This is a genomic window from Mycobacterium sp. E3198 (assembly GCF_001667015.1).
GTDB lineage: Bacteria > Actinomycetota > Actinomycetes > Mycobacteriales > Mycobacteriaceae > Mycobacterium.
The window spans coordinates 1-57671 of sequence record NZ_LZIS01000266.1; the positions used below are offsets into that span (position 1 = coordinate 1).

Consider the following 57671-nt stretch of genomic DNA (forward strand, 5'->3'; position numbering starts at 1 on the left):
TCGATCAGCCGGTCCTCGCCCTCCGGTATGTACTTTCTTGGCGCGGCGCTGCCGATGTGGTGTAGGCGGCAACGACCCCGCATGCGATGTCGTACATCGCTTGGCCATACCGATGCCGAGGGAACGAGGGCTACTGGCGCAAGGGCATGAATCAGGCCGACGCACCTTACCTTCCGCTGACTCCAGAGGTCGTTGCCGCCTACACCACATCGGCAGCGCCGCGCCAAGAAAGTACATACCGGAGGGCGAGGACCGGCTGATCGAACGGCTTGAGGCGATCACCGGGTCGGGTCCACGCGGCCCGTATCCGCACGCCGTCAACTACTTTCAGCACCACAGTCTCGGAGAAGCGTCCCAGCGATAGGGAGCCGATACGCTTCTACAGACAACCAAACTTCCCCATCACCTCGAGTATCACGTGGTGCTCGGCAACAGCACCGCCGTTCACGTCAGCTCGGTTCGCTTGCCTGGTCCACCTGAACCAGGCGCTGGGCCTCGTCGAAGAGTTCCCGTTCCGCGAGACGGGCGGCAGTGAGCGCGGAGAGCGCGGTGGCGGCCAACAGCATGTACATCACCACGATCTGGTAGCGAATCGCGGTGACCGGATTGACCCCGGCGAGGATCAGTCCGGTCATGGCCCCAGGCAGGCTGATCAGCCCGACCACCTTGGTGGAGTCGATGGTCGGTATCAGCGCGGTGCGCAGCGCGGACTGTTGATGGGGCAGGAACGCTTGCCGGCCGGACTGCCCAAGGCTCAATCGAGCTTCGATCTCCGGCCGCGCTTGCTGGGCTTCCTCGCGTAGCCGCCGCAGCGCCACGCCGGCGGCCAGCATGGCGGACGAGACGATCTGGCCGCCGACCGGGACGATCACACGGGCCTCGGCGGCGATAACCCGTCCGGCCAGCAGGGCACCCAGCGTGACAACGGTGCCCGTGACGACACCGCCGGTGGCGGCTACCTTGGCGCCGGGCAGGCCCGCGCCGCGGCGGCCAGCGACCTGCCCGGCGATCAACATCATCGCGATCACCCAGCCGGCGCCGCCGGGTAGACCGGCTCGTTGGAACAGCAGGAGAAGGATGGCGCCGACCCCGACCAACTGCAACCCGGCGCGGGCCGCGGCGACGACGAGTTCCCGAGTGAGCCCCAGCCGCTGGCGGTAGGCCACCGCTGCGGCCACCGCGACCAGCGCCAGGGAAGTGACTACCCCGCCCCAGCCAGGCACCAGCAGCGCGGATGTGGCCATCGCGCCGACCGGTGGGCGGAATCGCCCGGACGCCAAACCGCGACCAGACGGCCCTGCTCGAGGACCGAGACCTATCAGCCGCCGCATCCATGGGTTAGCGCGGAAAACCAAGACCGTTGTCGAGCCGACTACGACAAGACCCAGCGGCCAAGCCAGGCGGGCCCACGGCCACGAACTCCGTAGCCCGTTGTGCGTCGGCTGGGTCGCCATCGGCGGCTCGAGGTGATAGCCGATACTATCCAGCGCCTTGCGCAGCCTCTCGATCTCCGGGGCAACATCTAGCGGGTCGCCGCGCGAACGCAACAGAGTTCGCGCTATCCCGCCGATGACTTTCTCCACCACGCCGCCATGGCTGACAACAGTCGAGTGGCGGACACGCGCGGGCACCGACGTGGCGGGAACGCGCTCCCCGTCGGCGATCGCCGTCAAGACGGCAGCGGTGTCGCAGTGCTCGGGCGAATACCAGACCACCACGGATCCCGTCCGCGGATAGGCGCGCGCCGCGCGCACACCGGTCAGGTTGGCAACCGTCTCCTCGATCGCGAGGGCCCCGGTCGCATCGAAGCGAAACCCGTTGGCCTGCACACGCATCCGACCCGCTGCAGCCGATACGATGGTGAGTTTGGGGCTCAGTGTGACGCCCACGTCAGCGCTTGGCGCCTCGAGCCTTGGGTGCAGCCTTGGGGGCGGCCTTACGGGCAGCCTTGCGGGCCGGGACGTCTGCGGAGTTCGCCGCCGGCGGCGGTTGGACTTCCTCCCCCACGCGCTCTGCCGCCTCGGCGACCACGTCGGCGACCGCCAGTCGGGCCCGCTCGGTACCCTCCTCGGCCCTGCGCTCGGCATCGCGCGCAACGCGCAGCGCCCAGGCCGTCGCGGAAACGGATGCCTCCCGCAGCGGAGCCTTCGCCACCGCTTTGCGAACCGCCTCATATGCAGCAACCCCCACCACGCCGGTCACTACGGTCGGCGCCGCCTTCGCTAAAAGTCCATGCCACATATCGCGGACACTCCCTTCACATCGCTCTTCCCATCATGGTCAGGTCACAGCCCGGACGCCACATCTAACGCGGTCATGCCGTGCGGTCCGCGACGAGATGGCCGTGCTCAAGGAGCAAGACTCGCTCGGCGACACTTCCGATCAGACCGTGGTCGTGGCTGACGAGCACCACGGTGCCGCCCGTGCTCACATGCTCGTGGACTAGTGCGCCAATGACAGTGGCCGTGGGGCCGTCCAGCGCTGAGGTCGGCTCATCTAGTAGCAAGATCTCCGGTTCGACGGCCAACGACCGGGCCAGACACAATCGTTGCGCCTCGCCCCCGGATAACTCGGCGGTAGCGCGGGTAGCGAATCGTGGCGCCAGCCCCACCCGCGCAAGCAACTCGCCCGCTCGGTCGTCGGGCAGGTCGGGGCGGCCGACACGGACCTCGTCGAGTACGCGGTCGGCAAGCAATACTGGGGCCTGCGCTACCAGTCCGACACGCCGTCGCAGTGCCAGCACGTCCAGCTCGGCAATGGGCACACCGTCGAGCAAGACGCGTCCGGTCGTGGGTTCGGTGAGACGGCTCAGTAGCCGCAGCATCGTCGTTTTTCCGGCGCCGCTGGCACCCATGACCGCGGTGCACCGGCCAGCCGGAATACACGCATTGATCCGCGCAAGGAGGGTGGCCGGGCCGCGAGTCACAGCGACTTCGTCGAGGCGAAAGCCATGCACTCCACGAACGGTACCGGACAGGTACCGAGGGCAGATCGTCGAACGCGCACCCGGCACCCCGCCGGAACACCACACATTTTCGGAGGGTCCTCTAACACAATGAGGCGGTCCCGCAGGGTTTATCTGGGCCTTCGCCACACCACTGTGTCCTCATGGCGCATGAGAAATTCGAGCACACCCGTATTCGCGGGGAGTCAAAGCAATTGGCGCAGAACCGCGTTGGACTGTGCGTCGAGCCAGATCGAGCGATAGCGATCCCGCGGTTAACAGCACCGGTCGTTCCTGCGCGCCGCGACGCACCAACGCTCGCAGGCGCGCCACCAGCACTCGAAACGAAAACGGCTTCGTCAGATAATCGTCTGCCCCAAGGTCGAACGCGTCGGTCTCGTCGTACTCGCCGTCTTTGGCTGTGAGCATGAGTACCGGTGGCCGCGACTGCTCCACTTCTCAGCGTCCCCACAGCGGTCACGGGGCACGCTGGCTACATGAGCGATGTCAGGGTCGGCACGATCAAGGTGTGGGACGACGTGCAGCAAATGCCGATAGGAGCCGGCACTGCGACGGCCGGCACGGCGAGATTGGCGCGGCCGCCCGATGCATGGGCTCATTCGGGGCTGCGGACTTCCGGCTACAGCCGCAGTCATCCTAATTTCATCGAAAGGTCTGATGACACAGATCGGCTTCCGTTGGCGCCATCCCGTCTCGTCAGCGCGACGATCGGCCGCGACATGAGCAATGACCTAGTTCTCCGAGATCAGCGCGTGTCGCGCGCGCATGCGGTGCTGGTTTCAACTCCGGTCGGCGTCGAGATCCGCGATATCAACAGTCGCAATGGCACATTCATCAACGGCGCACGGATCGGTCGGGCTCTTTTGCGCAGCGGCGACTTCGTCACTATCGGCACCACCGAATTCGCGGTTGAGTTCAGTGGGAGCATCCGGCTCGCAACGGAGGCTCTTAGGATTCTCAGTGCCGGGCGCATTCGGCATTCCCCGTCCTGGACTGTCGGCCATGCTCGCTACGCTCGACGAGCTCAGGGCGGAATCAGACTCCGCTGAAGCAGTCCTGACCCGTCTGGGACGACGACGATGCAGCCGGGATGGTCGCGTTAGTGGTGGAAAACGTCGCCTCCACGCCGGTATCCGTGACCTTGACGTTGTCGGCGTGAATGCCCAGCGGATAGTTCTGGGTCGCTTTGGAAGTCAGACTATCGAGATTCGTCTGCACCTTGTCCGTCGACATCTTGGAGCCCAAAGCGGTCAAGTTGACCACCTGAAGTGACAGCCCGTTGTTGGCGATCTGCGGCTTGACGGTGGCGCTGTCGAGGAGACCCTTCAATTCGATGGTTCCGTCGCCGGGGTTGGTGGTGACTTGGCTGGTCACGAAACTGCCCAGCACCGGGATGGCGTCCTGGATCGATTGTTTGATGCCGTCGGATGACCAGGTGACGGTGCCGTTGAGCGCGCCGATGGTGCCCTTGGAGTTGTTGGTGTCGCTGAGGTGGAGGTCCTTGATATTGATGCTGACTTTCATGCCTTTGGCGCTGCGCACCTGATTGCCGGCAGTCTGCACGGAGATGTCGGGATACTGGCCGCTGAAGTACTGCCAGAGCATTGGCGGCATGGAGGCAAACGACACGGTGGCGCTGTCCTGCACCTCGCATGCCACCGCGCTTGCCACCTTGCTGCCGACCAGGTGGCGAAGGAATAGCTCGGCACCGACCGCGGCGGCCAGGATGACCACCAGCACGATGGCCAGGACCAGAGCCATCGACCGTCGGTTGCCCAACAAGCGGCGTCGGCTTCGGGCCGGCGCCTCCCTCTGCGGCGGCTGAGTGGGCAGCCGAGTAGTGGCCTGCTCAACCTGCCTTGGTGGCGGCCCCGACCCACGTTGCGGCGGGGCCGGCGGATACGGCTGTGGAGTCGGTGGGCGGCCGGGCGGCGGTGGTCGGTTCGGTGGCGGTGGCGGAGGGTATGGCCGGCCGGCCTGAGGAATCTGTCGGGTCGGGGATCCCGATGGGGGCGCGGGCGGGGGCCCTGGATGTATCGGTCTCCTGCTGGGGCCAGGCGGCTCGGGCGGACGATTCCATTCCGGCGAATTGCCGCGCGGCGGGCCCTGGGGAGTTGTCATTAGCGCCATTGTGCCTTGTCAACGTGAACGCGTCTGCGACAAACGTGGGTTCCGTCGAATAGGGGCACTGGGTTACCCGTTGAAGGCAAACTGGCGCAACGGTCTGGGAGGCATCTCGTCGAGTCGAGCGTCGTGGCCGAGCCCTGGCGCCTGTTTGTGCGTCGGGCTGACAAGCGTCGGGCTGACAGGATTTGAACCTGCGACCACTTGACCCCCAGTCAAGTGCGCTACCAAACTGCGCCACAGCCCGCATGCCGCCGGATCACCGGCGGCAGGTCGAAAGCCTACCGCAGCCGAGCCGCCACCCTGCTAATGCCCGAGCGACCTGCGCGTCTTCTCCACCCAGGCCCGCAGCGCGTCGGCCAGTTCGGATTCGCGGCGGTAGAACCGCTGCGCCGGCACGGGCACGCTGACCGCCACCGGCTGCTCGCCTACGCCGGGCAGCACCGCACCGACCGCGCAGACGCCTTCGGACTGTTCCTCGCGGTCGTAGGCGACGCCGTCGGCCCGGACGCGGTCGAGTTCCTTGCGCAGCGCCGACGGCGTCGTGATGGTGTTGTCAGTCAGCCGCGCCAGCCGGCTGCGCAAGGCCTGCGCCTGCTGCTCGGGCGCCAGGTTGGCCAGCAGCGCTTTGCCATTGGCGCAGCAGTGCAGCGGAAACGACTCCCCGACCGCGCTGATCGCCCGCAGCCGGTGCGGCGAGACGACCTGGTCGACGAACGTCACGCGGTCCCCATCGAGGATCGAAAGGTCCACCGTCTCCTCCAGCTCGCGCGACAGCTCCTCCATGAACGGGTGCACGTCCATCACCACACCGAGCCGCGCGGTGGCGGCCATGCGCGCGATCTCGGGCCCGAGCCGATACGGGCCACGCGCCCCGCGCGAAGCCACCAGGCCTTCGTCGTCCAACGCGCCCAGGATCCGGCTGACGGTCGAGCGCGCCATGCCCAGCCGCTCGCCGATCTCGGCCTGGCTGAGCCCGCCGGGGTGCGCCTGCAAAAGCCGCAGCATCTCGGCCGCGCGCGCGATGACCTGAATGCCGTCGGAAGTCACGCCGCCTCGCCGGTCTCGAGACGGTAGGTCCCGGTGGGGTCGACGATCGCGACCAGCCGCACGATGCAGCCGTCGCCGCCGACCCAGCGCCATGGGAACGCGGCGAAGGTGACGCGCTTGCCGGTGACCTTGTCCAGGTCTCCCCCGACGTTCTCGAAGCCGTAGATGCCGTTGGACAGGATCGCGCGGTGGCACGGCTCCCACTCGGGAAAGTCGTCGAGCACGCGACGCCCGGTCTCCTCCTCGTATTCCCGTACCGCCCAAGGCAATAGCCCACCGGTGTGTTCGGCCGGGCCGTGCGGGGCGATCGAGGTGGCCATCGGGTGATCCAGCGCCTGGGTGTCGGTGCCGACGGCCTTGACGCCCTTGGCCGCGAACCACTCCCCGGCCTCCTTGTAGAAGCCCGGCGAGTAGGCGTAGTACTCGGCGCTGTCGGCGTAGGTGTGGTGCCAGCCGGTGTTGACGATGACGATGTCGCCGGGCCGGATCTGCGGCGTGGCCTTCTCCAGGTCCTCGGCGGTGACGACCTCCCACTTCTTCTTCGGGATCGACACGACGACGCCGGTGCCGAAAAACGCGCTCAGCGGGATCTCGTGCAGAAACGGCGTGCCCTCGACGACGTGCGCCGGCGCGTCGATGTGGGTGCCGGAATGCATGACGGTGGTGATCTTTTGGGTCAGCACCCGACTTCGGGCCATGTTGTGCAGGCGCTCGATCTTCACATCCTCGAAGTACGGCCACGCCGGCACGCCATGACCCCAGGGGTGGGACAGGTCGTAGAACTCCAACTTGGATTCGGCTTCGCCGAGGGGCCAATTGATACTCATGATTTCCTTTCGATCAACACGCGGTGTAGCCGCCATCGAGGTACATCACCTGTCCGGTGAAGAAGCTCGAGGCGTCGCTGAGCAGGTAGATCAGGGCGCCGACGAAGTCGTCGGGTTCGGCGAAGCGGCGCAACGGGATTCGGGCGAACATCGCCTCGCGGGTTTGGCGGCCCTTGTCGTCGTCGGCGAACATCCACTCGGTCACCTCGGACCGGAAGACCGTTGGCGCCAACGCGTTTACCCGGATGCCGGCTGGCCCCCACTCGGCGGCCAGGCTCTTGGCCAGCAGGTCGGTGGCGCCCTTCGAGGGGCAGTAGGCGCTGTAGCCGGCGGGGTGGCCGAGGGAGCCGCGCACCGAGGACACCAGCACGACGCTGCCGCCGGTGCCCTGCTCGAGCAGTACGCGCCCGGCCGCCTGGCACACCAGCCAGGCCCCGCGGGCGTTGGCGCCCATCACCTTGTCGTAGTCCTCGACGGCCATCTCGGTGATCGGCGCGACGTGGTTCATGCCCGAGGCCACCAACACCCCGTCGAGGCGGCCGTGCCGCGCGACGGCCGCCCCCACCATCTCTTGGGCGTCGGCCGGGGTCTCTGGCCGGCGGGTAACCACCGCGGCGTCGTCGATGCCGAGCTCGTCCAATCCCGCGGCATTGCCGCCCGCCAGCGTCAGGCGGGCACCCGCGTCGGACAGGGCCCGGGCCGCGATGCTGCCGAGGGCGCCGGTCGCGCCGGTGATCAGTATCGACTTGCCTTCAACGCTGAACAGCTTCATCGCTGTCTCCGTAATTTGCACGATGCGGGTATATCAACCCGATATGCAAGAGACGTTACGGAGCGGCGCAACCCAAAGTCAACGCTTCATCCTGTGATATAGCTTTCATCGCCCGCATTGCGGGAAATAAATGCAGATTTAGCGGCGCTTGGCTCCGCGCTTCTCCCGCACCCGCACGTTGATCCGGATCGGACTGCCCTCGAATCCGAACGTCTCGCGCAGCCGCCGCTCCAGGAACCGCCGGTAGCCGGCCTCGAGGAAACCGGTCGTAAAGAGCACGAACGTCGGCGGGCGGGCGGTGGCCTGGGTGGCGAACAGGATGCGCGGCTGCTTGCCGCCGCGCACCGGCGGCGGCGTGGCCGCGACCACTTCCTTGATCCAGGAGTTCAAAGGGCCGGTCCCGATCCGCGTGTCCCACGACTCCAGCGCGGTCTCCATGGCCGGCACCAGCTTCTGCACCGCGCGGCCCGTCTTGGCGGAGATGTTGACCCGCTGCGCCCACCGCAGCTGCGCCAGCTCGCGGTCGATCTCGCGCTCCAGCAGCTCGCGGCGGTCCTCGTCGACCAGGTCCCACTTGTTGAACGCCAGCACCAGCGCCCGGCCGGCCTCGATCACCATCGACAGCACCCGCTGGTCCTGTTCGGTCAGGGTCTGCGACGCGTCGATCAGCACGACCACCACCTCGGCCGCATCGATGGCCGAGTGCGTGCGCACCGACGCGTAGAACTCGTGACCGCTGGCCTGCCCCACCTTGCGCCGCAGGCCCGCGGTGTCGACGAACCGCCACACCTTGCCGCCCAGCTCGATGAGCGAGTCGACCGGATCCACCGTCGTCCCGGCGACATCGTGCACCACCGAACGCTGGTCGCCCGCAAGCTTGTTCAGCAGCGAGCTCTTGCCCACGTTGGGCTTGCCGACCAGCGCCACCCGCCGCGGCCCACCCGCCGCCGGCGCCGCCTCCGACACTTCGGGCAGCGCGGCCAGCACCTCGTCGAGCAGATCGGCGACGCCGCGGCCGTGCATCGCGCTGATCGCGTGCGGCTGACCGAGCCCCAGCGACCACAACTCCGCGACGTCGGACTCGGCCTTCTCGCTGTCAACCTTGTTGGCCGCCAGGAAAACCGGCTTGCCCGAGCGCAGCAGGATGCGCGCGGCGGCCTCGTCGGCCCCCGTGGCGCCGACGGTCGCGTCGACCACCAGGATCACCGCGTCGGCGGTGCGCATGGCCACCGACGCCTGCTCGGCCACCAGCTGCTGCAGGCCCTTGGCGTCGGGCTCCCATCCGCCGGTGTCCTGCACGACGAACCGGCGCCCGGTCCACAGCGCGTCGTAGGAGACGCGGTCGCGCGTCACGCCGGGGATGTCCTGCACCACCGCCTCGCGGCGGCCCAGGATCCGGTTCACCAGGGTTGACTTGCCGACGTTGGGCCGCCCCACCACCGCAACGACGGGCGCGGGCCCGGCCTCCTCGAAATCCTCAACCCCGGAATCGACTGCTTCCCAGTCGCTTTCGTCGACCCAGGTGCCGTCCTGCGTCACCGCACGGCCCCGCTTTTCTGCCGGACCAACTCGAGCAAATGCGCGACCACCTGCGCCTCGGTCATGTCGCTGGTGTCGACGACCACCGCATCCGGCGCCGCGCGCAGCGGCGACACCGCCCGGGTCGAATCGAGGTGGTCGCGGCGACGCACGTCGGCCAGCACGCCGTCATAGTCATCGGCCAAACCCGCCGCGACGTTCTGGTCGTTGCGCCGCCTGGCCCGGGTTTCGGCCGAGGCAGTGAGGAAGATCTTCACCGGCGCGTCGGGCAGGACGACGGTGCCGATGTCGCGGCCCTCGACGACGACGCTGCCCGGACCGTCGGCCATTGACCGCTGCAGCTCCACCAGCCGGGCGCGCACGGCCGGCACCGACGACACCGCCGAGACCGCGCGGGTGACCTCGTCGCCGCGGATCTCGACCGAAACGTCTTCCCCGGCAAGGTAACACCGGTCCGCGTCGGGGTCGTAGCTGACGGACAGCCGCACCCGCGCCGCCACCGACTCGACGGCCTCGGCATCACCAGGGTCGACCCCGGTGCGCAGCACCGCCAGCGTCACCATCCGGTACATCGCCCCGGTGTCCAAATAACGGGCACCCAGGCCGCGCGCCAAACCCTTCGACACCGAGGACTTCCCGGTCCCCGCCGGGCCGTCGATGGCAACGACAACACCCGTCACAACCCGACCGCCTTGTACAGCGAACCGACCTCGTCGCGCCGCAAGGCCCGGATGCTGCCCGGGCGCTGCTCCCCCAGCGACACCGCCCCGATGTCGGTACGCACCAGCGCCTCGACCGGGAAACCGGCCGCGCCCAGCAGCCGGCGCACGATGCGGTTGCGTCCCTCGTGCAATGTCAACCGCACCAACGTCTTTCCCGGAATGGCATCCACGACCGCGAAGTCGTCGACCCGCGCCGGCCCGTCCTCCAGCTCGATCCCGGCGCGCAGCTTCTTGCCCAGCCCCCGCGGCACGGTCCCGGCCACCGTCGCCAGATACGTCTTGGGCACCTCGTGGGAGGGGTGCATCAGCCGGTGCGCCAGCTCGCCGTCGTTGGTCAGCAGGATCAGGCCCTCGGTGTCCGCGTCCAACCGGCCGACGTGAAACAGCTTCTTGGTCCCGCGAACCCGGCGCTCGACCAAATCGCCGATGCACGGCCGGCCCCGATCATCCGACATGGTCGAGTGCATGCCGCGCGGCTTGTTCAGGGCGAAATACACCAGCGAGTCGTCGACGACCACCCGCGCGCCGTCAACGCGGATCACCGAGGCGTCCGGGTCGACCCGGGTGCCCAGTTCGGTCACGACCGCACCGTCCACCTCGACGCGGCCATCGACGATCAACTTCTCGGCGGCCCGCCGCGACGCAATTCCGGCCTGGGACAAGACTTTTTGCAGCCGGACCCCTTCAGATTCGGCCATCAATCCTTGTCCACGTCGAAGGACAGCGACTCCTCGGAGGCCGAACCGCCCGCGAGTTTGATGAATCGTGGCTCGCTGTCCAGGGATTCGCTCAAGTCCTCGATCGTGTCGACGTCGGGAAGCAGCGGCGCGATGTCGGGTAAGTCGGCCAGCGACGTCAACCCCAGCCGCTCCAGGAACAGCTCGGTGGTGGCGAACGTCGTGGCGCCGGTGTCGTCGTCGACGCCGGCCTCGGTGATCAGGCCGCGCGCCAGCAGCGTGCGCATGACGGCGTCGACGTTGACGCCGCGCACCGCGCTGACCCGCGCGCGCGTCACGGGCTGCCGATAGGCGACCACGGCCAGCGTCTCCAGCGCGGCCCGGGTGAGCTTGGATCGCGCGCCGTCCAGCAGCAGCTTCTCCACGTACGGCGCGAACCGGGCGCGGGTGTACATCCGCCAGCCCTCGCTGTTTTGCCGCAGGTCGATGCCGCTGTCGCGCTGGGTGAGTTCCTCGGCCATCTGCTGCAGCCTGGCGGCGATGCGGTAGACGGGCTGCCCGGTGGCCGCGCCCAGCGCCTCGGCGGTGACCGGGGTGTCCACCACCAGCAACAGCGCCTCCAGCACGGAGCCGAGTTCGTCGGCGTCCATCGGCGCCGCCTCGGCGATCTCCGGGATGCCGTAGTCCAGATCGATCTCGGGCAGTTCTTCAGTCATTCGTCCCGCACTTCTACCGGACGCTCCCCGGTCCACGAAATTTGGAGCACGCCAAGCGGCTCTGACTGGTCGAATGCTACCGTCCGGCTCCGATACAGCTCGAGCAGCGCGAGGAAGCGCCCGACGACCTCCATCGGCGCCGCACAGTCGGCGACCAGCTCGGAAAACGTCGCCCACTGGCCGCTGCCGCGGGCTTCCAGGATCGCCAGCAGCTTCTCGGCCTGCTCGGGGACCGAGACCTGCAGCTCGTGCAGGTGACCGATGGCCACCGTCGGGACCGGGCGCGGCGTGAACGCGACCGCGGCGATCTGCGCGAACCGCTCGGCGTCGACGCCGAGCATCACCTCGGGGAGCAGCTCGGTGAACCGGTCCTCCAGCGACACCGCGCGCGGATAGCTGCGCAGGGCGGCAGCCTCCAGCTCGGCGAACATCTCCGCGACGTGCTTGAAGGCGCGGTATTGCAGCAGCCGGGCGAACAGCAGGTCGCGCACCTCGAGCAGCGCCAGGTCGTCGTCGTCGTCGACCTGCCCGGCCGGCAGCAGGCGGGCGGCCTTGAGGTCGAGCAGCGTCGCGGCGATCACCAGGAACGCCGTGGTCTCCTCCAGGCCCAGCTGGGAGCCGATCGCCTTGGTGTAGGCGATGAAGTCGTCGGTGACCTGGTGCAGCGCCACCTCGGTGACGTCGAGGCGATGGGCGAAGATCAGCTGCAGCAGCAGGTCGAACGGCCCCTCGAAGTTGGTCAGGCGGACCTGGAAGCCGGTCTGGGGTGGCGCCTCACCGTTGGCGGTTGAGTTCACGCGCCGAATCGGTGGATGAACTCGCGGGCCAGCGCGCGGTAGGCGACGGCGCCGGTCGATTTGGGCGCCCAGGTGGTGATGGGCTCGCCCGCCACGCTGGTCTCCGGGAACCGGACGGTCCGGGTGATCACGGTGTCGAACACCAGGTCCCCGAACCGCTCCACGACGCGGGCCATCACCTCGCGCGAGTTGACCGTCCGCGGGTCGTAGCGGGTGAGCAGGATGCCGCTGATCTCCAGCTTCGGGTTGAGCCGGTCGCGCACCTTGTCGACGGTGTCGGTGAGCAGCGCCAGGCCGCGCAGCGAGAAGTACTCGCACTCGGTGGGGATCACCACGCCGTCCGAGCAGGCCAGCCCGTTGACGGTGAGCAGGCCCAGCGACGGCTGGCAGTCGATCAGGACGTAGTCGTAGCGGTCCAGCACCGGATACAGCGCGCGGCCCAGGGTCTGTTCGCGGCCGACCTCGTTGACCAGCTGGATCTCGGCGGCCGACAGGTCGATGTTGCTGGGCACCAGGTCCATGTGGTTGACCCGCGTCTTGAGCAGCACGTCATCGATCGACACCCGCGGCTCGACCAGCACGTTGTGGATCGTCTTCTCCAGCTCGTAGTGCGGCACGCCCAGGCCGGCGGACAGCGCGCCCTGCGGGTCCATGTCCACCAACAGCACGCGCCTGCCGTACTCGGCGAGCGCGGCACCGAGGTTGATCGTCGAGGTGGTCTTCCCGACGCCGCCCTTCTGGTTGCACATCGCGACGACCTTGGCCGGGCCGTGCGAGGTGCGCGGCGTCGGCTCGGGGATCGCCCGCGGCGGGCGTCCCGTCAAGCCGATCTCGACGCCGTTGTCCGGGTGCTCGGTCATCACGCCCGGCGTGTTCGAGAGGTGAACATCGCTCGAAAGTCTAACGGCTTCGCGCAGTTAAACCGGGCGCCGCGCGGGCGAGTCACCAGCGAATATGGCCGGAAATCACTGGTGAAACGCCCCTTTGCGCGCAGGGTTAACTTCAGTCACACCAGCAACATTCGGGGGGCGGCGGCGGCCCGCACTATCTTTGGTCCTCATGGACCTCAAGCGACGACTCCCCATCCTGCGGTGGTCGGTGTGGCGGATGGCCGCCGGGAACCGCAACATCACCACCACGGGCCAGATCGGCGACGGGCGCGAGGCCGCCGCGGTCGAATACGTCCTGCGCAACGCCCGCGCGGGCGACGTCGACGACGTGCTGGCCACCATCGACAAGTTCGCCTACGAGAAGTCGATGCTGATCAACGTCGGCGACGAGAAGGGCCTGCTGCTCGACGCGGCGGTGCGGCGCGCCGATCCCGCGCTGGCGCTCGAGCTGGGCACCTACTGCGGCTACGGCGCGCTGCGGATCGCCCGCGCCGCCCCGACGGCGAAGGTGTACTCCGTCGAGCTCGCCGAGGCCAACGCGGCCAACGCCCGGCGGATCTGGGAACACGCCGGTGTCGCCGACCGGGTGACGTGCGTCGTCGGGACCATCGGCGACGGCGGGCATACGCTCGACGCGCTGGCGAGCGAGCATGGATTCGCTTCCGGCGCACTCGATTTCGCGTTCCTGGACCACGACAAGGACGCCTACCTGAACGACCTGATGAGCATCCTCGACCGCGGCTGGCTGCGCCCGGGCGCGATCGTGGTCGCCGACAACGTCCGGATTCCCGGCGCCCCCAAATACCGCGAGTACATGCGCCGCCAGCAGGGCAAGCAGTGGAACACCGTCGAGCACAAGGCGCATTTGGAATACCAGTCGCTGGTGTCCGACCTGGTGCTCGAGTCCGAATACCTGGGCTAGGCCTATTGAGCGCGCGGGTGCGCCCCGACCCACACTTCGCGCAGCGCGTGCACAGTGACCAGCGTGTAGATCTGCGTCGTCGTCACCGAGGCGTGCCCGAGTAGCTCCTGCACGACGCGGACGTCCGCGCCGCCCTCGAGCAGGTGGGTCGCGAAGGAGTGGCGCAACATGTGCGGCGACACCCCGGAGGTGATGCCGGCGCGCTCGGCGGCGTCCTGCAGCACCTGCCACGCGCTTTGCCGCGACAGCCGGCCGCCGCGGGCGTTGAGGAAGATGGCGGGCGTGCCGCGGCCGCGGCGCGCCAGGTCGGGGCGGCCGCGCACCAGGTACGCGTCCAGCGCCTGCACGGCGGGCCGGCCGATCGGCACCAGCCGCTGCTTGCCGCCCTTGCCGCGCAGCAACACCGACCGCGCCTCGGTGTCGATGTCGTCGACGTCGAGGCCGACGGCCTCGGAGATCCGAGATCCCGTGGAGTACAACAACTCCAGCAGCGCGCGGTTGCGCAACGTCAGCGGGCCGTCGCTCGCACCGTCGCCGCCGGCACCCTCCAGCAGCGCCAGCACCTGGTCGATGGTCAGGCTCTTGGGGAGCCGACGACCCGGGGTTGGGGGGCGCACAGCCCGCGCCACGTCGAGTTCGGCCAGCCCTTCGGCGGCGGCGAACCGGTGCAGGCCGCGCACCGCGATCAGCGCCCGCGCCGCCGACACCGCGGACAGGGCGGCCGTCCCGTTGTCGGGGTCGCCGCGGCGCAGCGCCACCAGGAACTCGCTGACGTCGTCCTCGCCGACCTTGGCCAGGTCGTGAATGCCGCGGTCGGACAAGTGCTTGCTGTAGCGGCGCAGGTCGCGTTGATAGGAGGTCAGCGTGTTCTTCGCGACGCCCCGCTCGATCGTCAGGTGGTCGAGGTAGCCCTGCAGTTGCGTGTCGAGGGCGGCCGTCATTGCGCGGCCTTACGCGCCGCGAACGCGGTCGGCTTGTCGATCCAGGGGCTGTCCGCCGGGCGGGGCTGCGCGACGCCGTCGGTCACCGCGTGGGCGGCCAGAATCCCCGCCACCGCAATGGCATTGACGATCTCGCCGCTGAGTACCTTGCGGGTGGCCTCCGCGAGCGGATACCACTCCAGCGTCATGTCGGCCTCTTCGTCGTGCGCCTCGGGGCGGTCCACCAGGGTGAGCCCGGTGGCCAGGTAGACGCGCACCGATTCGTCGCTGAAGCCGGGCGTGGAGTCGAGGTCGACGAGCACCCGCCAGGTGTCGGCCTGCAGCCCGGCCTCCTCGTGCAGCTCCCGGGCGGCGGTCAGCTGGGCGGGCTCGCCGCCGACGTCGAGCAGCCCGGCGGGCAGCTCCCACAGCCGGCGGCCGAACGCGTGGCGGTACTGATAGACCATCGGGATGTTGCCGTCGTCGTCCATGGCCACCACGGCCACCGCGCCGAAGTGCTCGACGACCTCCCGGGTGACGAGCTTGCCGCCGGGCATCCGGACCTGATCGCGGCGCAGCGCGAAAATCTTTCCGGTGTGCAGCGTTTCGGATGACGCCGTCTCGAAGACGTGCTCAGCCACGGGCCGCGGGCTCGGGTAGCGGCCGCGCAGCGCTGTCTCGATGCTGGGTGCCGTTGGGCGAGTGCTGCTCGGGGATTTCCACCGGCAGCTGCTCGCCCGCCTGGTAGTCCAGGGCCGCCTTGACGAACGCGACGAACAGCGGGTGCGGGCGGGTGGGGCGGCTCTTCAGTTCGGGATGGGCCTGGGTGCCGACGACGAACGGGTGCACGTCGGGCGGGTATTCGACGAATTCCACCAGGTGCCCGTCGGGCGAGGTCCCCGAGAAACGCAGGCCGCTTTCGGCGATCTTGTCGCGGTAGGCGTTGTTCACCTCGTAGCGGTGCCGGTGCCGCTCGGACACCTCGGTGGTCCCATACGCCTGGGCCACAACCGAATCCGGTTCCAGCACCGCCGGGTAGGCCCCGAGCCGCATGGTGCCGCCGAGGTCGGCCTCGCCGGCGACGATGTGTTCCTGGTCGGCCATCGTCGAGATGACGGGATCCGGTGTGCTCGGCTCGAATTCGGCCGAGTTGGCCTCCGCCAGACCCGCCGAGCGCGCCGCCTCGATCACGATGCACTGCAGCCCCAGGCACAGCCCCAGCACCGGCAGCCCGCGCGCCCGGGCGTGGCGGATGGCGCCGATCTTGCCCTCGATGCCGCGGATGCCGAACCCGCCGGGGATCAGCACGCCGTGCACGTCGCTCAGCGCGGCGGCCGCGTCATGGGCCTGCGCGCAGTCGTCCGACGGCACCCACACCATCTCGACCTTGGCGTGGTGCTTGAACCCGCCGGCGCGCAGCGCCTCGGTGACCGACAGGTAGGCGTCGGACAGCTCAACGTACTTGCCCACCAAAGCGATTCGCACCGTCTCGTGCGGCTCGTGCACCCGGCGCAGCAGGTCGTCCCATTCGGTCCAGTCGACGTCGCGGAACGGCAGGTTGAGCCGGCGCACCACGAACGCATCGAGCTCCTCGCGGTGCAGCACCTTCGGGATGTCGTAGATCGACTTCGCGTCGGGGGTGGAGATGACGCCGTCGATGTCGACGTCACACATCAGCGCGATCTTGTTCTTCAGCGCCTCGGGGACGTCGCGGTCGCAGCGCAGGATCAGCGCGTCCGGGGTGATACCGATGCTGCGCAGCGCGGCCACCGAGTGCTGGGTGGGCTTGGTCTTGAGTTCGCCCGAGGGGGCCAGGTAGGGCACCAGCGACACGTGCAGGAAGAAGACGTTCTCCCGGCCGAGGTCGTGGCGCACCTGCCGCGCCGCCTCCAGAAAGGGCTGCGACTCGATATCGCCCACGGTGCCGCCGATTTCGGTGATGACGACGTCGGGGCGGTTGCCGTCGGCGTCGGGCTGCGCCATTGCCACGATGCGCCGCTTGATCTCGTCGGTGATGTGCGGGATCACCTGGACGGTGTCGCCGAGGTACTCGCCGCGGCGTTCCTTGGCGATGACGGTCGAATACACCTGACCGGTAGTGACATTCGCCGAGCCGGACAGGTCGCGGTCCAGGAACCGCTCGTAGTGGCCGACGTCGAGGTCGGTCTCGGCGCCGTCCTCGGTAACGAAGACCTCGCCGTGCTGGAACGGGTTCATCGTGCCCGGGTCGACGTTGAGGTACGGGTCGAGCTTCTGCATCGTCACGTGCAACCCGCGCGCCGTCAGTAGCTGCCCCAGGCTGCTCGCGGTAAGCCCTTTGCCGAGCGAGGAAGCGACCCCACCGCTGACGAAGAGGTGCTTGGTGGTGGTTTGCGGGTGCTTCCGCACAGGCGACCTCCGTGAAGACGGGCAGGGCTTCGATTTTTCTAGCGATGAACTAGATGGGCCTGCCGACCCACGGAAACCCACCCTAACATCCGCGCCGCCGTGTCGCGGGGAACACGCCCGCTACTGCGGCACGGTGATCGAACTGGCCCCGTGCCCGGTGCCGTACTGCCCGACGTGGCCGCCGTTGATCAGGTCGTGCAGGCCCAGCACCGCGGTGATGCGCCCGGGCGCGGCGTCGACGTCGTCGACGGTGCTGATGGCCGACGACATGCCGGTGTCGGCGCGGGTCACGGCGACGGCGGCGCCGCCGGTCGCCGAACCGTCGCGGCCCGCCAGCAGGGTGCCCGAGCCGTGCGGGGCCAGCGCGGCGGAGAACCGGGCCACGCTGACGCCCTGATTGCCGGCGTCCTGCGGCAGCCCACCGCCGGTGACGACCAGCGCGGCGTTGGCCGCCCCCAGATGGTCGGCGGGCTGGTAGGTGATGAAGCCGGTGTCGCGCAGCGAGGCCAGCACGGTGTCGCGCTGCTGATCGTCGACGGGCGGCACGCTCGGGTTGGCGTTGACCAGCAACGCGATGCCCAGCAGGTCGCCGGCCTGCGAACCCTGGTCCACGAGCTTGGTGCTCAACTGCTGACCGGCGGGCAGGATCGACGAGTTCACCACCGTGCGAAGCTTCTCCGCGGAGTTGGCGTCGACGAACTCCTGCGTCAGCGACACCGTTCCGGTGACCGTCCCGCCGGCCTGGCCGATGAACTTCGAGACCGCGGCGACGTCGTCGTCCTTGGCGTCGGGGGTGCGGAAGACGACCACCGATTTTCCGCCCAGGGCGTCGTGCACGATCCGACCGGCCAGCTGGTTGTCGAAATTGTTTGCCGCGGCCAGCTTTTCGTTCATCACGTTCTTCTGGTCGTTGAGCCCGCTGATCTGTGTGTGCAGGTCGCGCTTCTCGTCACGCAGGCTGGACAGCAGGGTGTCCGACAAGAATCCGGAGCCGAGCACCACTCCCACGGCCAGCGCCAAAAAGACGGCGGCCAGCGACAGGGCATGTTGACGTAACGAGATCATTTACCGCACCGTCCTCGAGCTAGCTGATCAGGTGCTGCACCCACAGCGCGACGTGATTCCAGTAGTGGGTGATCCAGTGCAGCACCACACCGTCGGTGCGGGACACCCACAGCGCCACGATGACGGCGATCAGCATCGTCAGCGCCAGCAGCGCGATGGCGCCCGCCGAAATGTGGTTGCGGTACAGCGTGGCAACGGCCTTGGCGTCCACCACCTTCTCCCCCACCCGGAGCCTGGTCAAAAACGTCGAGGGGTTGCTCTGGGTGCGGTTGCGGTCGAAGAACGTCTCGATGTTGGCGGTGTGGCCGGCCGTCACGAGCAGCGCGGCGCCGTGGTGGTCGGCCAGCAGCAGGGCCAGGTCGACGGCCGAGCCCGCGGCCGGGAACGTCATCGCGCCGACGCCGAGGTCCTGAATCCGCTCCAGGCCCGGCGCGTGGCCGTCGGCGTCGGCGGGCAGGACGACGTGCGCACCGCACTTGAGGGCGTCGGTGCTGATCTTGTCGGGGTCGCCGACGATGATCTGGGGGCGATACCCTGCCTTGCGCAACACATCCGCGCCGGTGTCCACGCCGATGAGCACCGGCTGGTACTCCTTGATGAACGGCTTGAGCGAGCGCAGCTCGTCCTCGGCGCCGGGCTCGTCGGCCACGATCACCACGTGCCGGCGGCGCAGGTCGACGTCGATGTCCGGGATGCCGATGCCGTCGATCAGCAGCGGGCTTTCGCTCTTGATGAACTCGATCGTGTTGCCGGCGAACGCCTCCAGGTGGGCGGCCAGGCCGCTCTTGGCCTCGCGCATCAGGTCGGCGATGTCGTGGTCGGTGCGTTCGGTGCCGCGGACCAGGCGGCGGTCGCCGGAGTACACGCCGCCCTCGTAGAGGCGAATCTTGGCGCCGTCCTTGACCTTCTTGAAGACCTCGGGCCCGGTCTCGTCGATGAGTGTCACGCCGTTGTTGACCAGCACCTCGGGGCCAAGGTTCGGGTAGCGGCCGGAGACCGACGGCGAGGCGTTGACGACGGCGGCGATGTCGGCCTCCACCAGCGCGTCCGCGGTGATGCGGTCGAGGTCCAGGATGTCGAGCACCACGATGTCGCCGGGACACACCCTGCGCAGCAGGCGGTCGATGTTCCGGTCGACCCGGGCGGTGCCGGTGAGGCCCGGCCGGGACGTGTTACGCGAGAGCAGACCTGACATCTTCATGGGGGCGATTCTGTCGGTGAAGCCCGGGCCGGGCGTGGAGGCGCGCCGTAACATTAGCCTCAGAAGTTATCTAGAGTCACATCAGTAACAAGGCCATCACGGGTTGGTCGCGGCGAGGGTGCGCAGATGTACGGGCTGCGCGGCGTGTCCCCGTACAAACACGCACGCTCGCAAGCGGGAGGTGCCCCCAGCTCGCGGGCCTAAGTGTCCTTCTGCGCTGTTTCGAGCAGTTCGCGGGCGTGCGCACGGCCGCTGTCCGAGTCGCCCAGCCCCGCCAGCATCCGGGCCAGCTCGGCCACCCGGTCGTCGTCGGTGACGCGCCGCACCACGCTGGTGCCCTTGGGTCCGGCGCTGTGCACCACCAGGTGCACGTCGGCGTACGCGGCGACCTGCGGCAGGTGCGTGACGACGATGACCTGGTGGGTGCGGGCCAGCCGGGCCAGCCGCCGCCCGATCTGCACGGCCGCCCGGCCGCCGACGCCGGCGTCCACCTCGTCGAACACCATCGTGGTGCCGGCCGCCGACGCCGCCAGCACCGCCTCGAGGGCCAGCATCACGCGGGACAACTCGCCACCGGAGGCGCTCTTGGCCAGCGGAAGCACCGTCATGCCGCGGTGGGCGGCGAAGCCGAACTCGACCTGGTCGATGCCGTCGCCGCCGGCGCGCACGAGCTCGCCCGACGGCAGCGCCAGCGTCGCGGCGTCGTCCTGGCCGGCGGCCGCATCGATGCTCACGTCGATCGTGAATTCGGCGTCGGCCATCGCCAGCCCGGAGAGCTCGGCGGTCACCTCTTTGGCCAACCGCTTGGCGGCCTTACGCCGCAGCTTGCTGAGATCGGTTGCGCCGTCGGACAGTTCGCGGGCCAGCTCGTCGACCCGGCGTTCCAGCGCGGCCAGCCCTTCCTCGGAGACGTCGAGTTGCGCCAGCCGCTCGCGCGACTCGCGCGCCCACTGCAGTACCCCGTCGATGTCGGCGGCGTACTTGCGGGTCAGCGTGCGCAGCTCGGCCTGCCGGGCCAGTTTGGACTCCAGCGCGCTGGCGTCCACCGGCAGGTCGTCCAGGAACCCACCGAGCTCCTGTGCCGCGTCGGCGACCACGGTGAGCGCCTCGCCGACCTGGCCGGCCAGCGCGCGCAGCGTCGCGTCGTCGGTAGATTCGAGTGCGGCCCTTGCCTTTCCGAGGCTATCGGTGGCGCTCTGGCCGAGCCCGTCCGCGTCGTCGGCCGACAACGCGGCGCGCGCCGTGGCGGCGGCCTCGCGCAGCGTGTCCAGTTCGGAGAGGCGCAGGATGTCGGCGACCAGCGCGTCGTCTTCGCCGGGTTGCGGGTCGACGGTGTCGATCTCGTTCAACGCGAACTTCAGCCGGTCGGCCTCCTGGGCGAGCTCGCGGGCCCGCTCCCGGCGGTCGATGAGGTCTCGCCGGGCCGTCAGCCAGGCGTCGCGCAGCTTGCGGTAGCGCTCGAGCGCCGGGCCGGCGCCGGCGAAGCGGTCGAGCGCGCCGCGCTGCTCGTCGGGACGCATCAGCCGAAGCTGATCGTTTTGGCCGTGCAGGGTCAACAGCTCGGTGGTGAAGTCGCCCAGGGACTTGGCGGGCACGCTGCGGCCGCCGAGGTATGCCCGGGAGGGGCCGTCGCGGCTGACCGAGCGCAGCGCGATCACGCTGCCGTCCTCGTCGCGCTGTCCGCCCAGGTCTTCCAGCATCGCGTCCAGCTGCGTCGCAGTCTCGTCGTCGAGATCGCTTGTGGCGAAACGGCCCTCGACGACGGCGCGGTCGGCCCCGGACCGGACGCGGGTCGGGTCGGCGCGGGCGCCGCCGAGCAGGTGCAGCCCGGTCACCACCATCGTCTTGCCGGTGCCGGTCTCGCCGGTCAGCACCGTCAGGCCGCGGCCGAACTCCCCGACCGCGGCGCTGATGGCACCCAGCGACTCGATTCTGATTTCCGTCAGCATTCAGTGAGCACCTGACGAGCGTCGTTACTTTCCGCGCCAACCGGTCACCGGCAGGCGGAACTTGCGCACCAGGCGGTCGGTGAACGGCGCGCTGTCCAGCCGCGCCCATTTGACCGGTGTGTCGCAGCGCGTCACCTCGATCCGGCTGCCGGCCGGGATCACCATTTCGCGGCGGCCGTCGCAGAACACGAGGGCGTCGTGCCCGCCCGCCTCGGTCTCGATCGCGATGGTGGCCTCGGGGCTGGTGACCATGGGCCGGCCGAACAGCGCGTGAGCGTTGTTGGGTACCACCAGGATTGCCTCGAGGTCGGGCCAGAGCACCGGGCCCCCGGCCGAGAACGCGTAGGCGGTGGATCCGGTGGGCGTCGACACCAACACGCCGTCGCAGCCGAAGGCGGACACCGGGCGCCCGTCGACCTCGACGACCACCCCCAGCACACCCAGCCGCGGGCCCTTCTCCAGGCTGACTTCGTTGAGCGCCCAACCGTGTTCGACGCGACCCTTGTGCAGCACCGCGACGTCCAGCGTCAGGCGATCCTCCACTCGGTAGTCGCGGGCCACCACGTGCTCCAGCACCCGGTCGATGGCCTCCGCCTCGGCCTCGGCCAGAAACCCGATCCGGCCCAGATTCACGCCCAGCACCGGAATCCCGGCGTTGCGCGCGAACTCGGCGGCCCGCAGGAAAGTTCCGTCGCCCCCGAGTACCAGGACCAGTTCGCAGCCCTCGGCGGCCGACGGGTCGGCGTCGACCACCTCGATCTCGGTCCCCAAGGCCCGCATATCGTCGGGGACCAGGTGCAGCGATCCCCGGTCGACCGCCTCGGCGGACAGCAGCCGGAGCCCAATTCCGTTGTCGCCCAGTACCTTTTGCACGCGACGCGCCGTCTCGGTCGCCTCGTCACGGCCGGTGTGGACCACCAGCAGCACGGTTCGGTGATCGGTCATTGCGGGCCTTCCGCCACGGCCCGCCTCACCTTGTCCACCAGCCCATCAGCAGCCAGCCCCCGATCCGTCTCGGCGCGCAACCACAGGAAGTATTCGACATTGCCCGACGGGCCCGGCAGCGGGCTCGCGGTGACGTCGACCGTGTGCCAGCCCAGTTCCCCGGCGCGGCGCGCGACGGCCAGCACCGCGTCGGCCCGCAAGCCCGGGTCGCGAACGACCCCGCCGGCGCCGACCTGGCCCCTGCCCACCTCAAACTGCGGCTTCACCATGGGAACGATATCCGCGCTCGGCCAGGCGCATCCAATCAACGCGGGCAACACGCTGGCCAGCGAGATGAACGACAGGTCGGCGACCACCAGGTCGACCGGCCCACCGATCGCCTCCGGGGTCAGGTCGCGGGCGTTGGTCCGCTCGACGACCCTCACCCGAGGGTCGCAGCGCAGCGACCAGGCCAGCTGGCCGTAGCCGACGTCCGCGGCCACCACCTCGGCGGCGCCGCGGTCCAGCAGCACCTCGGTGAACCCGCCCGTCGACGCGCCGGCGTCCAGGCAACGGCGGCCCGCGACCGCGATGCCGAAGGCGTCCAGGGCGCCGATGAGCTTGTGCGCGCCGCGCGACACCCAGCCGCGTTCGCCGTCGTCGGCGACGGTCAGCGCCGCGGTGACGTCGACGGCGGTGGCCGGCTTGCGGGCCGGCAGGCCGTCGATGCACACCTTGCCGGCGTCGATCAATTCCGCGGCCTGCTGGCGGGACCTCGCGAGCCCGCGGCGGACGAGCTCGGCGTCGACGCGGGCACGCCGTGCCACCGTCGCACTCAGCCCTTCTCCGCCGACTCCAGGGCGGCCAGCAGCACGTCGTGCGCCTCGGAGAGGCGGCGGGCTATCTCCTCGAGCTCGGCGAGAGACGGCTCGCGGTCGGGGTTTTCCGGATCCCCGACCTCGGACAGCTGGGCAACCAGGGCGTCAATTTCAGCGCGAAGCTGATCGGGATCGATAGTCATCGCGTACCTACGTTAGTCGCCGCGCACCAAAGACCAGCGCTGCAGCGCGGCGCGGGCCCGGTCGTCGGCGGGCTCGATGCGCAGCGGCTCGGCATCCTCGGCGTCCCACACCGCGCTGGCGACGGCGCGGACCACCGAGAGCCCGTCCCCCTCGTCGGCGCCGTTGGCGCTGACCGTCACCGCCTGGGCGGCGACGTCGACGCGCCAGCCCGGCTGGGGCCGCACCGCGAGCAGGTCGCCGTCGGAGTGCAGCGCGCGCAGGTCGTGGCCGATGTAGGTGGGCCGGCGGGCGGGGTCGGCATAGACGGCGTCGCGCGCGGTGCTGACGCCGGTGAGCACCATCAGGCTGGGCAGCCGCGCGGCGTTGGCGCCCTCGATGTCGGTGTCCAGCCGGTCGCCGACGACCAGCGGGGCGCGAAACTCGCCCCGGTCCACCGCGTCCTGCAGCAGGCGCGGCGCCGGCTTGCCCGCGACCCGGGGTTCGGCGCCGGTGGCCGCCCGCAGCGCGGCCACGAACGACCCGTTGCCGGGCAGCAGTCCGCGTTCGGTGGGCAGCGTGGGATCGACGTTGGCCGCCACCCACAGCGCGCCGGCGCGGATGGCCAGGGCGGCCTCGGCGAGGTCCGGCCAGCCGATGGTCGTGGACAGGCCCTGCACGACGGCGACCGGGTCGTCGTCGTAGCGGCGCACCGGGCGCAGCCCGACGGCGGCGATCTCGTTGGCCAGCGCGTCGGTGCCCACGATCAGCACGCGGGATTGCGGCGTCAGTTTCTCCGCGAGCAGCTTGGCCGCGCTCTGCGCGCTGGTGACGACGTCCGAGCCGGTGGCGGTGAAGCCGAGCTCGCGCAGGTGCAGCGCCACCTCGTCGGCGCTGCGGGAGGCGTTGTTGGTCACGTAGAGCTTGCGGCTGTCCACGTCGTCCAGCGACTGCACCGCGCCACGGGTCGGCTCGGCGCCGCGAAAGACGGTCCCATCGAGGTCGACAAGCAGGCAATCATATTGTTGGGCAAGGCTTTTCATCTCAAGCGAGCTCGCTGACCCGCTCTTCGGCGTCGGTGACGCCGTCGACGTCGGCGGCCGCCGAGCGCAGAAACCATTGCAGCGCTTCGTCGTTGCGGCCGAGCGCCAGCAGCGTATCGGCGTAGGCGTAGAACAACCGCGCGGGGGTCGAACCGGTGCGGCCCGGGTCCAGCTGCGGCGTGGACAGCAGGGTCAGGGCCTGCTCCAGCTGCCCGAGGTCGGCGCGGGCGCCGGCGGCGACGATGCGCAGCTCGTCGGCGTCGTCGCCGGACAGCTGCGCCGCCTCCTCGCCGCGCGCCAGTTCGATCGCCCGCTCCGGGCGGCCAAGTCCGCGTTCGCAATCGGCGATCAGCGCGAGCAACGGCGACTTGCTGCCCATCCGGCGGGCGGCGCGCAGCTCGGCCAGCGCCTGCGCCCAGTCGCCGCAGTGGTAGGCGGCGATCCCGACGGCCTCACGGACCGCGGCGATCCTGCTGGAGCGCGCCCGCGCCGCGCGGGCGTGGCTCAGCGCGGCCTCCGGGTCCTCGTCGATCAGCTCGCCGGCGGCGACCAGGTGGCGCGCGACCGCGTCGGCCGTGGCGCGGTCCAGGGTGCTCAGCTCGCGGCGGATCTCGGGCGCCAGCTGGCGGGCCTCCACGCCGGGCGGAATCGGGGGCGCGCCGGGCCGATCGACATGACCGTCCTGTTCGGCGCTGCGGGGCTGCACCGGGCGGGCGCGGCCCGGGCCCGACCACGAGCCCGATGCCGAGCGGGGTCGCCGCCTACCCTCGCGCCCCTGCCTGTCGTCAGCCACCCTGCAAAGGATACGGAGGCCCTGTGGCGAGGGCGTCGAGTGTGCGGTGACGGCTTTGCGTGTGCGTCCAGGGCGGGAAAGCGTCGCGAATCCCGCCCTCGGTGCACACCGAACGCCGTCAGCTCACGCTCGGCGGAGCCCGAGGCCGCCTAGGCCGGGCCGCGATCGGTCAGCAGCGGCGCCAGCACCGCCGGGCAATAGGTCGCGATCGCGACGACGGTGAACACGCCGGCCGCGTCGGCGGACATGCCGTAGCCGTCGGCCACCGCGGCGATCACCGCCTCGAACGACCCGCCGGGCCGGACGAGCATCGGGCAGACCGACTGGCCCAACGCCATCGCGGCGTCCGGCTGCGACACCGGGACGCCGGCGTTCGTCAGCGCCCGCAGGAACGCGTTGCCCCGCAGGTCGGCGTGGACGGGTGCGGCCAAGACCGCGGTCAGACCGGCCACACCCGCGCCGACCCCGACGACCCGCAGCACCCGCCTCGCGTTAGTCACCGTGACCACAGTGGTCGTCGGCGGTCACGTCGGGGGCACGGCGCGATAAAGGTTTGGGTCGGTTCTAGACCTTTTCGATCCCGGCGACGTTGCGTTTGCCGCGCCGCAGCACCAGCCACCGGCCATGCAGGAAGTCCGAGGACTGCGGCGCCCAGTCCTCGCTGTCGATGCGCACGTTGTTGACCGAAACGCCGCCCTCGCCGATGGTGCGCCGCGCGGCGCCCTTGCTGGCCGACAGGCCGCTGGCCACCAGCAGGTCGACGATCCCGTCGGGACTGCCGGGTTTGAGCTCGGCGACCGACGCCTCGCGCAGCGCGGCGGCCAGCGTCGCCTCGTCCAGCCGGTCCAGTTCGCCCTGCCCGAACAGCGCCCGGCTGGCGTGCTCGACGGCCTCGGTGGCCGCCTCGCCGTGCACCAGCACGGTCAGCTCGCGGGCCAGCCGCCGCTGGGCGGCGCGCTGCTGCGGGCGCTCGGCGGTGGCCCGTTCCAGTTCGGCCAGCTCGTCGGCCGACAGGAAGGTGAACCACCGCAGGTACCGGACCACGTCGGCGTCGGCGGTGTTGACGAAGTACTGGTACCAGGCGTACGGGCTGGTCATCTGCGGGTCCAGCCACAGGCTGCCGCCGCCGGTGGACTTGCCGAACTTGGTGCCGTCGGCGGCCGTCACCAGCGGGACCGTCAGCGCGTGCACCGCGGCGCCGAGCTTCTGGCGCACCAGCCGCACCCCGGCGATGATGTTGCCCCACTGGTCGGAGCCGCCGATCTGCAGCGTGCAGCCGTAGCGCGCATGCAGTTCGACGTAGTCGTTGGCCTGCAGCAGCATGTAGCTGAACTCCGTGTAGGAGATCCCCTCGCCCTCCAGGCGCCGCCGCACCGTGTCGCGGTCCAGCATCACGTTGACCGAGAAGTGCTTGCCGATGTCGCGCAGGAACTCGACGGCCGACAGCGGCCCGGTCCAGTCCAGGTTGTTGACGACGACGGCGCCGGTCGGTGAGCCGTCGAAGTCGACGAAGCGTTCCAGCTGGCCGCGGATCCGCTCGGTCCACGCGGCGACGGTGTCGGCCTCGTTGAGGCTGCGCTCGCCGACGTCGCGGGGGTCGCCGATCATGCCGGTGGCGCCGCCGGCCAAGACGATCGGGCGGTGCCCGGCGCGCTGGAACCGGCGCAGGGCCAGCAGCGGCACCAGGTGGCCGGCGTGCAGGCTCGGCGCGGTGGGGTCGAAGCCGGCATAGACCGTCAACGGCCCCCGCTGCGCCTCGGCGGCCAGCGCATCGAGGTCGGTGGACTGCGCGATCAGCCCGCGCCAGCCCAGCTCGTCGAGGATCCCGGAAGACATCGCGCACGACTTTAGTCGCTCCCACGGCCGCGATTCGCCCGCGCGCCGCTCCCTAAGGCAAGCTAAGTACGTGGCGCATCGTCGCGCTATCGCCTTTTTCCCGTCAGCGCACCAACAACGCGGAGCGTCATGGACAACCGATACTGGCCGCTGGTCGTCGCGATCATCATGCTCGCCCTCGGGCTGACGCTCACGATCGATGACTTCAAGCGGGCCGCCACGCTGCGCAAACCGCTCGTCGTCGCGCTCGCCTGCCAGTCGCTGCTGCTGCCGGCCCTGTGCCTGCTGATCGCCGAGGCCTTCCACCTCGAACCGCACCTGGCGGTCGGGCTCATGCTGATGGCGGCGACGCCCGGCGGGACGATGTCGAACCTGCTCAGCCATCTGTTCAACGGGGACCTGGCGCTCAACCTCACAATGACCGCCATCAACGCCGTGCTGTCGATCGTCGCCCTGCCCGCGATTCTGGCGGTGTCGATGACGTGGTTTTTGGGCGAAGGCCGGTTCCTGCCACTGCAACTGGACAAGTTCCTCGCGGTGATCGGTTTGGTGCTGGTTCCCATCACGATCGGGGTCGGGATCCGGCACCGCTTCCCCGAGCTGGCCCAGCGGCTGCAGAAACCGGTCCGGATCGCCGCCATCGCGCTGCTGGTGCTCGCCATCGTCGCGGCCATCGCCGGGGGACGAACGACGCTGTGGCACAACATCGGCCTGCTGAGCGGGGCCGTCGTCGCCTTCTGCGCGGTGAGCCTGATGGTCGGCTACCTGGCGCCCCGCCTGATGCGGCTGGCCCCGCGGCAGGCCGTCGCGGTCAGCCTGGAGGTCGGCATGCACAACGCCGTCGTGGCGATGGGCATCGCGCTGAGTCCCCAGCTGCTGAACAGCGCCGTCATGGCCACGCCGGCCGCGGTATACAGCGCCGTCGCGCCCCTGCTGGCCGTGACGTTCATTCTGCTGGCGCGCCGCGTCGACCCGGCCTTTCGCGCCGTCGCCCCGGCCACGTCTGATGTCGTGAGTCGCTAATTCGAGATCGTCGTTAACGCGAAGAAGTGCGAGAGGACAGCACGCTAACGTCGATCTCGGTTGCCCAGCCAGCCCATTCGCTACCGACCAGCGCACCATGCGGCGCTAGTCACTGGTGCCGGGCGCGGGCGCCCGCGGGCTGCGGCGGTACGCCGAGACCTCCGGGCGGCCCCCGAGCCAGAGCCGCCACGGCCGGTCGGCGGCCTGGCTGACCCCGACGCGCGGGCCGGACACGGCGGTCAGCGGGTCGTGCAGTTCCACGGTCACCGGGCTCGCGGGGTCGAACAGGTCGATTCCGTTGTCGTCCATCGTGATGCCCAGCGCCGAGCACAGGTTCCCCGGGCCGCGCGCCAGGGCAGCGGTGCGGACCAGCTCGCCGCGGCGGCCCCGCGCGACGTCGGTGCCGTCCTCGATGGCGGCCGCGCGCAGCAGCACGGCGGCGGCGGTGCCGTCGGGCCCGCAGGAGACGTTGGCGCAGACGTGGATCCCGTGGCTGCGGTAGGTGTAGAGCCGCCCGGGCGGCCCGAACATCACGGCGTTGCGCCCGGACGGCCCTCGGTAGGAGTGCGCCGCGGCGTCCGGCCAGGGACCGTCGGGCACCCCGCCGTACGCCTCGACCTCGACGACGACGGCGCGCACCCCCCGTCCCGTCAGCGTGGCGCCCAGCAGCCGATGGGCTGCCGCGACCGGATCCACCACCAGCCGCTCCGCAACCACCCAACGAACGTACCGGCCCCGCCGACATGGCATTATCTCCGGTTGCCCCGTGGCGAAGGAGCCCAGATATGCATGCGATCGACCCCGCCGCCACTGCGTGGCTGCTGGCCAGCACCGCACTCGTCCTGCTGATGACCCCGGGACTGGCCATCTTCTACGGCGGCATGGTCCGCACCACCGGGGTGCTCAACATGATCATGATGAGCTTCATCTCCATCCCGCTGGTCACGGTGGCGTGGCTGCTGGTCGGCTACACGATCGCGTTCTCCGACGACGGCGCGGGCGGGTTCGCCGGCAACCTCAAACACGTCGGGATGCTCGGCATCGCCCCCGACACCCTGCACGGGACGGTTCCCGAACTGCTCTATGCGACGTTCCAGTTGGCGTTCGCGATCGTCACGGCCGCGCTGGTCAGCGGCGCGATCGCCGACCGCGCCAGGTTCGCGGCCTGGATGGCGTTCGTCGCGGTGTGGGCGGTCATCGTGTATTCGGTTGTCGCGCACTGGGTGTGGGGCCCGGGCGGCTGGCTGGCCAAGCTGGGCGTGCTGGACTACGCGGGCGGCCTCGTCGTCGAGATCGTGTCCGGTTCCTCGGCGTTGGCCCTGGCGCTGGTGCTCGGGCCGCGCATTGGCTTCAAGAAGGACGCCATGCGGCCGCACAACCTGCCGTTCGTCCTGCTCGGCGTCGGGCTGCTGTGGTTCGGCTGGTTCGGGTTCAACGCCGGGTCGGCGCTGGCCGCCAGCGGGACCGCGGCGGCCATCTTCCTCAACACGCTCGTCGCGGGCTGCCTCGGCATGCTCGGCTGGCTCGCGGTCGAACGGGTCCGCGACGGCAAGCCCACGACGTTCGGCGCCGCATCCGGAGTGGTCGCCGGGCTGGTCGCGATCACCCCGTCGTGCGGGACGGTCAACACCCTCGGTGCGGCGGTGGTGGGACTGGCGGCCGGCGTCGTTTGCTCGTTCGCGGTGGGCGCGAAATTCCGCTTCAACTACGACGATTCGCTGGACGTGGTGGGCGTGCACTTCGTCGGCGGCGTGGTCGGCGTCTCGCTGATCGGGCTGCTCGCCACCGCGGTCATGACGGCGGGCCCGCGGGGCCTGTTCTACGGCGGCGGCTTCGCCCAGCTGGGCAAGCAGTGCCTCGCGATCGTCGTCGTGGCGCTGTATGCGTTTGTCGTGTCTTTCGCGCTGGCGAAGCTGATCGACGCGACCATGGGCTTCCGGGTCAGCCCCGAGGACGAGACCACCGGCGTCGACCTCACCCAGCACGCCGAAACGGCCTACGCCGAAGGCGTGCACGGGCATCTGCCCCAGCGCCGCCCCGGTTTGCCCTCCGCCTGACCGCGCGCGTGCGTCTGGCGACGCACCCGTCCGTCATTGCACCTCCGACGCCCTTGACAGCCCCGCCGCGCGGGACGATTATTCATCATATGATGAGTTCATCGCGTGATGAATTATTGACGAAGGGCCACACCCCCGCGGTCGACATCGAGCATCTGCGCGTCGTCCGCGGCAAACGCCCGGCGCTGCACGACTTTTCGGTGACGATCGCCCAGGGCACCATCACCGGGCTGCTCGGCCCGTCCGGCTGCGGCAAGACCACGCTGATGCGCAGCATCGTCGGCACCCAGATCGTCACGTCGGGCACCGTCACCGTGTTGGGCCGGCCCGCCGGGAGCCCCGCCCTGCGCCACCGGGTCGGATACATGCCCCAGGACCCGACGATCTACGACGACCTGCGCATCGTCGACAACGTCCGCTATTTCGCCGCGCTGTACGGCTTCGACAGCCGCGCCGCCGACGCCGCCATCGACCGGGTCGGCCTCACCGACCACCGGACCGCCTTCTGCGGCAACCTGTCCGGTGGCCAGCGCACCCGCGCGTCGCTGGCGTGCGCCCTGGTCTGCCAGCCTGAGCTGCTGGTGCTCGACGAGCCGACCGTGGGCCTGGACCCCCTGCTGCGGGTTGACCTGTGGGAGCAGTTCACCGACCTCGCCCGGGCCGGCACGACGCTGCTGGTCTCCAGCCACGTGATGGACGAGGCCGACCACTGCGGGGACCTGCTGCTGATGCGGGAGGGCCACCTCGTCGCGCACACCACCCCGACCCGACTACGAGAGGACACCGGATGCACGTCACTGGAGGACGCGTTTCTGTCCATCATCAGGCGCAGCACGAAGCAAAAGGCGGGTTAGGCCTTCGGCCGTACGGGGCGACCACGACGCGGATCCTGCGCCAGCTGGCCGCCGACCATCGCAGCGTCGCGATGATCCTCGCCGTGCCGATCGTGGTGATCACGCTGATGTACTTCATGTTTCACAATGCCCGGCACCTTCCCGGCACACCGTCGCCGTTCAACAACGCCTGCCTGATCCTGCTCGGCCTCTTCCCGCTTTTCGTGATGTTCATCATCACGGCGATCACGATGCAGCGGGAGCGGGCGTCGGGGACCCTCGAGCGGATCCTGACCACTCCCCTGCGCCGGCTCGACCTGCTGATCGCCTACGGCACCGCCTTCTCGATCGCCGCGGCGGCGCAGGCGACGGTGGCCTGCACCGTGTCGTTCTGGTTCCTCGGCTTCGACACCGCGGGCAGCTGGGTATGGGTTTTCGTGATCGCGATCGTCAACGCGGTGCTGGGCGTCGGCCTCGGCCTGTTGTGTAGCGCGTTCGCCCGCACCGAGTTTCAGGCCGTGCAGTTCATCCCGCTGGTGATGGTGCCGCAGCTGCTGCTGGCCGGCATCATCGTCCCCCGCGCGTCGATGCCAGACTGGCTGCAATGGATCAGCAACGTCATGCCGGCCAGCTACGCGCTCGAAGCACTGCAACAGGTCAATTCGCACACCGAGTTGACCGGAGTCGCGGTGCGCGACATGGTCGTCGTGGCCGGTTCCGCGTTCGCCGCGCTTTGCCTGGCCGCGGCGACGCTGCGACGGCGCACCCCCTAGCATGACGGACACCAACACCGGGCGGCGGCGGCCCGGGCGACCGGCCGGCAGCTCCGACACCCGCGACCGCATCCTGGCCAGTGCCCGAGAGCTGTTTGCCCGCAATGGTATTGACCGCACCTCGGTCCGGGCGGTGGCCGCCGGGGCGGGCGTCGACGCCGCGCTGGTGCATCACTACTTCGGCACCAAGCAGCAGCTGTTCGCCGCCGCGATCCATCTTCCGATCGACCCGATGACGGTGCTGGTGCCGATGCGCGAGACGCCGGTCGAGGAACTCGGGCTGCGGCTGCCGTCGGTGCTGTTGCCGATCTGGGACTCCGAAATGGGCGCCGGTCTGATCGCCACGGTCCGGGCCCTACTCACCGGGGCGGACGTGAGCTTGGCGCGGTCGTTCCTGGAGGAGATCGTCGTCGAAGAGGTGGGTTCCCGCGTCGACGATCCGCCGGGAACGGGCCGGATCCGGGCCCAGTTCGTCGCGTCGCAGCTGATGGGCGTGGTGCTGGCGCGCTACATCGTGGGGATCGAGCCGTTCGCATCGCTGCCGGCCGAACAGATCGCGCGGACCATCGCGCCGAACCTGCAGCGCTACCTCACCGGGGAGCTGCCGGACGGGCCCGTTCCATGAGCCGGGCGTGCTCGTCGTCGTCGACGTCGCGGGCCTCGTCGATCAGCAGCACCGGGATGCCGTCCTCGATGCGGTAGGCGCGCCGCAGCCGCGGGTTGTAGAGCAACTCGTCGTCGATCAACAGCAGCGGACCCCGGTCGGCCGGGCACACCAGGATGGCGAGCAGGGAGTCGTCGACCATCACCGGGCCCCGCTCAGCTCGGACCGCGCCCCCGGGGTGAGCCGGCGGAACTCGTTGCTGTCGGCGTCGAAGTACCACGCCTGGCGTCCCGGTTTGGGGATCCCGGCCGCGCGCAGGGCGCTGACGGTCGGCCGGTAGGTCGCGCTCAGTGTCATCTCCGGGCAGACGTGCACGATGTCGGGGCCCAGCCCGACGGGTATGTTCGCGACGGCCTCGGCCAGATCCGCCGCGGTGATGGTGGCACCGGGCAGCAGCGTCACCGCCGACACCGCCGCCTGCTGGTCACCCACCGGCACGTTGTAGGTCACCGCGAGGTCGACGCCGTTGATGCAACCCAGCGCGTCGGTGACCGCTTCGGCGTAGACCAGCCCGCGCGCGGTGTGCACCACCGAGCCGCGCCGGCCCATCAGCCAGTAGTCGCCGTCGTCGTCGCGGCGGAACAGGTACTCGGTGGAGATCCAGGTGTCGCCCGCGGCGAAGACCCCGCGCTTGACCGAGGCGCTCGGGTCGATCGGGCCGTTGGACTGCGCGAGCAGCACGCCGACCTGGTTGGGCGCGGCGACCTGCACGAAGCCGCGGTCGTCCTCGAGGATCAGGTCGTGCTCGGCGTCGTACGCGCCGAGCTCGATGCGCCCGGCGCCCGGCAGCGGCCGGCCCTCGCTGCCGATCTTGGTGGCCGACACGTTGGCCAGCACGGCCTGCCCGTCGGTGGTAGCGAAGAACTCGACGACGCGGGCCGGGGCGAACGCGTCGACGACGCGCGCCCACAACCCGGTCGGCATGCCGGAGCCGATGAACAGGCGAACCGGATGGTTGCCGTGCAGCACGAACGCCGGGTCGTCGACGACGTCGCGCAGCATGGCCCAGGTGTAGGACACCACCGTCACGCCGTACTGTCGCACCTCCTGTACGAACCGGTCGGGCTGCAGGCCGCGCGACAGCGCGATGCGGGTTCCGCCGACGACCGCGCCGCCCAGGCTGACCAGCAGCGCCGACTCGTGGTGCAACGGCGTCAGGCAGTACACGGTGTCGCGGCGGTCCAGGGCGGCGGTGGAGGCGGTCCCGAAGGCCGACACCGCCCAGCGGTAGTTGGTGATCTGCTTGGCGACCAGCTCGCCGCCGGCGGCGTTGAACGCGATGAACGCCAGGTCGCGGGCCAATCCCGGGTTGGGCCGGTACCAGGCCGGCAGCTGCACCGCGTCCGGGTCGATCTGCTCCATGTCGATGACGTCGGAGTCGTGGGGCAGGTGCAGGTCCCGCGCCTCGCCACCCCCGAGCACCAGGATCTGCCCCGGCAGGTCGCGCGCCGCGTCGAGATTGGTCGGATCGGTGAGGATCTCCGTCACGCCCCCGAGGCGGGCCGACGCGACCAGGTCGGCGTCGGGGCGCATCACCACGGCGATGGCACCCAGCCGGGACAACGCGGCGATGGCGACCAGCGCGCTGGGCCGCGTCTCCATCAGGACGCCGACGCGGTCGCCTTGGCGCACCCCGACCTCGATCAGGCCACGGACGACGTTGTTGACGCGGCGGTTGACGGCCTCGTAGGTGTGCACGCGGCCGTCGAACAACAGGAACTCGCCCTGCGGGGCGTCGCGGGCCTGCTCGTCGATGATGCGGCCCAGCGAGATGCGGGTGTGGTCGTTGATCTGCCCCAGCCGGACCAGCCGCGGCAGCGTCCGGACGGTCTCCACGGCCAGGGTGCGCATCGACTTGTTGGCCGCGACCACGGCGTTGGCCGTGCCGCGCACCGCACCCAGGGCCGCCTCGGAGACCTCCCCGAGGCCGTGCGCGATCCGCGAGCTGAAGGCCACCCCGCTGTCGGTGTGCTCGATCGGCTGGTCGGCCATCAGGTCGATGCCGGCGGGCTTGTCGCCGCCGGTGGACAGCCATTGCACCCACTCGGCGACGGTCGGCCAGCTCTCCCGCGCCGCTCGAGATCCGACGACCAGACCGAAATGGCCTGTGCGGATCGGGCGTTCGTAGACCTCGGCGTTCGGCGCCGCGCGGCGGATGCCGCGCACCGAGGCCGGCTGCCCGATGTCGTCCACCTCGCCGACGAAGGCCAGCACCGGGCAGGTGATGTCGGTGAGCGTGACCATCTGGCCGTTGATGGCGAAACCACCGGTCATCATCCGGTTGTGCGCGATGAACTGCTTGAGCAGCTCGGAGATGGCCGGGCCCGACCACGCGATCCAGCCCTCGCGCTCGAGGAACCGGCGCTGCTGCTCGCGCGGCAACAGCGCCTCACGGTCGTGCAGCTGACGCACGAAGTCCACCCGGGCCTTGGCCGTCTTGAGCGGGTCCATCATCTGAAAACCGGTGCGCGCCATCCAGCTTGGGATGGCCAGCCGGCTGAAGACGTGGTCCGCCATGAAATTTGCCGCCGGCGCGGCGAAGTTCGCCGGAATGCCCATGGGCAGGGCTGCCAGAGTGTCCACCGGCGAGCCGAACGCCACGACGCTGGCGATGTCCTTCGAACGCCGGTAGGCGGCGACCTGGTAACACCACATCCCGCCCTGCGAGTAACCGACCAGGTGCACGTCGCTGCCGGTGGCCTCCTTGACCGTGCCGATCGCCTGGCTGAGCGCGACGATGTGGTCGGCCAGGTTGCGGCGCATGCCGCCCTCGATCTTGTCCGGCGAGCCGAAGTCGATGACCCACGGATCGATGCCGCCGGCGTGCAGGATCCCCACCGCCCCGTCTTCTCGGGTGACGTCCCACATGTCGGCCGACATCATCATCGGGTGCACCATCAGCACCGGCGGGCCCACCGGCGCATGCCCGGGCCGGCTGTCCGGCGGGAAATACCGGCGCAGCTTGTACATCGGGACGCTCTCGACGATCTGGGACGGAGACGGGACGCTGCCGGTTTCCAAACCCCCCAGTCGCAAGACCTCGAGCCCGTTTTGAGCCGTCGCGACCAGGCGCTCGACCGGCCGCGTGACCATCGAAAAATTGAGATCCACCGCTGCTCCCTGACTCTTGACAGCTCCGACATCATGGCACATCGGCACGCGCTGCGGTTTTGGTCAGGCTGTTTGCCCGCGGGTCGATCGGCCCGCGGGATCGGGCCCGTCTGATTAGGCGGACGCGTTAATTCGTGCGCCTCCGGCCGGGCGTTACAGGCGCGCGAAGCCCATGGGCCCGGCGTCCGCCATCTGACGTAGGCGCTCCGCCATCCGGCGATCCTCCCGCGCGAACGCGCGGTGGATGGCCGCGTGTTCGCGGCACTCATCGCAATGCCGACCGTCGTGTTCGGCCGCCTCGTCATAGACGTGCGCGGTTCGCTCGTGGCTGTCCGCCGAATGGTCCAAGCTCGTGGCCGCGGAGCGCTGAGCCGCCCTGGCCAGTAGCCATGCGCTCGCTGCGCGCTGTCCGGTGCGGAATGCGTCTTCGGCGCCCCACACTTGGAGATCGGGTTCAGCCTGGAGCCCGTTATCTGCGCTGGTCATGCTCCAGTCCTTTCTGGCCGCATGATTAACCCGGTTGGCGCGGCTGAAACGCCTTTGGCCGAACGAGTCTCGGCGGCGGCGACTTGCGTTGATTAGCGCCGCTGAATAGGGGTATGTAACCCAAGCGCATGGTTCGCGACGCATGCTCGCGTGCGTCAGGACCACCTCGGTTGAAACACGCAGCTGGGCGCTTAACCAGTTTTCTGGGCAGCCACCTCGACTCGTCGTTGCGACCGGGTGTCGTAGGGGTGGCCGCGACAGCGTGTTTCCTTGCGGAAGTGAGGTGGCCCGATGGGCAAGCCGACGGCCCGATTTGCCGGCCTCGGGCGCCCTGCCGCTATTCGTCAACGAATTCACGCCGGGCCGGTGCTGCCCGGCGAACGTCAGGAAAGGGTGCGGAAATGTTGTTGCTAGGCAACGGCGGACGGCGCAAAGGCGGTCAACCCCAACAGCTGGCCGAGCTGGCACTGTACGACGTCGCGCACGGTCGCTTCGAACGCTCGCTGTCGGGCCTCACGGCGGTGGCGGCCGTCGTGACGACGGCCGAAATCTACTTCGAGCACTACAAGGCCAGCTTCGGCAACAAGTGGATGTGGAGCCCCATCGTGGTGACCCCGCCGGTGGTGGTCGCCGGAATCGGCGGGGTGTTCTCGCGGCGCTGGGCCAAGCTCTGGCTGCCGATCACCGCCGGGATCTACACGGCCAACGGCCTGATGGGCGAGTATCTGCACGCCCGCGGGGTCGCGCGCAAGCCCGGCGGCTGGAAGCACGCGTCCTACAACGTGCCGATGGGCCCGCCGATCGCCGCGCCCGGATTGATGTGCATGGTCGGCGGGATGGGGTTGCTCGCCTCGCTGCTGCGCCGCGAACGGTTCCGGCGATAGCGAGGAACTTTCACGATGGCCGACACCTCTCTCCCCGACCACCTGCCCAACCTGCGCCCGGATCGTCAGCCCCCGCACCCGTCGTGGCTTCCCAAGCAGCGCCGCGGCACCACTCCCCAAATGATCGGGCGCTACCCCGATTTCGACGTGCTGGAAACCGTCGACTCCTGGGACGACGCCACCAAAAAAGTGGTGCTGGCCAGGCTGAAACCCCCCGGCCCGCTGCGGTTCTTCACCAAGGACGAGGAGCCCTGCCTGCGCGCGTTCTGTGACACGGTGCTCGCGCAGGATCGCGAACCGCGGGTGCCGGTCGCCGAATCGGTCGACTCGAAGCTGGCCGACGGGCGCCTCGACGGCTACCAGTACGCCGACATGCCCGACGATCGTGACACCTGGCGGCTGGTGCTGCGCGGGCTGGACGAAACCGCCACGCGCCGTTACGGCGCGCCCTCCTTCGCCGCCGCCGAGCCCGCCACCCGCGAAGCGATCATCGACCAATTTTCCCTGGGCCAACTCGAGGACGGGGCCTGGGAGCGCCTGAACGTCAAGCGCGCCTGGTCGGTGTGCATGCGAATGACGTTGTCGGGCTTTTACTCCCACCCGTGGGCCTGGAACGAGATCGGCTTCGGCGGACCGGCCTACCCACGCGGGTTCATGCGCCTCGGCGGCGCCACCGGGCCCGCCTCGGCGCGCGAACCGTTCGAGACCCGCGGGGCCACCGACGAGGATCCCGTTGAGGTCGAGCACGAGGGTGAGGTGTGATGGGCGACTTCCTGCGTGGCCTGCTCAAGGGCGCGGTCGGGCCCAAGGACAACGATTCCCGGTTCCTGCTCGATGTGCACTCCCGCGAACTGCCGGGCGAGAAGACCATGCGCCGATACGACCACGACGACGAGGTCGACCTGCTCGTCGTCGGTGCCGGCGCCGGCGGCTCGGTGCTCGCGCAACGGCTGGCGCGCGCCGGCTGGCGGGTGGTAATCCTCGAGGCGGGCCCCTTCTGGCACCCCGACGAGGACTGGGTGTCCGACGAGGCGGGTTCGCATTCGCTGTACTGGACGCAGAAGCGCATCATCGGCGGTCAAGACCCGATTGAGCTGGGCAAGAACAACTCCGGGCGCGGCGTCGGCGGCTCCATGGTCCACTACGCCGGCTACTGCCCGCGGTTTCACCCCAGCGACTTTGCCACCCACACCCTCGATGGGGTCGGCGCGGACTGGCCCCTCCGCTACGACGACCTGCGTGCGCACTACGAGCGCGTCGAGCTGGAGTTGCCGGTCGCCGGCCAGAACTGGCCCTGGGGCCACCCGCATCGGTATTCGTTTGCCCCCCATCCCATCTCGGGTGCGGCCGCCAAACTGTGGGACGGCGCGATCAAACTGGGCATCGAAATGCGCGTCGGGCCCGTCGGCATCGTCAACGGCACCTTCGGCAACCGCCCGCACTGCATCTACCGCGGCTACTGCCTGCAGGGCTGCAAGGTCAACGCCAAGGCCAGCCCGTACGTCACGCACCTGCCCGACGCGCTGGCCCACGGCGTGGAGATCCGCGCCAACTGCATGGCCGCCCGCATCGAACTCGACGAGAGCGGGGCCGCCCGGGGTGTCGTGTATTACGACGAGGCGGGCGGCACAGAGCGGCTGCAGCGAGCCAAAGCCGTTGCGGTGGCAGGCTATTCGATCGAAACCCCGCGCCTGCTGTTGAACTCGGTCAGCGACCGCTTCCCGAACGGGCTGGGCAACAACGACGATCAGGTCGGGCGCTACGTGATGGTGCAGGGCGCCACGCAGTCCGCGGGCCGGTGGTCCGAGGAGGTCCGGATGTACAAGGCGCCTCCCCCGGAGGTGTCCTCCGAGCAGTTCTACGAGACCGACCCCTCGCGGGGATTCGCGCGGGGCTTTTCCATCCAGACCGTGTCGCCCATGCCCATCGGCTGGGCCGAGCACGTGATGGCCGACGGGCACTGGGGCCGTGCCCTGCGCGAGTACATGCGCGACTACAACCATTGGGCGACCATCGGCGTGCTCAACGAGCTGCTGCCGCAGCCGGACAACCGGGTCAGCCTGGCGAACGAGACTGATCCGTACGGCATCCCGGTGGCCCGGTTCGACTACACGCTGTGCGACAACGACAAGGCCAACATGGCCTACTCCACCAAGGTGATCGGGGACATCCTGCACGCCGCCGACGCCCAGGACGTGCTCACCATCGAGCGATTCGCCCACCTGATCGGCGGCGCCCGCATGGGGACCGGCCCGGAGAACTCGGTGGTCGACTCCGATCATCGCGTGTGGGGCGTGCCGAACCTGTTCCTCGCCGACGGCTCGGTCTGCCCGACGCAGGGCTCGGCCAACCCGGCCCTGACGATCATGGCGCTGGCCTCGCGGCTGGCCGAACGGATGGCGAGCGGGAAGATCCGCGCCGACGCCGGCGCCGCCGCCGATCGACGGTCGAAGGCGGGCGCCCGTGGCTGAGCAGCCGATCGATGTCGACGCCGCGTTCACGCCCCGCGTGCTGCGCGAGTACGCGCTGCTCGCCGACGGCGAACGAGGCGCGCTGATCGGGCCGGAGGGCGACGTGGCGTGGATGTGCGCGCCGCGCTGGGATTCCGACGCGGTCTTCTCGAATTTGGTTGGCGGCGACGGAATTTACGCGGTCACCCCGACCGACGTGCGGCACGTGTGGGGCGGCTACTACGAGCCGGGCAGCCTGATCTGGCGAAACCGCTGGATCACCCGCGACGCCATTGTGGAATGCCGCGAGGCGCTCGCCTTCCCCGGCGACCCCGATCGGGTGGTGCTGTTGCGCCGCCTCACCGGCTGCCGCGGCACGGCGCGATTGCGGGTGCTGCTGGCGCCGAGTGCCGGGTTCGGGCGGCACGGCCCCGGCCGGCCGAGCTTCGAGGACGGCATCTGGAGCGGACGGTCGGGACGGTTGCGCTGGCGGTGGTCGGGCGGTGCCGACGCTCGCCCCGTGAAATCGGCGGACGGACGCGGCGACCCGCTGATGTTCGAAATCACCATCGACGAGGGCCGGCACCACGACCTGGTGCTGGAGCTGTCCGAGCGCGCGCTGCCCGAGCGGCCGCCCGACCCCGACCTCACCTGGGTCGCCACCGCCGACTCCTGGCGGCGCACCGTGCCCGATCTGGACTGCAGCGTCGCACCCCGCGACGCGCGCCACTCTTACGTGGTACTGCGGGGGCTGACCAGCAGCACCGGCGGCATGGTGGCGGCCGCCACGATGAGCCTGCCCGAACGCGCGCACACCAACCAGAATTACGACTACCGCTACGCCTGGATCCGCGACCAGGTATACGCCGGACTCGCCGCCGCCGCCGTCGGCGCCACCGAGCTGCTCGACCAGGCGGTCCAGTTCGTCGGCGCCCGGCTGCTCGAGCACGGCCCACACCTCAAGCCGGCCTACACCGTCACCGGCGGCGCCGTGCCCAGCGAGGAAACCCTCGACCTGCCCGGCTACCCGGGCGGCTCCGACAAGCTCGGCAACTGGGTCAACCAGCAATTCCAGCTCGACGTCTTCGGCGAGGCGCTGCAGCTGCTGGCCAAAGCGGGCGCCGCCGATCGGCTCGACGCCGAGGGTTGGCGCGCCGCCCAGACCGCCATCGCCGCGATCGAAAAGCGTTGGCGCGAGCCGGACGCCGGCGTCTGGGAGATCGACGACGAGCGGTGGACGCAGTCTCGCCTGGCCTGTGTGGCCGGGCTGCGGACCATCGCAAAAGTGGCCGGCGCCGGCGCCGACGCCGCCGCCGCCACCACATTGGCCGACGCGATCCTCGCCGACACCGCGTCAAGCAGCCTGCATCCGCACGGCTACTGGCAACGCAGCCCGCGGCTGACCGGGGTCGACGCGTCGCTGCTGCTGCCGCCGGTGCGCGGCGCCGTGCCCGCCGACGACCCCCGCACCCGGGCCACGCTGGACGCCGTCCGCCGGGAACTCACGGACGACGGGTTCGTCTACCGCTTCCGGCACGACGACCGGGACCTGGGCGACGCCGAGGGCGCTTTTTTGCTCTGCGGCTTCATGATGGCGCTGGCCGAACACCAGATCGGCCATGCGCACTGCGCGATGCGCTGGTTCGAACGTAACCGCGCCGCGTGCGGCCCCCCGGGACTGTTTTGCGAGGAATACGACGTCAGGCAGCGGCAGCTGCGCGGCAACATGCCCCAAGCGTTCGCGCACGCCCTGCTGCTGGAATGCACGGCCACCCTGGCCGAGGACGCCATCCATCACGACTGAACGAGAGGAGATTCAGCGATGACACAGACTGTCGTGATCACCGGGGCGAGTGCCGGCATCGGCCGCGCCACCGCCCAGTTGTTCGGGAAGCGCGGCGCCAACGTCGCCCTGCTCGCCCGCGGCGCGGCGGGGCTGGAAGGCGCCGCCCGCGACGTCGAGGCCGGCGGGGGCAAGGCCCTGGCCATCCCGACCGACGTGGCCGACCACTCGGCCGTCGAGGCCGCCGCCGACGAGGCCGAGGCCGCGTTCGGGCCCATCGACACGTGGGTGAACGTCGCCTTCACGTCGGTGTTCGCGCCGTTCTGGGAGATATCCGCCGAGGAATTCAAGCGCGTGACCGAGGTGACCTACCTCGGCTACGTGCACGGCACCATGGCGGCGCTGGCGAGGATGCGCCCGCGCGACCGCGGCACCATCGTGCAGGTCGGGTCCGCGCTCAGCGAGCGGTCCATCCCGCTGCAGTCGGCCTACTGCGGCGCCAAGCACGCCACCAACGGCTTCACCGAATCGGTGCGCTGCGAGCTACTGCACGAGGGCTCGAACGTGCGGATCACCGTCGTCCAGATGCCCGCGGTCAACACCCCGCAGTTCTCCTGGGTGCTGTCCCGCCTGCCCCGCCACCCCCAGCCGGTGCCGCCGATCTACCAACCGGAGGTCGCCGCCCGCGGCGTCGTCTACGCCGCCGATCATCCCGGGCGCAAGCAGTATTGGGTCGGTGACAGCACCGCGGTCACCCTGCTCGCGCAGAAGTTCGTCGCGCCGTTGCTGGACCGCTACCTCGGTCGCACCGGATTCGACTCGCAGCAGACCGACGAGCGCGTGAACGGCCAACAGCCGCACAACCTGTGGCAGCCGGTCGATCAGGAGCCCGGCAGCGACCACGGCGCCCACGGCGAGTTCGACGACAAGTCGCACGCCCACAGCCCGGAGGTGTGGTTGTCCCAACATCCCGTCGCCGGCGGCGCCGGGATGTTGGGCATGGGTCTTGGTGCGCTGCTGGGGATGCGGTCCGCCCGCCGGCGCGCCCAATGATCGCCTGGGCGCGAATCGGCTACGGGATCGCGCTGCTGGCCGTCCCGAGCCCACTGCTGCGGCTGGTCACCAATCAGCCGGCGACCGAGCGGGAACGCGCGGTGACCCGGATCCTGGGGGCGCGGCTGCTGGCGCAGGCGGCGGCGACCGACGTCCGGCCGGACGCCGTGTCCGTGGCCCTGGGCGCCGAGGTGGACTTCATCCACGCCGTCACGATGCTCGCCTGGGCCGCGGTTGACCGGGGGTCGCGGCGCCTGACGCTGTTCAGCGCCGCGACCGCCGGCCTGTTCGCCGTCGCCGGCGCCGCGCAGGCAAGGCGGACGCCCAGGGTGGCGGACGCGCCGACCGGCGACGCGCTGGCCACCCTCGTCCGCCTTCGCCACCGCGTCGCCGAATCGGTGGCGCGGTACACCCTGCCCGGGTCCGTTCGCGCGGCACTGAAGATTTAGGAGGATCGCATGCTGGACGCCTGCATCGACGAGGTCACCGCGCAGGCATACGAGATCCCCACCGACGCACCGGAAGCCGACGGCACCTTCGCCTGGTCGTCGACCACGCTGGTCCTGGCCGAGGTGGTCGCGGGCGGCCGGCGCGGGCTCGGCTACACGTACGCCGCCGGCGCCTGCCGCGACGTGATCACCGGGCCGCTCGCCGGCGCGGTCAAGGGACACAGCGCCCTCGACATCACCGGCGCCTGGGAGGCCATGGTCCGGGCGATTCGCAACAGCGGGCGCCCCGGCCTGATCTCCTGCGCGATCTCGGCGGTCGACACCGCGCTGTGGGACCTCAAGGGAAAGCTCCTCGACCTGCCCGTGTGCCGGCTGCTCGGCGTGGCGCACCCCGAGGTGCCGATCTACGGCAGCGGCGGCTTCACCACCTACGACGAACACCAGACCCGCACCCAGCTGGAGCGCTGGGTCGACACCTGGAAGATCCCGCGGGTGAAGATCAAGATCGGCGAGTCGTCGGGCTCCGACGAGCGCCGCGACCTGGACCGAATCGCGCTGGCGCGCAAGGTGATCGGGCCCGACACCGAACTCTACGTCGACGCCAACGGCGGCTATGGCCGCAAGCAGGCGATCCGGGTCGCCCACGCCATGGCCGACCACGATGTCACCTGGTTGGAAGAACCCGTGTCATCCGACGACCTCGCCGGGCTGCACGAGGTGCGCGACCAGGTGACCCCGGACGTCACCGCCGGCGAATACGGCTACGACCTGACCTACTTCCGCCGGATGCTGGCCGCCGAAGCGGTCGACTGCCTGCAGATCGACGTCACCCGCTGCGGCGGCATCACCGACTGGCTGCGCGCCGCGTCCGTCGCCGCCGCGCACCACATCGACGTGTCCGGACACTGCGCCCCCAACCTGCACGCCCACGTCGCCGCCGCGATTCCCAACCTGCGGCACCTGGAGTACTTCCACGACCACCACCGCATCGAGCAGATGCTCTTCGACGGCGCCCTGCCCCCCGACGGCGGCGCGCTGCGGCCGGATCAGCACCGGCCCGGCCTGGGGCTGGAGTTCAAGCGCCGCGACGCCGAGCAGTACCGCGTGAGCTGAGCGGCCGGGCGCCGTGTCCGCATGCATGAAAGTGTCCGATAATGGGCACGGGAAACAGTGGACAATGGCAATTAACCGGTGTGGGCGAGGAAGGGGCGGCGCACGATGGCGGTGGACTTCGAAGACACAGCTGCGCGGCCCGGGCGGGCGGCGGCCGCTCCCGCCGCGCCGTCTGACGCGCTGATGTCCGACGTGGTCGAGGAACAGAATCTGGGCGCCGTCGACATGGTCCTGGGCCTCGGCGAGCCGCAGCGGGTCGGCAGGTTTCGGTTTTTCCTCGACGGCCAGCGCTGGGAGTGGTCGGACGCGGTCGCGCGCATGCACGGCTACGAGCCGGGGCAGGTCGAGCCCACCACGGAGCTGTTGCTGCAGCACAAGCACCCCGAGGACCGCGAGCGCGTCGCGGCCGTGCTGGACCACGTGCTCAAGGGAAAGCCGTTCAGCAGCCGCCACCGGATCATCGACACCGAGGGGCATACCCGCTGCGTCGTGGTCGCGGGCGACCGGATGGTCGACGACAGCGGCGCGCTGGCCGGCACGTCGGGCTTCTACGTCGACGTCACCGACTCGCTGCATACCGACATCACCAACGTCCTCGAGGCGGTGGCCGACGCCCGCGCCAAGATCGAGCAGGCGAAGGGGGTGCTCATGAGCGCGTACGGGATCTCGGCGGAGCGCGCGTTCGACCTACTGGTCTGGCGTTCCCAGGAGAGCAACCTCAAGGTGCGCGACCTCGCCGCCCGGTTCCTGGAAGCCATGGCCGGCAAGGCGTCGGCCGACACGCGCACCCACGTCGACCACGCGCTGTTGACCCTCGAATAACCCCGGGTGCACCGACGCTAAATGGGCGCCCCGGCCGGGGCTGCGGGTTGCGTCGAGTCGCGGAGCAACAGCCGCCAGACCATCGGGTACGCCGTGACGAAACCCAGGAGCATGCCGGCCCACATGACGAGCCAAAACGCGATCGACGTGTGGGCATACCCCAAAACGAAAGCCACGAGCATCATCGCGGCGCCCATGCCGAGATCGAATGCGAGCACGGCCAACACCGAAATCCAGACCGCCAGCCGCACCCGCCGGCCCGCCGACGCGACCTCGTCGGCCATGGACAACGCGCGATACTCGAAGGCCGCCAGCAGTGGCAACGCGAATGCCGCGATGAGCAAGATCATCGGCCACACGGCCCTGCCGCCGATGGTGAGTCCAAGGCGCATGACGATCGGTATGGCAACGAGGTGACCGATGAACGACGCGGCGCCGCCCGGAATGGTTTGGAGCATGGCTCGCACCGGTAGCCCCCACCTGGGCGCGAACCCGTGCCGCTGTTGCCATTTACGGGTGCCCGGTCGCCCCCAGCGGTAGTAGGCCCAGAGGGCCAGCGGGCCGGCGTAGACGGCGGTGATCGCCCAGACCAACTCCATCGGCCACATCGGCTGCCGGTACCCGCCCACAAAGACGTCGACGAGTATGGCGCCGGCCATCAGCACCCCGATGCCGGTCACGATCCAGCCCAGTAGCGTCACCCAAGCGGGTGCGACGGTGATATCCGGCATGTTCGCCATTCCGGTCATTGCTACGACGGAATGACCTGGCGTGCTGCTTAATTCGAGCATTGCTTCTCCTTGTGGTCCGTGTCGTGAAGGTGTGTGTCGTCAAGCCGCGACTCGGCGCCGCCGGTTCAGGCGGCGCCTTGCCGGGCGACCAACTTGTGGGCCAGGTCGGCAACCTCGTAGGCGCAGCCCCACGACAGGCTGACTCCCGCCCCGCCGTGGCCGTAGTTGTGCACGATCTGGGTGCCCGGCTGGGTTTCCAGCCGCACACCTCCGTGGCGGAAGGGCCGCAGGCCCACCCGTACCGGGTCGAGCGCATCCAGCTGGACGCCGCGCAGCGCCGGCAGGAAATCGGTGCAGCGGTCGAGTATCTGCCGCAGCGGCGGGTAGTTGTCCAGCATGAGGTCGGTGTCGTAGCGGCCCGGTTCCACGAGCCCGCCCAGGAGGAGCCGGTCGGCTCCGCGGGGCACGATGAAGATCATGTCCTGGGTGTCGGTGCTCGCGTCGTTGGCCACCGCGAGGGCCGCGGTCACGCGCGACATGTAGCTGCCGTCGTTGACGGCCCGCAGCAGGGCGCCGCGGTGCGGTTCCATGGTGGGGTCGTCCGCCAGCGTCGCGGCGCCGAGGCCGGCGCAGTTGACGATCACCTCGGCCCCGTACTCCGCGCGCAGTTGCTGCTCCTGCTCGACGAGCGTCCCGTCGACGCGGCGGCGGGTGACGGTGACGCCCGCCACCTGGGCTTGATGAGCCAGCCAAGCCAGATACCAGTCGGTGTCGATGGTGGGCGCCAGATAGGAGTAGGCGTCGACGACACCGGTGTCCGGGTTTACCCCGTGGGCCTCGATCAGGGCGGGGTCGTGCACGAATCCGGGTACATGCTCTTGAACCTCAAGCATTTTCGCGTGCTCGGCCGCATCTTCCTCGATGAGATGGGAGAAGTAGAACACCGAGGGTCGAAGGCTCACCCCGGTGCGCGGGTCGGCGGCGAGCTGCGCGAAGCGCAGATAGGAGCTCATCGCCCACCCGGTGGAGCGGGTCAGCACGGTGTCGTCGTGGTGGCGGCCGCACACCGACGGCGGCCATTCCCATAACGCACCGGCGACCGTCGATACCGTGTCGACGCCGAACCGATCGGCGACCACGGTTACCCGCCAGCCCCGGCGGGCCAGCACCACCGCGGCGGTCAATCCGTTGACTCCGGCTCCGATGACCAAGGCCCGTGGCCCCTCCGGCCGCGCGATGGCCGGCTCGTCGGGGCCGCCGAGAGGGTTAGGTCCAATGTGGGGTCGATATGCGGACAGGACAGAATTCATGAAGGTTCTCTTTTCTGCATCAAATGCCGCGGGTGCGCGGCAGCTCATCGGGACAGCGGCGACCCGCCGTGCGTCGATGCACACGACGTGGCGCTGACCGATCAGCGGCGCGAGATGCAGATCCGGGTCAGGACGCTTCGACCCGGACGAGGGACGACCACGCGACCCGCACGAGGCGGGCCCCGCGTCGGCGGCTGCGCCAGCGCGGGCCGCAGACCGACCGACGCCAGCGCCGCGATCGTGAAACCGGGAGCAAGTTGGCCCGTCGCCCACCGTGACTGCGCCACGGGCACGCAGTCCTGCGTCGCCGCCCGGCAACAGTCGGCGTCGACTCGGCCGGAGGCGAGCGGCTCGGCACGGAAATTGCCCACACTGACGGTCGACGCGGAGGGCGACCGAGAAGCCGTGGATCCCGTTTGCGCAAGGTGGCAACCGGCCGCGGCGCCGAGGAACCACACCAACGCCGCGACGACAATCAGGTGCCGCGGCCAACGCCGGGGATGGTTTCTCGCGGGTTGCATGGCAGCGTTCAGACTAGCACGACGTGGGGGGTATGCCGCGGAAGGCGCGCGGGATGCTGGGTACATCAGGGCGGTATTACACGCTAATCGCTTGCCTTAGAACATGATTCAGAGTCCATCCGTATGCGCGCCCGGGGCGGTAGTCAGCGCCTGCCATATTACCCGTAGCGGGTATGGGTTCCTATGACGGGCGCATCCGGCGGGGGCGGGCCGTCCGCCGCGCGGGTCGACGGCGCTTCTGGGGCGCCCCACGCGTACCGCGGCGTTTTCCGGCCCGCGTCGCCACCGCGCTAGGGTCGGCCCGGTGGCGCACCTACTGGGAGCCGAGGGCATCCGCCTGGAATATCCGACCCAGGTGGTCTTCGAGGCGGTCACGCTGGGGGTCGACGACGGCGCGCGGATCGGCATCGTCGGGCGCAACGGGGACGGCAAGTCCAGCCTGTTGGGCCTGCTGACCGGCCGGTTGCGACCCGACGCCGGCCGGGTCACGCGCCGTAGCGGATTGCGGGTCAGCGCGCTGAGCCAGGCCGACACCCTCGAACCGGGGCACACGGTGGGCTGGACGCTGGTCGGCGACCGGCCCGAGCACCAGTGGGCGGGCGACGCGCGGGTGCGCGACGTCGTCGGCGGCCTGGTGGCCGACATCGCCTGGGAAGCAACGATCGACACACTGTCCGGGGGGCAGCGCCGGCGGGTCCAACTGGCCCGGCTGCTGATCGGCGAGTGGGACGTGATCGCCCTCGACGAGCCCACCAACCACCTGGACATCGAGGGCATCACGTGGCTGGCCGGACACCTGCGGCAGCGCTGGGCGCGCAACACCGGTGGGCTGTTGCTGGTGACGCACGACCGCTGGTTCCTCGACGAGGTCGCGACCACGACGTGGGAGGTGCACGACGGGATCGTCGAGCCGTTCGAGGGCGGGTACGCCGCCTACGTGCTGCAGCGTGTCGAGCGCGACCGGGTCGCGTTCGCCGCCGAGGCCAAGCGGCAGAACCTGATGCGCAAGGAGCTGGCGTGGCTGCGCCGGGGCCCGCCGGCCCGTACCTCCAAGCCCAAGTTCCGGATCGAGGCCGCCAACCAACTGATCGCCGACGTGCCGCCGCTGCGCAACACGATCGAGCTGGCCAAGCTGGCGACCGCCCGACTCGGCAAAGACGTCATCGACCTGCTCGACGTGTCGGTCTCCTTCGGCGGCCGCGCGGTGCTGCGCGACGTCGAATGGCGGATCGCGCCGGGCGAACGCACCGGCATCGTCGGGGCCAACGGCGCCGGCAAGTCGACGCTGCTGGGCCTGATCGCCGGCACCGTCACGCCCGACACCGGGCGCGTCAAGCGCGGCAAGACGGTTCGGCTGGCGGTTCTGGACCAGCGCGGCGAGGAGCTGGACCCGCTCGCCGGCGACCGGATCGCCGACGTGCTGGGCCGGCTGCGCGGCGGCTACGAGGTCGACGGCCGCGAGGTGACCCCGGCCCAGCTGCTGGAGCGGCTGGGGTTCGGCCGCGGCCAGCTGTCGGCGCGGGTCGGCGACCTGTCCGGCGGTCAGCGGCGGCGGCTGCAGCTGATGCTCACGCTGTTGTCAGAACCGAACGTGCTGCTCCTCGACGAGCCCACCAACGACGTCGACACGGACATGCTGACCGCCGTCGAGGACCTGCTCGACTCGTGGCCGGGCACCCTGATCATCGTCTCGCACGACCGCTACCTGCTGGAGCGGGTCACCGACCAGCAGTACGCGATACTCGACGGCCGGCTGCGGCACCTGCCCGGCGGCGTCGACGAGTACCTGCGGCTGGCGGCGCATCGTCCGGTCGCTTCCCCGCGCCCGCGGGCCGAGCCGCCGGCTGCCGAGGCGATGTCCGGCTCGCAGCGGCGCACCGCCGAGAAGGAGCTGGCCGCCGTCGACCGTCAGCTCGCGCGGCTCGCCGACCGGATCGCGGCCAAACACCACGAGCTCGCCGAGCACGACCAGTCCGACCACGTCGGCCTGACCCGGCTGACCCGTGACCTGCGCGGCCTGGAAGACGAGGTCGCCGCGACGGAGCTCCGCTGGCTGGAGCTGTCGGAGCTGCTCGAATGAGCGGCTATCGGCCGGTGCGCTACCCGCCCGGCGAGGCGTTGCTGGCGCTGTACCGGTGGCGCGGGCCGGTAGTCAATTCCGGGGTCGGCCGCCGCGGCTACACCTACCTGCTGGGCCCCGAGGCGAACAAGTTCGTGTTCGCCAACGCCGACGCGTTCAGCTGGCGGGAGACGTTCGAGAACCTGGCCATCGTCGACGGCCCCACCGCGCTGATCGTCAGCGACGGCGACGACCACCGCCGCCGGCGCAGCGTCGTGGCGCCCGGCCTGCGGCACCGGCAGATCCATGACTACGTGCAGACGATGGTGGCGAGCATCGACGCCGTCATCGACGGATGGCGACCCGGGCAGCGGCTGGACATCTACCGGCAGTGCCGCTCGGCGGTGCGCCACAGCACCGCCGCGAGCCTGTTCGGCCCGCGCCTGGCCGCGCATTCGGACTTCCTCGGCGAGCAACTGCAGCCCCTGCTGGACATGACCCACCGGCTACCGCAGGTGATGCAGCTCGAGCGGCGCCTGAACTCCCCGGGGTGGCGCCGGGCGATGGCGGCGCGCCGGCGCATCGACGACCTGGTGGACGCGCAGATCGCCGCGGCCCGCGCGCAACCCCGGCCCGACGACCACATGCTGACGATGCTGATCGACGGCCGCGGCGACGAGGGTTATGCGCTGAGCGACAACGAGATTCGCGACGCAGTCATTTCGCTGATCACCGCCGGCTACGAGACCACCAGCGGCGCGCTGGCGTGGGCAATCCATACGCTGCTGTCGCTGCCCGTCGCGTGGGACGCCGCGGCCGAAGAGGTCCGCCGCGTGCTGGGCGACCGGCCGCCCGCCGCGGGCGACCTGGAGAAGCTGACCTACCTCAACGGCGTCGTGCAGGAGACGCTGAGGCTGTACCCGCCCGGCGTCATCTCCGCCCGCAAGGTGATGCGCGAGGTGAGTTTCGACGGTCACCGGATCCGGGCGGGGCGCCTGCTGATCTTCAGCCCGTACGTCACGCACCGGCTCCCCGAGCTGTGGCCGGAGCCGACCCAGTTCCGGCCGGCGCGCTGGGATCGGAGTTCCCCGGATTACCGCCGGCCCGCGCCGCACGAATTCATTCCGTTCAGTGGCGGTTTGCATCGCTGCATCGGTGCGGCCATGGCCACCACCGAGATGACCGTCATGCTCGCCCGGCTGGTCGCCAGGACCACCCTGCGGCTGCCCGCTCAGCGCATCCGCGCCCACAACCTGGCCGCGCTGTCCCCCAAGCCAGGCCTGACCGTCGACGTCGTCTCAGTGGGCTAGTGCCAGCGCAGTAGGACCAGCTCGGAACAGAATCCCGGACCCATCGCGAGCATCAGCCCGGGGCTGCCGCTCGGCGGCGGCTTGGCGATGGTGTCGCGCAGGATGTGCAGCACCGAGGCCGATGACAGGTTCGCGATTTCGCCCAGCGAGCGCCAGGTCAACTCCAGCGCATCGGGCCCGAGCTCGAGCGTTCTGGTGATGGCGTCGATGACCTTGGGACCGCCCGGGTGACTGACCCACGCGCCGATGTCGTCCGTGGTCAGCCCGTGCGTGGCGAGGAACCCTTTGACGTCGTCGGCCAGGTAGCGGTCGATGAACGTCGTCAGCTCCGGCGACAACACCAGCTGCAGCCCCGAGGAGTTGACGTTCCAGCCCATGATGTGCAGCGATTCGGGGTAGAGGCGGCTGCGCGAGTCGACGATGTCGGGCCCGCCGGCGCGCACCGCGGCGGCGCGGCGGTCACCGACGGCCACCACCGCGGCCGCGCCGTCACCGAAGAGCGCGCTACCGACCAGCCCCGACACGGTCGGCTTGACCGCCGGGTAGGTCAGCGAGCAAAGCTCGACCGAGACCAGCACCGCGACGCCGTCCGGATCGCCTTGCAAGTAGTCGTGCACCCGCGCCACCCCGGCGGCACCGGCCGCGCAGCCCAGGCCGAACAGCGGCATCCGGCGCACATCCGGCCGCAGGCCGAGCCGACCGGCGATCCGCGCGTCCAGCGACGGCACCGCGACCCCGGTGACGGTCGAGGTGGCGATCAGGTCGATGTCTTTGAGCTCCAGGCCGGCCTCCTCGAGGGCGCCCAGCAGCGCCTCGCAGCCGAGGTCGACGGCGGCTTCGATGAAGATCTCGTTGGCCTCGCCGAAGTCGGTCAGCGTGGCGTAGCGCTCCAACGGCAGGACGAAGTGGCGACTGTTGACCTTCGCCGCCGCGTGCAGCCGCCGGACGATCTCCTCGTGTTCCTTCAACCCGGGAAACTCGACGAATTGATCGGTGATCTCGCTCTGGCTGTACCGATGCGGCGGCAACGCTCCGAACACGCCCGCGATAACGCTCATGCCCCTACCTTGGTTAGGTCGTGATCAGAGAAAGTGATCACTTTCGTGCGCCGCCGAGAATCTAGCGCCAATGTGGAAGTTTAGGAGTTTTGCGGCAGCGCCGCAAAGTTGTTGCTATTCAACGTATGTCAAATTGCGTTATTTAACGCATGTTGAATTACCTTATCACGTACTGTTTTCGCTTTCCCCCGGTCTTTGTTTCCTTATTGAACGTCGTCCGCGTCGCCCGCATCCAACGCGAGCGCGATCAGCGCGTCGGGGCTCAAAGAATCGATGGCGTCTTCGGTGAGTGTGGATTGATCGCGCGAATTTTCCGGATCGCCCGCCAACGCCAATAGTTTGTCGAGCAATCCGGTTCTTCGAAGTTCATGAAGCGGAATCTTTTTCAGCGCCGACCAGATCTTTTCGTCATCCGACTTTTCGTGGTCACCGTGCAACAGCCCTTGCGCCAGGTGATCGGCCAACGCCGCCGGGTTGGGATAGTCGAAGACCAGGGTGCGCGACAGCGCCAGCCCCGTGTCGGCTTTGAGGCGGTTGCGCAATTCGACCCCGGTCAACGAATCAAACCCGAGGTCCTGGAAGGCGCGCTCGGCGTCGACGGCATCCAGGTCCGCGTGTCCCAGCACGGCCGCGGCGTGCCCGCACACCAGCGCGAGGAGCTCTTGGCGCTGCTCGTGGTCCGGCAATTGGCGCAGCCGCTCGGCCAGTTCGGCCGGGCGCGACGCCACCCGGGACGGCGAATCCGGGTGGGCGCCCAACCAGAACCGTTGGCGGGCAAAGCCATACGTCGGCAGCGGGACCCGCCGACCGCCGCGCAGGACGGCGCCCCAACGGACCGCCACGCCGGCGGCGAACAACCGGCCGGCCGCGGTGAGCAGAGATTCCACTTCCGGCCGGTCCCTGGCGAGCGTGGTCACCGACACCGGATGGTCGGTGGTCACCGAGTGCTCGACCGCGGCGCCGAGGCCGCCGCCCGGCCCGACTTCGACGAATACGTCGGCACCGCACGACTCGGCGGCTCGCACCCCGTCGGCGAAACGCACCGGACGGCGCACATGCTCCACCCAATAGCTCGCCGACCCATACCCCGTCCCGGCGAGCCGGCCGGACACGTTGGACACCAACGCAGTCCGCGGCTCGGCCGGTGACACGTCGGCCACCACCGCGGCGAAGTCGTCGATCATGGGCTCGATCAGTGGCGAGTGAAACGCGTGCGAGACCGTGAGCCGATGCACCCGCCTGCCCTGGCGCGCCAGGGTGTCTGCGACCGCCATGGCCGGAGCGTCCGCGCCCGAGATCACCACCGCGTCAGGGGCGTTGACCGCCGCGATCGCCAGCCCGTCGGTCAGCAACGGCGTCACGTCGGCCTCGCCGGCGGCGACCGCGATCATCACGCCGCCCGCCGGCAGCCCGGCCATCAGCCGGCCACGCGCCGCCACCAGTTTGGCCGCGTCGGCGAGCGACAACACCCCCGCCAGATGCGCCGCGGTGATTTCGCCCACCGAGTGGCCCAGCACGACATCCGCGACGACCCCCCAGTCGCGCAGCAATTCGGCTAGCGCGTGCTCGATCGCGAACAACGCCGGTTGCGCAAATTCGGTGTTGTCCAACAGCTTTGGGTCGCTTCCCCACATCACGTCGCGCAGCGGCAGCCGCAGGTGGTCGTCCAGCGCCGCCGCGGCCTCGTCGAAGGCCCGCGCAAACGCGGGAAACCGGCCATGCAGCTGCGCCCCCATCGCGAGGGACTGCGCGCCCTGCCCGGGGAACACGAACGCCGTCTTGCCCGGTGCGCGCGCCCGGCCCACCACCGCGCCGGGAGGGGCCTGGCCGGCGGCCAATACCGCCAATCCCGCTGCGAGCGCCGCCCGGTCCGCGCCCACCAGCACCGCCCGATGCTCGAACACCGAGCGCGTCGTCGCCAATGACCACGCCACGTCGCCGACGTCCGGCGCCGCTTCGGCGGTGACGTGGGTCAGCAGCCGGGCGGCCTGATTGGCCAGCGCCCGTTCCGAGCGGCCGGACAGCACCCATGCCGTCGGCGCGTTACCGCGTTCCCGCGCTTCGCCTTTCGGCTGCGCGGGGGCCTGCTCGACTACGACGTGCGCGTTGGTTCCGCCCATGCCGAACGACGACACGCCCGCGCGCCGCGGTTCCCCGTCTTCCGGCCAGGGGGTCAGTGTGGCGTTGACGCGCAGCCCGAGGCTCTCCGGATCGAATCCGGGTCGCGGTTCCGCATAGTTGAGAGTCGCCGGAATGGCCGCGTTTTCGATGGCCAACACGGTCTTGACCAAGCCCGCGATGCCGGCGGCGCCGCCGGCGTGGCCGATGTTGGTCTTCACCGATCCCAGGCCGAGCGGCCGGCGCCGGGGCCCGGCGAACACCACGCCGAGCGCGGTCGCCTCCACCGAGTCGCCGATTTCGGTTCCCGTGCCGTGTGCCTCGACGTACTGCAGCTGGCCGCCGTCGAGGCCGGCGGAACGCAACGCACGCCGGATGACGTCGACTTCGCCCGGCAGCGACGGCACCGTCTGGGCGGCGGCGCTGTGCCCGGCGTTGCCGACCGCGCTGCCCCGAATGACGGCGCGGATGTAGTCACCATCGTCGAGGGCTGCGCGCAACGGCTTCAGCAACACGAGGCCGCCACCCTCGCTGCGCACGTAGCCGTCGGCGCGCGCGTCGAATGCATAGGTGTGGCCCGAGGCCGACAGCGCGCCGAATTCCGTTTCCAGCGCGGATATTTCGTTGGCCAGGTTCAGGTGGACGCCGCCGGCCAGAGCCAGCGCGGACTCGCCGGTGCGGATGCTTTCGCAGGCGAGGTGCACCGCCACCAGCGACGACGATTGGCCGGAATCGACGGTCACACTCGGGCCGTGCAGCCCCAACGCGTACGAGACGCGGTTCGCGATCATCGCCCGGCTGACCCCGGCGAACGAGTGGTGGTCGATTTCCTGCGCGAGGGTCAGCACGCCGTAGTCGTCGTTCATCGCGCCCAGGTACACCGCGACCGGCTGTCCGCGCAGGGTTTCCGGTAGCACGAACGCGTCTTCGACGGCCTCCCACACCAGCTCCAGCGCGAGGCGCTGCCGGGGATCCATCGCGGCGGCCTCGCGCGGCGAGACGTTGAAGAAGTCAGCGTCGAACTCGGCGACGTCACCCGGCAGCGCCGTGGCTTCGGCGCCGTCGCGAATCAGCCGCCAGAAGTCGGCCGGGCCTCCGGCGCCGGGGAAGCGGCAGGCCAGCCCGATGACTGCGATGGCTGTCGGTGGCACGGATCAGGGCCCGACTTCTTCGTCCAGGATGGCGAACAGTTGGCTTTCGGTCGCCGTGTCGAGGTCGTCGCCGAGAAGCTCGGCGGGGTCCAGCTCCGGCTCCGGGGCGCTCACGGTGGAGAGCAGCGTGTGGATCCTGGCCGTCAGGCGGGCCTTGTCGTCGGCGCTCCAGCCCGGTTGGTCGATCAGCGCCTGCAGTTCGCGAGCGACGTCGTTGAAGCGGGCCATGCGGTCGGGCGGGTCGTTGGTGGGCGCCATGGCCAGTTGGGCGTCGAGGTGCTCGGCCAGCGCGGACGGGGTGGGGTAATCGAAGATCAGGGTGGGTGACAGGGTCAGCCCGGTCGCCGTCTTGAGGCGGTTCCGCAGCTCCACCGCGGTCAGCGAATCGAACCCGAGGTCGCCGAAGGCGCGCTGGGCGTCGACATCCGCGGTGGCGTGGCCGAGCACCGTTGCGGCGTTGCCGCACACCACATCGACGAGTTCGGAGTGCCGCTGCTCGGCGGTCAGCCCATGCAGTCGCGCCCGCAGGCCCGACACCGAGGCCGCCGTCGTGGCGTCGGCGATGACGCGCCGCGCCCGGCGGGTGGCCAACCCGCGCAGGATCGGCGGGACCATCGCGCCGTCGCCGCCCAGCGCCGCCGTGTCCAGGCGGGCCGCCACCACCAGCGGGCAGTCGGCCAGCAGCGCGTCGTCCAGGAGCTGCAACGCCTGTTGGCTGGACAAGGGCGCCAGTCCCACCCGGCTCATGCGGGCCCGGTCCGTGTCGCCGAGGTGTCGCGTCATGGCGCTGGCCTCTTCCCAGAGGCCCCACGCCACCGACAACCCGGCCAGCCCCTGCGCCCGCCGATAGGACGCGAGCCCGTCCAGGAAGCTGTTGGCCGCCGCATAGTTGCCCTGGCCCGGCGCGCCCACGATGCCGGCCATCGACGAAAACATCACGAACGCTGACAGATTCAATTCCGTGGTGAGCTCATGCAGATGCCAGGCACCGTCGACCTTGGCCCGCAACACCGTGTCCATCCGGTCGGGGGTCAGCGACGCGATCAACCCGTCGTCGATAACGCCCGCAACGTGGAAGACGCCGCGCAGCGGATAACGCGCCGGCACCCGCGCGAGCAATTCCGCCACCGCCTCGGGGTCGCCGACATCGCAGGCAATGAGTGACACCGATGCGCCGGCGTCCCGCAATTCTGCCGCCAGTTCCGCGGCGCCGTCGGCCCGCTCGCCGCCGCGGCTGACCAACATCAAATGGGGCACCCGGTACTTCGCGACCAGGTGGCGGGCCAGCGCGGAGCCGGCCATGCCGGTCCCGCCGGTGATCAACGCCGTGCCCGCGGCCAGTCCACCCGCGCCGTCCGGCAGGGTGAGCACCACCTTGCCGGTGTGGCGGGCCTGGCTCACGAACCGGTATGCCTCGGTGGCGTGCCGGACGTCAAACGCCTTGACCGGCAACGGCGTCAACGTGGCGGCGGCGAACAAGCTCATCAAGTCGCCCAGCATCGCCGCGATGCGGTCCGGTCCTGCCTCCATCAGATCGAACGCCCGATACCGCACACCGGGGTATTGCGCGGCGATGGCCGCCGCGTCGCGCAGGTCGGTCTTGCCCATCTCGATGAAGCGCCCGCCGGAGACCAGCAGCCGCAGCGACGCGTCGGTGAACTCGCCGGCCAGCGAGTTGAGCACCACGTCGACACCCGCCCCGCCGGTGGCGGCCAAAAACTTGCCCTCGAACTCCAGCGTCCGCGAATCGCCGATGTGGTCGTCGTCAAACCCCATGGCGCGCAACGTGTCCCACTTGCCCCGGCTGGCGGTGGCGAACACCTCCGCCCCCCAATGCCGCGCCAGCTGCACCGCCGCCATCCCGACCCCGCCCGCGGCGGCATGCACCAGCACCCGCTCGCCGCCCTTCAGCCCGGCCAGATCCGACAATCCGTACAGCGCGGTCAGGAACACCACCGGCACGCCCGCGGCCGCCACCAGCGACCACCCCGCCGGGACCCGCACCACCAGCCGCTCGTCCACCACCGCTTCCGAACCCGTCAGGCCGATGATTCCCGTCACGGCGTCGCCGACCGACAACCCGGTCACGCCCGGCCCGACCTCGGTGACGACCCCGGCGCCCTCGGCGCCCAAATCGGCGGCGCCGGGGTACATCCCCAACGCCACCAACACATCCCGGAAGTTCACCCCGGCCGCGGCCACCGCCACCCGCACCTGCCCGGCCGTCAGCTCGGCCCGCGCGCAGGGCTGCGCCGCCAGGTCCTCGAGCGTGCCGGCGTCGCCCGCGGCCAGCCGCCACTCCCCCGGCGGCAGCGCCAGGGCCGAACCTTCCGCCGGCGCCAGCCGGGCCCCATACGCCTCGCCGGCGCGCACCACCACTTGTGGTTCGCCACACGCGATCACGGTGTCGACGTCCACCGATCCGTCGGAATCCAGCAGTACCAGCCGGCCGGGGTGTTCCGCCTGCGCCGAACGGACCAGCCCCCACACCGCCGCGGCCGCCGGGTCCGTGACCTGCTCGCCGTCGAAGGCCACCGCCCCACGGGTCTGCACGACGAGCACGCCGGAGCCGTCACCGGCCAGCCAGGACTGCAACACGCCCAGCGCCTCGTGGGTGGCCGCGTACACCGACCCCGGCAGGCCGGCGCCATCCCGGGAGCCGGGCTCCCAGACCACCGCCGCTTCGGCAACACCGTTGGGCGGCAACGACACCGGCGACCACGTCGGCTGGAAGAGGGCCGCCCCGCCGGGACGGGCTGCGCCCGCCGACAGCTGCTCGGCCGACACCGGGCGC

General features: G+C 70.1%; 51 protein-coding genes, 1 tRNA gene and 2 pseudogenes (1 of these 54 running past the window's edge). 17 read left to right on the top strand and 37 right to left on the bottom strand.

Translation table 11 applies throughout. The features are described 5' to 3' along the window. Window positions 1-449: 449 nt before the first annotated feature. The 4 genes and pseudogenes from fetB to A5673_RS28820 form a co-directional block, all read right to left on the bottom strand. Window positions 450-1244: an iron export ABC transporter permease subunit FetB gene (gene fetB / locus A5673_RS27040; RefSeq protein WP_068239986.1), complete on the bottom strand. Its 795-nt coding sequence runs from the start codon at window positions 1242-1244 to the stop codon at window positions 450-452. A gap of 646 nt (window positions 1245-1890) precedes the next feature. Beyond that, a complete protein-coding gene (locus A5673_RS28815; protein ID WP_082958984.1) occupies window positions 1891-2241 on the bottom strand; it encodes a DUF1490 family protein in 351 nt (116 codons plus the stop codon). A gap of 73 nt (window positions 2242-2314) precedes the next feature. Continuing rightward, window positions 2315-2956, bottom strand: a complete 642-nt coding sequence (locus A5673_RS27045) for an ATP-binding cassette domain-containing protein (RefSeq protein WP_068239850.1) — start codon at window positions 2954-2956, stop codon at window positions 2315-2317. A 137-nt stretch (window positions 2957-3093) separates the two neighbouring features. Then, window positions 3094-3382, bottom strand: a pseudogene (locus tag A5673_RS28820) (response regulator transcription factor); the annotation flags it as partial. Between the two features lie 59 nt (window positions 3383-3441). On the opposite strand from A5673_RS28820, the gene A5673_RS28825 reads away from it, so the two are divergent. After that, on the top strand, window positions 3442-4014 hold the full coding sequence (locus A5673_RS28825; protein WP_156748666.1) for an FHA domain-containing protein: 573 nt from the start codon (window positions 3442-3444) through the stop codon (window positions 4012-4014). Here the strand turns inward: A5673_RS28825 and A5673_RS27050 are convergent. The 11 genes from A5673_RS27050 to A5673_RS27100 all read right to left on the bottom strand — a co-directional run bounded on the left by A5673_RS27050 (window position 4001) and on the right by A5673_RS27100 (window position 13049). Continuing rightward, window positions 4001-4726 carry a DUF2993 domain-containing protein gene (locus A5673_RS27050; protein WP_082958986.1) on the bottom strand — a complete coding sequence of 242 codons (726 nt, stop codon included), beginning with the start codon at window positions 4724-4726 and terminating at the stop codon, window positions 4001-4003. The two genes, A5673_RS28825 and A5673_RS27050, sit on opposite strands and share 14 nt — an antisense overlap. Before the next feature lie 536 nt (window positions 4727-5262). Continuing rightward, window positions 5263-5336: transfer RNA gene (locus A5673_RS27055), tRNA-Pro, on the bottom strand. Window positions 5337-5395: 59 nt separating this feature from the next. Next, window positions 5396-6139 carry an IclR family transcriptional regulator gene (locus tag A5673_RS27060; RefSeq protein ID WP_255396660.1) on the bottom strand — a complete coding sequence of 248 codons (744 nt, stop codon included), beginning with the start codon at window positions 6137-6139 and terminating at the stop codon, window positions 5396-5398. Further along, the gene (locus A5673_RS27065) at window positions 6136-6966 is read right to left on the bottom strand and encodes a cyclase family protein (protein ID WP_068239855.1); all 831 of its coding nucleotides are present in this window, start codon (window positions 6964-6966) and stop codon (window positions 6136-6138) included. Before A5673_RS27065 ends, A5673_RS27060 begins: the two co-directional genes overlap by 4 nt. Window positions 6967-6979: 13 nt before the next feature. Beyond that, a complete protein-coding gene (locus A5673_RS27070) occupies window positions 6980-7738 on the bottom strand; it encodes an SDR family NAD(P)-dependent oxidoreductase (RefSeq protein ID WP_068239858.1) in 759 nt (252 codons plus the stop codon). Between the two features lie 138 nt (window positions 7739-7876). Beyond that, window positions 7877-9277 carry a ribosome biogenesis GTPase Der gene (gene der / locus A5673_RS27075; RefSeq protein WP_068239865.1) on the bottom strand — a complete coding sequence of 467 codons (1401 nt, stop codon included), beginning with the start codon at window positions 9275-9277 and terminating at the stop codon, window positions 7877-7879. After that, on the bottom strand, window positions 9274-9957 hold the full coding sequence (gene cmk, locus A5673_RS27080) for a (d)CMP kinase (protein ID WP_068239868.1): 684 nt from the start codon (window positions 9955-9957) through the stop codon (window positions 9274-9276). The genes der and cmk overlap by 4 nt, the downstream gene beginning before the upstream one ends. Continuing rightward, complete coding sequence (locus A5673_RS27085) at window positions 9954-10697, bottom strand: pseudouridine synthase (protein WP_068239870.1); 744 nt, start codon at window positions 10695-10697, stop codon at window positions 9954-9956. The genes cmk and A5673_RS27085 overlap by 4 nt, the downstream gene beginning before the upstream one ends. Continuing rightward, window positions 10697-11392, bottom strand: coding sequence for an SMC-Scp complex subunit ScpB (scpB, locus tag A5673_RS27090; RefSeq protein WP_068239873.1), 696 nt, complete (start codon window positions 11390-11392; stop codon window positions 10697-10699). The genes A5673_RS27085 and scpB overlap by 1 nt, the downstream gene beginning before the upstream one ends. Further along, on the bottom strand, window positions 11389-12189 hold the full coding sequence (locus A5673_RS27095; protein ID WP_068239875.1) for a segregation/condensation protein A: 801 nt from the start codon (window positions 12187-12189) through the stop codon (window positions 11389-11391). Before A5673_RS27095 ends, scpB begins: the two co-directional genes overlap by 4 nt. After that, window positions 12186-13049 (bottom strand): ParA family protein, encoded by an 864-nt coding sequence (locus tag A5673_RS27100; protein ID WP_068239878.1) that lies wholly within the window; start codon window positions 13047-13049, stop codon window positions 12186-12188. The genes A5673_RS27095 and A5673_RS27100 overlap by 4 nt, the downstream gene beginning before the upstream one ends. 199 nt (window positions 13050-13248) lie before the next feature. On the opposite strand from A5673_RS27100, the gene A5673_RS27105 reads away from it, so the two are divergent. Further along, window positions 13249-14001 carry an O-methyltransferase gene (locus tag A5673_RS27105; RefSeq protein WP_068239881.1) on the top strand — a complete coding sequence of 251 codons (753 nt, stop codon included), beginning with the start codon at window positions 13249-13251 and terminating at the stop codon, window positions 13999-14001. Between the two features lie 2 nt (window positions 14002-14003). On the opposite strand, the gene xerD is transcribed toward A5673_RS27105, so the two are convergent. The 13 genes from xerD to tyrS all read right to left on the bottom strand — a co-directional run bounded on the left by xerD (window position 14004) and on the right by tyrS (window position 27118). Continuing rightward, window positions 14004-14942: a site-specific tyrosine recombinase XerD gene (xerD, locus tag A5673_RS27110; RefSeq protein WP_068239887.1), complete on the bottom strand. Its 939-nt coding sequence runs from the start codon at window positions 14940-14942 to the stop codon at window positions 14004-14006. Then, complete coding sequence (locus A5673_RS27115) at window positions 14939-15562, bottom strand: NUDIX hydrolase (RefSeq protein ID WP_068239893.1); 624 nt, start codon at window positions 15560-15562, stop codon at window positions 14939-14941. The genes xerD and A5673_RS27115 overlap by 4 nt, the downstream gene beginning before the upstream one ends. Further along, window positions 15555-17309 carry a CTP synthase gene (locus A5673_RS27120; RefSeq protein ID WP_068239894.1) on the bottom strand — a complete coding sequence of 585 codons (1755 nt, stop codon included), beginning with the start codon at window positions 17307-17309 and terminating at the stop codon, window positions 15555-15557. Before A5673_RS27120 ends, A5673_RS27115 begins: the two co-directional genes overlap by 8 nt. 120 nt (window positions 17310-17429) lie before the next feature. Then, a complete protein-coding gene (locus A5673_RS27125) occupies window positions 17430-18374 on the bottom strand; it encodes a copper transporter (RefSeq protein ID WP_068239897.1) in 945 nt (314 codons plus the stop codon). A gap of 19 nt (window positions 18375-18393) precedes the next feature. Beyond that, on the bottom strand, window positions 18394-19575 hold the full coding sequence (gene steA, locus A5673_RS27130; RefSeq protein WP_068239899.1) for a putative cytokinetic ring protein SteA: 1182 nt from the start codon (window positions 19573-19575) through the stop codon (window positions 18394-18396). Between the two features lie 200 nt (window positions 19576-19775). Then, a complete protein-coding gene (gene recN / locus A5673_RS27135; protein ID WP_068239901.1) occupies window positions 19776-21524 on the bottom strand; it encodes a DNA repair protein RecN in 1749 nt (582 codons plus the stop codon). A 24-nt stretch (window positions 21525-21548) separates the two neighbouring features. After that, window positions 21549-22469: an NAD kinase gene (locus A5673_RS27140; RefSeq protein WP_068239903.1), complete on the bottom strand. Its 921-nt coding sequence runs from the start codon at window positions 22467-22469 to the stop codon at window positions 21549-21551. Further along, window positions 22466-23275: a TlyA family RNA methyltransferase gene (locus A5673_RS27145; RefSeq protein ID WP_068239908.1), complete on the bottom strand. Its 810-nt coding sequence runs from the start codon at window positions 23273-23275 to the stop codon at window positions 22466-22468. Before A5673_RS27145 ends, A5673_RS27140 begins: the two co-directional genes overlap by 4 nt. Before the next feature lie 8 nt (window positions 23276-23283). After that, window positions 23284-23469: a hypothetical protein gene (locus A5673_RS27150; protein ID WP_066971824.1), complete on the bottom strand. Its 186-nt coding sequence runs from the start codon at window positions 23467-23469 to the stop codon at window positions 23284-23286. A 12-nt stretch (window positions 23470-23481) separates the two neighbouring features. Next, complete coding sequence (locus tag A5673_RS27155) at window positions 23482-24489, bottom strand: HAD-IIA family hydrolase (protein WP_068239915.1); 1008 nt, start codon at window positions 24487-24489, stop codon at window positions 23482-23484. A gap of 1 nt (window position 24490) precedes the next feature. Next, entirely contained in the window at window positions 24491-25282 is a 792-nt protein-coding gene (locus A5673_RS27160) for a tetratricopeptide repeat protein (RefSeq protein ID WP_082958988.1), read from the bottom strand. A 149-nt stretch (window positions 25283-25431) separates the two neighbouring features. Further along, a complete protein-coding gene (locus A5673_RS27165) occupies window positions 25432-25791 on the bottom strand; it encodes a DUF732 domain-containing protein (protein WP_068239917.1) in 360 nt (119 codons plus the stop codon). A 55-nt stretch (window positions 25792-25846) separates the two neighbouring features. Beyond that, window positions 25847-27118 carry a tyrosine--tRNA ligase gene (gene tyrS / locus A5673_RS27170; RefSeq protein WP_068239919.1) on the bottom strand — a complete coding sequence of 424 codons (1272 nt, stop codon included), beginning with the start codon at window positions 27116-27118 and terminating at the stop codon, window positions 25847-25849. Window positions 27119-27223: 105 nt separating this feature from the next. Here tyrS and A5673_RS27175 point away from each other — a divergent pair. After that, window positions 27224-28141 (top strand): annotated as a pseudogene (locus A5673_RS27175) (bile acid:sodium symporter family protein); the annotation flags it as partial. A gap of 105 nt (window positions 28142-28246) precedes the next feature. Here the strand turns inward: A5673_RS27175 and A5673_RS27180 are convergent. Beyond that, entirely contained in the window at window positions 28247-28858 is a 612-nt protein-coding gene (locus A5673_RS27180) for a DNA-3-methyladenine glycosylase (RefSeq protein WP_156748667.1), read from the bottom strand. Window positions 28859-28926: 68 nt separating this feature from the next. Between A5673_RS27180 and A5673_RS27185 the strand changes: the two genes are divergently transcribed. From A5673_RS27185 to A5673_RS27200, 4 genes are all read left to right on the top strand, one after another. Continuing rightward, window positions 28927-30198: an ammonium transporter gene (locus tag A5673_RS27185; RefSeq protein WP_068239929.1), complete on the top strand. Its 1272-nt coding sequence runs from the start codon at window positions 28927-28929 to the stop codon at window positions 30196-30198. A gap of 89 nt (window positions 30199-30287) precedes the next feature. Further along, window positions 30288-31052, top strand: coding sequence for an ABC transporter ATP-binding protein (locus tag A5673_RS27190; protein WP_068239932.1), 765 nt, complete (start codon window positions 30288-30290; stop codon window positions 31050-31052). Further along, window positions 30986-31804, top strand: coding sequence for an ABC transporter permease (locus A5673_RS27195; protein ID WP_082958989.1), 819 nt, complete (start codon window positions 30986-30988; stop codon window positions 31802-31804). Before A5673_RS27190 ends, A5673_RS27195 begins: the two co-directional genes overlap by 67 nt. 1 nt (window position 31805) lies before the next feature. Then, window positions 31806-32429 (top strand): TetR family transcriptional regulator, encoded by a 624-nt coding sequence (locus A5673_RS27200; protein ID WP_068239937.1) that lies wholly within the window; start codon window positions 31806-31808, stop codon window positions 32427-32429. On the opposite strand, the gene A5673_RS27205 is transcribed toward A5673_RS27200, so the two are convergent. From A5673_RS27205 to A5673_RS27215, 3 genes are all read right to left on the bottom strand, one after another. Next, window positions 32395-32610: a Trm112 family protein gene (locus A5673_RS27205; RefSeq protein WP_066911402.1), complete on the bottom strand. Its 216-nt coding sequence runs from the start codon at window positions 32608-32610 to the stop codon at window positions 32395-32397. The two genes, A5673_RS27200 and A5673_RS27205, sit on opposite strands and share 35 nt — an antisense overlap. Continuing rightward, a complete protein-coding gene (locus A5673_RS27210; RefSeq protein ID WP_156748668.1) occupies window positions 32610-35621 on the bottom strand; it encodes an acyl-CoA synthetase in 3012 nt (1003 codons plus the stop codon). Before A5673_RS27210 ends, A5673_RS27205 begins: the two co-directional genes overlap by 1 nt. A 111-nt stretch (window positions 35622-35732) precedes the next feature. Then, the gene (locus A5673_RS27215; RefSeq protein WP_068239943.1) at window positions 35733-36065 is read right to left on the bottom strand and encodes a hypothetical protein; all 333 of its coding nucleotides are present in this window, start codon (window positions 36063-36065) and stop codon (window positions 35733-35735) included. Between the two features lie 401 nt (window positions 36066-36466). Here A5673_RS27215 and A5673_RS27220 point away from each other — a divergent pair, with 401 nt between their 5' ends. The 8 genes from A5673_RS27220 to A5673_RS27255 all read left to right on the top strand — a co-directional run bounded on the left by A5673_RS27220 (window position 36467) and on the right by A5673_RS27255 (window position 44619). After that, the gene (locus tag A5673_RS27220) at window positions 36467-36949 is read left to right on the top strand and encodes a hypothetical protein (RefSeq protein ID WP_068239944.1); all 483 of its coding nucleotides are present in this window, start codon (window positions 36467-36469) and stop codon (window positions 36947-36949) included. A 15-nt stretch (window positions 36950-36964) separates the two neighbouring features. Next, on the top strand, window positions 36965-37711 hold the full coding sequence (locus A5673_RS27225; protein ID WP_068239945.1) for a gluconate 2-dehydrogenase subunit 3 family protein: 747 nt from the start codon (window positions 36965-36967) through the stop codon (window positions 37709-37711). After that, complete coding sequence (locus tag A5673_RS27230) at window positions 37711-39420, top strand: GMC family oxidoreductase (RefSeq protein WP_068239948.1); 1710 nt, start codon at window positions 37711-37713, stop codon at window positions 39418-39420. Before A5673_RS27225 ends, A5673_RS27230 begins: the two co-directional genes overlap by 1 nt. Then, window positions 39413-41203 carry a glycoside hydrolase family 15 protein gene (locus A5673_RS27235; RefSeq protein WP_068239949.1) on the top strand — a complete coding sequence of 597 codons (1791 nt, stop codon included), beginning with the start codon at window positions 39413-39415 and terminating at the stop codon, window positions 41201-41203. Before A5673_RS27230 ends, A5673_RS27235 begins: the two co-directional genes overlap by 8 nt. Before the next feature lie 18 nt (window positions 41204-41221). Next, a complete protein-coding gene (locus A5673_RS27240; RefSeq protein WP_068239950.1) occupies window positions 41222-42235 on the top strand; it encodes an SDR family oxidoreductase in 1014 nt (337 codons plus the stop codon). Next, entirely contained in the window at window positions 42232-42684 is a 453-nt protein-coding gene (locus A5673_RS27245) for a hypothetical protein (protein ID WP_068239951.1), read from the top strand. Before A5673_RS27240 ends, A5673_RS27245 begins: the two co-directional genes overlap by 4 nt. A 9-nt stretch (window positions 42685-42693) precedes the next feature. Continuing rightward, window positions 42694-43797, top strand: a complete 1104-nt coding sequence (locus A5673_RS27250) for an enolase C-terminal domain-like protein (protein WP_068239954.1) — start codon at window positions 42694-42696, stop codon at window positions 43795-43797. Window positions 43798-43980: 183 nt separating this feature from the next. After that, complete coding sequence (locus A5673_RS27255; RefSeq protein WP_068240000.1) at window positions 43981-44619, top strand: PAS and ANTAR domain-containing protein; 639 nt, start codon at window positions 43981-43983, stop codon at window positions 44617-44619. A gap of 17 nt (window positions 44620-44636) precedes the next feature. Here the strand turns inward: A5673_RS27255 and A5673_RS27260 are convergent, their stop codons facing one another. Both A5673_RS27260 and A5673_RS27265 read right to left on the bottom strand, forming a co-directional pair. Next, complete coding sequence (locus tag A5673_RS27260; protein WP_231971464.1) at window positions 44637-45368, bottom strand: DUF4396 domain-containing protein; 732 nt, start codon at window positions 45366-45368, stop codon at window positions 44637-44639. Between the two features lie 107 nt (window positions 45369-45475). Continuing rightward, a complete protein-coding gene (locus tag A5673_RS27265) occupies window positions 45476-46561 on the bottom strand; it encodes an FAD-dependent oxidoreductase (protein ID WP_231971465.1) in 1086 nt (361 codons plus the stop codon). A 924-nt stretch (window positions 46562-47485) separates the two neighbouring features. On the opposite strand from A5673_RS27265, the gene A5673_RS27270 reads away from it, so the two are divergent. Both A5673_RS27270 and A5673_RS27275 read left to right on the top strand, forming a co-directional pair. After that, window positions 47486-49261 carry an ABC-F family ATP-binding cassette domain-containing protein gene (locus A5673_RS27270; protein WP_068239955.1) on the top strand — a complete coding sequence of 592 codons (1776 nt, stop codon included), beginning with the start codon at window positions 47486-47488 and terminating at the stop codon, window positions 49259-49261. A 14-nt stretch (window positions 49262-49275) separates the two neighbouring features. After that, the gene (locus tag A5673_RS27275; RefSeq protein ID WP_156748670.1) at window positions 49276-50550 is read left to right on the top strand and encodes a cytochrome P450; all 1275 of its coding nucleotides are present in this window, start codon (window positions 49276-49278) and stop codon (window positions 50548-50550) included. Here A5673_RS27275 and A5673_RS27280 read toward each other — a convergent pair. From A5673_RS27280 to A5673_RS27290, 3 genes are all read right to left on the bottom strand, one after another. Then, window positions 50547-51608, bottom strand: a complete 1062-nt coding sequence (locus A5673_RS27280; RefSeq protein ID WP_068239958.1) for a type III polyketide synthase — start codon at window positions 51606-51608, stop codon at window positions 50547-50549. The two genes, A5673_RS27275 and A5673_RS27280, sit on opposite strands and share 4 nt — an antisense overlap. Window positions 51609-51811: 203 nt before the next feature. Further along, on the bottom strand, window positions 51812-54877 hold the full coding sequence (locus tag A5673_RS27285) for a type I polyketide synthase (protein WP_068239959.1): 3066 nt from the start codon (window positions 54875-54877) through the stop codon (window positions 51812-51814). 3 nt (window positions 54878-54880) lie between these two features. Further along, a protein-coding gene (locus A5673_RS27290) for a type I polyketide synthase (RefSeq protein ID WP_068239963.1) crosses the window boundary here: on the bottom strand, window positions 54881-57671 show its final stretch. The gene runs 3566 nt beyond the window's last position; the window shows 2791 of its 6357 coding nt (coding positions 3567-6357); the start codon falls outside the window, past its right edge; it ends in the stop codon at window positions 54881-54883.

Coding starts and splice junctions, on each gene's coding strand:
- fetB (WP_068239986.1), bottom strand. CDS start 1,244: ATGGCCACATCCGCGCTGCTGGTGCCTGGCTGGGGCGGGGTAGTCACT.
- A5673_RS28815 (WP_082958984.1), bottom strand. CDS start 2,241: ATGTGGCATGGACTTTTAGCGAAGGCGGCGCCGACCGTAGTGACCGGC.
- A5673_RS28825 (WP_156748666.1), top strand. CDS start 3,442: ATGAGCGATGTCAGGGTCGGCACGATCAAGGTGTGGGACGACGTGCAG.
- A5673_RS27050 (WP_082958986.1), bottom strand. CDS start 4,726: ATGGCTCTGGTCCTGGCCATCGTGCTGGTGGTCATCCTGGCCGCCGCG.
- A5673_RS27065 (WP_068239855.1), bottom strand. CDS start 6,966: ATGAGTATCAATTGGCCCCTCGGCGAAGCCGAATCCAAGTTGGAGTTC.
- A5673_RS27070 (WP_068239858.1), bottom strand. CDS start 7,738: ATGAAGCTGTTCAGCGTTGAAGGCAAGTCGATACTGATCACCGGCGCG.
- A5673_RS27085 (WP_068239870.1), bottom strand. CDS start 10,697: ATGGCCGAATCTGAAGGGGTCCGGCTGCAAAAAGTCTTGTCCCAGGCC.
- scpB (WP_068239873.1), bottom strand. CDS start 11,392: ATGACTGAAGAACTGCCCGAGATCGATCTGGACTACGGCATCCCGGAG.
- A5673_RS27100 (WP_068239878.1), bottom strand. CDS start 13,049: ATGACCGAGCACCCGGACAACGGCGTCGAGATCGGCTTGACGGGACGC.
- A5673_RS27105 (WP_068239881.1), top strand. CDS start 13,249: ATGGACCTCAAGCGACGACTCCCCATCCTGCGGTGGTCGGTGTGGCGG.
- xerD (WP_068239887.1), bottom strand. CDS start 14,942: ATGACGGCCGCCCTCGACACGCAACTGCAGGGCTACCTCGACCACCTG.
- A5673_RS27125 (WP_068239897.1), bottom strand. CDS start 18,374: ATGATCTCGTTACGTCAACATGCCCTGTCGCTGGCCGCCGTCTTTTTG.
- steA (WP_068239899.1), bottom strand. CDS start 19,575: ATGAAGATGTCAGGTCTGCTCTCGCGTAACACGTCCCGGCCGGGCCTC.
- recN (WP_068239901.1), bottom strand. CDS start 21,524: ATGCTGACGGAAATCAGAATCGAGTCGCTGGGTGCCATCAGCGCCGCG.
- A5673_RS27140 (WP_068239903.1), bottom strand. CDS start 22,469: ATGACCGATCACCGAACCGTGCTGCTGGTGGTCCACACCGGCCGTGAC.
- A5673_RS27150 (WP_066971824.1), bottom strand. CDS start 23,469: ATGACTATCGATCCCGATCAGCTTCGCGCTGAAATTGACGCCCTGGTT.
- A5673_RS27155 (WP_068239915.1), bottom strand. CDS start 24,489: ATGAAAAGCCTTGCCCAACAATATGATTGCCTGCTTGTCGACCTCGAT.
- tyrS (WP_068239919.1), bottom strand. CDS start 27,118: ATGTCTTCCGGGATCCTCGACGAGCTGGGCTGGCGCGGGCTGATCGCG.
- A5673_RS27185 (WP_068239929.1), top strand. CDS start 28,927: ATGCATGCGATCGACCCCGCCGCCACTGCGTGGCTGCTGGCCAGCACC.
- A5673_RS27190 (WP_068239932.1), top strand. CDS start 30,288: ATGATGAGTTCATCGCGTGATGAATTATTGACGAAGGGCCACACCCCC.
- A5673_RS27195 (WP_082958989.1), top strand. CDS start 30,986: ATGCACGTCACTGGAGGACGCGTTTCTGTCCATCATCAGGCGCAGCAC.
- A5673_RS27200 (WP_068239937.1), top strand. CDS start 31,806: ATGACGGACACCAACACCGGGCGGCGGCGGCCCGGGCGACCGGCCGGC.
- A5673_RS27205 (WP_066911402.1), bottom strand. CDS start 32,610: ATGGTCGACGACTCCCTGCTCGCCATCCTGGTGTGCCCGGCCGACCGG.
- A5673_RS27210 (WP_156748668.1), bottom strand. CDS start 35,621: ATGTGCCATGATGTCGGAGCTGTCAAGAGTCAGGGAGCAGCGGTGGAT.
- A5673_RS27215 (WP_068239943.1), bottom strand. CDS start 36,065: ATGACCAGCGCAGATAACGGGCTCCAGGCTGAACCCGATCTCCAAGTG.
- A5673_RS27220 (WP_068239944.1), top strand. CDS start 36,467: ATGTTGTTGCTAGGCAACGGCGGACGGCGCAAAGGCGGTCAACCCCAA.
- A5673_RS27225 (WP_068239945.1), top strand. CDS start 36,965: ATGGCCGACACCTCTCTCCCCGACCACCTGCCCAACCTGCGCCCGGAT.
- A5673_RS27230 (WP_068239948.1), top strand. CDS start 37,711: ATGGGCGACTTCCTGCGTGGCCTGCTCAAGGGCGCGGTCGGGCCCAAG.
- A5673_RS27240 (WP_068239950.1), top strand. CDS start 41,222: ATGACACAGACTGTCGTGATCACCGGGGCGAGTGCCGGCATCGGCCGC.
- A5673_RS27245 (WP_068239951.1), top strand. CDS start 42,232: ATGATCGCCTGGGCGCGAATCGGCTACGGGATCGCGCTGCTGGCCGTC.
- A5673_RS27250 (WP_068239954.1), top strand. CDS start 42,694: ATGCTGGACGCCTGCATCGACGAGGTCACCGCGCAGGCATACGAGATC.
- A5673_RS27255 (WP_068240000.1), top strand. CDS start 43,981: ATGTCCGACGTGGTCGAGGAACAGAATCTGGGCGCCGTCGACATGGTC.
- A5673_RS27260 (WP_231971464.1), bottom strand. CDS start 45,368: ATGACCGGAATGGCGAACATGCCGGATATCACCGTCGCACCCGCTTGG.
- A5673_RS27280 (WP_068239958.1), bottom strand. CDS start 51,608: ATGAGCGTTATCGCGGGCGTGTTCGGAGCGTTGCCGCCGCATCGGTAC.